At 67.5% G+C, this 57,671-nt stretch carries 50 protein-coding genes and 4 tRNA genes (1 of these 54 running past the window's edge); 27 read left to right on the top strand and 27 right to left on the bottom strand.

Features of this window, described 5'->3' with window-relative positions; genetic code table 11:
• Both IRT45_RS12385 and rfbA read right to left on the bottom strand, forming a co-directional pair.
• On the bottom strand, positions 1-102 hold the start of the coding sequence (locus IRT45_RS12385; RefSeq protein ID WP_036497043.1) for a dTDP-4-dehydrorhamnose 3,5-epimerase family protein. The gene continues 456 nt to the left of window position 1, outside the view; the window shows 102 of its 558 coding nt (coding positions 1-102); it begins with the start codon at positions 100-102; its stop codon lies off the left edge, out of view.
• Between the two features lies 1 nt (position 103).
• Complete coding sequence (rfbA, locus tag IRT45_RS12380) at positions 104-994, bottom strand: glucose-1-phosphate thymidylyltransferase RfbA (protein ID WP_194805988.1); 891 nt, start codon at positions 992-994, stop codon at positions 104-106.
• Positions 995-1,222: 228 nt separating this feature from the next.
• Here rfbA and IRT45_RS12375 point away from each other — a divergent pair, with 228 nt between their 5' ends.
• Positions 1,223-2,254: an alpha/beta hydrolase gene (locus tag IRT45_RS12375; protein WP_194805987.1), complete on the top strand. Its 1,032-nt coding sequence runs from the start codon at positions 1,223-1,225 to the stop codon at positions 2,252-2,254.
• Positions 2,255-2,352: 98 nt separating this feature from the next.
• Here IRT45_RS12375 and IRT45_RS12370 read toward each other — a convergent pair whose 3' ends face one another.
• The gene (locus IRT45_RS12370; protein ID WP_194805986.1) at positions 2,353-3,063 is read right to left on the bottom strand and encodes a hypothetical protein; all 711 of its coding nucleotides are present in this window, start codon (positions 3,061-3,063) and stop codon (positions 2,353-2,355) included.
• Between the two features lie 295 nt (positions 3,064-3,358).
• Between IRT45_RS12370 and rfbB the strand changes: the two genes are divergently transcribed.
• Positions 3,359-4,360, top strand: coding sequence for a dTDP-glucose 4,6-dehydratase (rfbB, locus tag IRT45_RS12365; RefSeq protein ID WP_194805985.1), 1,002 nt, complete (start codon positions 3,359-3,361; stop codon positions 4,358-4,360).
• Here the strand turns inward: rfbB and IRT45_RS12360 are convergent, their stop codons facing one another.
• On the bottom strand, positions 4,361-5,959 hold the full coding sequence (locus tag IRT45_RS12360; protein ID WP_194805984.1) for a DUF2142 domain-containing protein: 1,599 nt from the start codon (positions 5,957-5,959) through the stop codon (positions 4,361-4,363).
• Positions 5,956-6,924 carry a glycosyltransferase gene (locus IRT45_RS12355; RefSeq protein WP_039775209.1) on the bottom strand — a complete coding sequence of 323 codons (969 nt, stop codon included), beginning with the start codon at positions 6,922-6,924 and terminating at the stop codon, positions 5,956-5,958. Before IRT45_RS12355 ends, IRT45_RS12360 begins: the two co-directional genes overlap by 4 nt.
• 229 nt (positions 6,925-7,153) lie before the next feature.
• Here IRT45_RS12355 and IRT45_RS12350 point away from each other — a divergent pair, with 229 nt between their 5' ends.
• Together IRT45_RS12350 and IRT45_RS12345 are read left to right on the top strand one after the other, a co-directional pair.
• On the top strand, positions 7,154-7,681 hold the full coding sequence (locus IRT45_RS12350) for a GtrA family protein (RefSeq protein WP_309240913.1): 528 nt from the start codon (positions 7,154-7,156) through the stop codon (positions 7,679-7,681).
• Positions 7,682-7,830: 149 nt separating this feature from the next.
• Positions 7,831-9,726 (top strand): glycosyltransferase, encoded by a 1,896-nt coding sequence (locus IRT45_RS12345; RefSeq protein WP_194805983.1) that lies wholly within the window; start codon positions 7,831-7,833, stop codon positions 9,724-9,726.
• 45 nt (positions 9,727-9,771) lie between these two features.
• Here IRT45_RS12345 and IRT45_RS12340 read toward each other — a convergent pair whose 3' ends face one another.
• The 8 genes from IRT45_RS12340 to IRT45_RS12305 all read right to left on the bottom strand — a co-directional run bounded on the left by IRT45_RS12340 (position 9,772) and on the right by IRT45_RS12305 (position 16,985).
• The gene (locus IRT45_RS12340) at positions 9,772-10,215 is read right to left on the bottom strand and encodes a hypothetical protein (RefSeq protein WP_194805982.1); all 444 of its coding nucleotides are present in this window, start codon (positions 10,213-10,215) and stop codon (positions 9,772-9,774) included.
• Positions 10,216-10,422: 207 nt separating this feature from the next.
• Positions 10,423-11,271, bottom strand: a complete 849-nt coding sequence (locus tag IRT45_RS12335) for an NAD(P)-dependent oxidoreductase (RefSeq protein WP_194805981.1) — start codon at positions 11,269-11,271, stop codon at positions 10,423-10,425.
• Positions 11,272-11,398: 127 nt separating this feature from the next.
• Positions 11,399-12,475, bottom strand: a complete 1,077-nt coding sequence (rsgA, locus tag IRT45_RS12330; protein WP_194805980.1) for a ribosome small subunit-dependent GTPase A — start codon at positions 12,473-12,475, stop codon at positions 11,399-11,401.
• A 274-nt stretch (positions 12,476-12,749) separates the two neighbouring features.
• Positions 12,750-13,553, bottom strand: coding sequence for a hypothetical protein (locus IRT45_RS36790; RefSeq protein ID WP_228534262.1), 804 nt, complete (start codon positions 13,551-13,553; stop codon positions 12,750-12,752).
• 31 nt (positions 13,554-13,584) lie between these two features.
• A complete protein-coding gene (locus IRT45_RS12320; RefSeq protein ID WP_194805979.1) occupies positions 13,585-14,508 on the bottom strand; it encodes a glycosyltransferase in 924 nt (307 codons plus the stop codon).
• Positions 14,509-14,612: 104 nt separating this feature from the next.
• The gene (locus IRT45_RS12315) at positions 14,613-15,419 is read right to left on the bottom strand and encodes an ABC transporter ATP-binding protein (RefSeq protein WP_194805978.1); all 807 of its coding nucleotides are present in this window, start codon (positions 15,417-15,419) and stop codon (positions 14,613-14,615) included.
• Between the two features lie 8 nt (positions 15,420-15,427).
• The gene (locus IRT45_RS12310; RefSeq protein ID WP_194806050.1) at positions 15,428-16,252 is read right to left on the bottom strand and encodes an ABC transporter permease; all 825 of its coding nucleotides are present in this window, start codon (positions 16,250-16,252) and stop codon (positions 15,428-15,430) included.
• 136 nt (positions 16,253-16,388) lie between these two features.
• Positions 16,389-16,985 (bottom strand): bacterial proteasome activator family protein, encoded by a 597-nt coding sequence (locus IRT45_RS12305; protein ID WP_194805977.1) that lies wholly within the window; start codon positions 16,983-16,985, stop codon positions 16,389-16,391.
• A gap of 235 nt (positions 16,986-17,220) precedes the next feature.
• On the opposite strand from IRT45_RS12305, the gene IRT45_RS12300 reads away from it, so the two are divergent.
• Complete coding sequence (locus IRT45_RS12300; RefSeq protein WP_194805976.1) at positions 17,221-18,426, top strand: cysteine desulfurase-like protein; 1,206 nt, start codon at positions 17,221-17,223, stop codon at positions 18,424-18,426.
• A 19-nt stretch (positions 18,427-18,445) separates the two neighbouring features.
• On the opposite strand, the gene IRT45_RS12295 is transcribed toward IRT45_RS12300, so the two are convergent.
• A complete protein-coding gene (locus IRT45_RS12295) occupies positions 18,446-19,435 on the bottom strand; it encodes an NAD(P)H-quinone oxidoreductase (RefSeq protein ID WP_194805975.1) in 990 nt (329 codons plus the stop codon).
• Between the two features lie 123 nt (positions 19,436-19,558).
• Between IRT45_RS12295 and IRT45_RS12290 the strand changes: the two genes are divergently transcribed.
• Positions 19,559-20,047 carry a MarR family winged helix-turn-helix transcriptional regulator gene (locus tag IRT45_RS12290; protein WP_228534227.1) on the top strand — a complete coding sequence of 163 codons (489 nt, stop codon included), beginning with the start codon at positions 19,559-19,561 and terminating at the stop codon, positions 20,045-20,047.
• Positions 20,048-20,181: 134 nt separating this feature from the next.
• The gene (locus tag IRT45_RS12285; protein WP_194805974.1) at positions 20,182-20,355 is read left to right on the top strand and encodes a hypothetical protein; all 174 of its coding nucleotides are present in this window, start codon (positions 20,182-20,184) and stop codon (positions 20,353-20,355) included.
• Between the two features lie 152 nt (positions 20,356-20,507).
• On the opposite strand, the gene IRT45_RS12280 is transcribed toward IRT45_RS12285, so the two are convergent.
• Positions 20,508-21,404, bottom strand: coding sequence for a LysR family transcriptional regulator (locus tag IRT45_RS12280; protein WP_309240912.1), 897 nt, complete (start codon positions 21,402-21,404; stop codon positions 20,508-20,510).
• Positions 21,405-21,452: 48 nt separating this feature from the next.
• Between IRT45_RS12280 and IRT45_RS12275 the strand changes: the two genes are divergently transcribed.
• Positions 21,453-22,178: an SDR family NAD(P)-dependent oxidoreductase gene (locus tag IRT45_RS12275; RefSeq protein WP_194805973.1), complete on the top strand. Its 726-nt coding sequence runs from the start codon at positions 21,453-21,455 to the stop codon at positions 22,176-22,178.
• Between the two features lie 15 nt (positions 22,179-22,193).
• Here the strand turns inward: IRT45_RS12275 and IRT45_RS12270 are convergent.
• Positions 22,194-22,278: transfer RNA gene (locus IRT45_RS12270), tRNA-Ser, on the bottom strand.
• Between the two features lie 180 nt (positions 22,279-22,458).
• Between IRT45_RS12270 and IRT45_RS12265 the strand changes: the two genes are divergently transcribed.
• Together IRT45_RS12265 and IRT45_RS12260 are read left to right on the top strand one after the other, a co-directional pair.
• Entirely contained in the window at positions 22,459-23,490 is a 1,032-nt protein-coding gene (locus IRT45_RS12265; protein ID WP_194805972.1) for a HoxN/HupN/NixA family nickel/cobalt transporter, read from the top strand.
• 119 nt (positions 23,491-23,609) lie between these two features.
• Positions 23,610-24,605 (top strand): alpha/beta hydrolase, encoded by a 996-nt coding sequence (locus IRT45_RS12260; RefSeq protein ID WP_375540096.1) that lies wholly within the window; start codon positions 23,610-23,612, stop codon positions 24,603-24,605.
• A gap of 13 nt (positions 24,606-24,618) precedes the next feature.
• Here the strand turns inward: IRT45_RS12260 and hisC are convergent, their stop codons facing one another.
• On the bottom strand, positions 24,619-25,698 hold the full coding sequence (hisC, locus tag IRT45_RS12255; RefSeq protein ID WP_194805970.1) for a histidinol-phosphate transaminase: 1,080 nt from the start codon (positions 25,696-25,698) through the stop codon (positions 24,619-24,621).
• Positions 25,699-25,872: 174 nt separating this feature from the next.
• On the opposite strand from hisC, the gene IRT45_RS12250 reads away from it, so the two are divergent.
• From IRT45_RS12250 to IRT45_RS12240, 3 genes are all read left to right on the top strand, one after another.
• Entirely contained in the window at positions 25,873-26,730 is an 858-nt protein-coding gene (locus tag IRT45_RS12250; RefSeq protein ID WP_194805969.1) for a dienelactone hydrolase family protein, read from the top strand.
• An 86-nt stretch (positions 26,731-26,816) separates the two neighbouring features.
• A tRNA-Ser gene (locus tag IRT45_RS12245) sits at positions 26,817-26,906 on the top strand.
• A 36-nt stretch (positions 26,907-26,942) separates the two neighbouring features.
• Positions 26,943-27,015, top strand: a tRNA-Arg gene (locus IRT45_RS12240).
• Between the two features lie 113 nt (positions 27,016-27,128).
• Here the strand turns inward: IRT45_RS12240 and IRT45_RS12235 are convergent.
• Positions 27,129-27,443, bottom strand: coding sequence for a hypothetical protein (locus tag IRT45_RS12235; protein ID WP_194805968.1), 315 nt, complete (start codon positions 27,441-27,443; stop codon positions 27,129-27,131).
• A 243-nt stretch (positions 27,444-27,686) separates the two neighbouring features.
• On the opposite strand from IRT45_RS12235, the gene IRT45_RS12230 reads away from it, so the two are divergent.
• Entirely contained in the window at positions 27,687-28,874 is a 1,188-nt protein-coding gene (locus IRT45_RS12230; RefSeq protein ID WP_194805967.1) for a helix-turn-helix domain-containing protein, read from the top strand.
• Between the two features lie 129 nt (positions 28,875-29,003).
• Here the strand turns inward: IRT45_RS12230 and IRT45_RS36785 are convergent, their stop codons facing one another.
• Together IRT45_RS36785 and IRT45_RS12225 are read right to left on the bottom strand one after the other, a co-directional pair.
• Entirely contained in the window at positions 29,004-29,204 is a 201-nt protein-coding gene (locus IRT45_RS36785; protein ID WP_228534226.1) for a hypothetical protein, read from the bottom strand.
• Between the two features lie 9 nt (positions 29,205-29,213).
• Entirely contained in the window at positions 29,214-29,840 is a 627-nt protein-coding gene (locus tag IRT45_RS12225; protein WP_228534225.1) for a hypothetical protein, read from the bottom strand.
• Between the two features lie 213 nt (positions 29,841-30,053).
• On the opposite strand from IRT45_RS12225, the gene IRT45_RS12220 reads away from it, so the two are divergent.
• Entirely contained in the window at positions 30,054-30,404 is a 351-nt protein-coding gene (locus IRT45_RS12220) for a hypothetical protein (RefSeq protein ID WP_194805966.1), read from the top strand.
• Between the two features lie 112 nt (positions 30,405-30,516).
• Here the strand turns inward: IRT45_RS12220 and IRT45_RS12215 are convergent, their stop codons facing one another.
• Positions 30,517-31,293, bottom strand: coding sequence for a maleylpyruvate isomerase family mycothiol-dependent enzyme (locus IRT45_RS12215; protein WP_194805965.1), 777 nt, complete (start codon positions 31,291-31,293; stop codon positions 30,517-30,519).
• Between the two features lie 113 nt (positions 31,294-31,406).
• On the opposite strand from IRT45_RS12215, the gene IRT45_RS12210 reads away from it, so the two are divergent.
• Positions 31,407-32,966, top strand: a complete 1,560-nt coding sequence (locus IRT45_RS12210) for an esterase-like activity of phytase family protein (RefSeq protein ID WP_194805964.1) — start codon at positions 31,407-31,409, stop codon at positions 32,964-32,966.
• Between the two features lie 68 nt (positions 32,967-33,034).
• A complete protein-coding gene (locus tag IRT45_RS12205) occupies positions 33,035-33,193 on the top strand; it encodes a hypothetical protein (protein WP_194805963.1) in 159 nt (52 codons plus the stop codon).
• Here IRT45_RS12205 and IRT45_RS12200 read toward each other — a convergent pair.
• From IRT45_RS12200 to IRT45_RS12190, 3 genes are all read right to left on the bottom strand, one after another.
• On the bottom strand, positions 33,138-33,926 hold the full coding sequence (locus IRT45_RS12200; RefSeq protein WP_194805962.1) for a DUF998 domain-containing protein: 789 nt from the start codon (positions 33,924-33,926) through the stop codon (positions 33,138-33,140). The genes IRT45_RS12205 and IRT45_RS12200 overlap by 56 nt on opposite strands.
• Positions 33,927-34,001: 75 nt before the next feature.
• Positions 34,002-34,418 carry a very short patch repair endonuclease gene (locus IRT45_RS12195; RefSeq protein WP_194805961.1) on the bottom strand — a complete coding sequence of 139 codons (417 nt, stop codon included), beginning with the start codon at positions 34,416-34,418 and terminating at the stop codon, positions 34,002-34,004.
• 70 nt (positions 34,419-34,488) lie between these two features.
• On the bottom strand, positions 34,489-35,658 hold the full coding sequence (locus IRT45_RS12190) for a DNA cytosine methyltransferase (protein ID WP_194806047.1): 1,170 nt from the start codon (positions 35,656-35,658) through the stop codon (positions 34,489-34,491).
• A 528-nt stretch (positions 35,659-36,186) separates the two neighbouring features.
• Between IRT45_RS12190 and IRT45_RS12185 the strand changes: the two genes are divergently transcribed.
• From IRT45_RS12185 to IRT45_RS12175, 3 genes are all read left to right on the top strand, one after another.
• Positions 36,187-38,058: an ABC transporter ATP-binding protein gene (locus IRT45_RS12185; protein ID WP_194805960.1), complete on the top strand. Its 1,872-nt coding sequence runs from the start codon at positions 36,187-36,189 to the stop codon at positions 38,056-38,058.
• On the top strand, positions 38,012-39,979 hold the full coding sequence (locus IRT45_RS12180) for an ABC transporter ATP-binding protein (RefSeq protein WP_194805959.1): 1,968 nt from the start codon (positions 38,012-38,014) through the stop codon (positions 39,977-39,979). The genes IRT45_RS12185 and IRT45_RS12180 overlap by 47 nt, the downstream gene beginning before the upstream one ends.
• A 64-nt stretch (positions 39,980-40,043) precedes the next feature.
• Entirely contained in the window at positions 40,044-40,664 is a 621-nt protein-coding gene (locus IRT45_RS12175) for a putative glycolipid-binding domain-containing protein (RefSeq protein WP_194805958.1), read from the top strand.
• 13 nt (positions 40,665-40,677) lie between these two features.
• On the opposite strand, the gene IRT45_RS12170 is transcribed toward IRT45_RS12175, so the two are convergent.
• Positions 40,678-41,628, bottom strand: coding sequence for a prephenate dehydrogenase (locus IRT45_RS12170; protein WP_194805957.1), 951 nt, complete (start codon positions 41,626-41,628; stop codon positions 40,678-40,680).
• Between the two features lie 58 nt (positions 41,629-41,686).
• Here IRT45_RS12170 and IRT45_RS12165 point away from each other — a divergent pair, with 58 nt between their 5' ends.
• From IRT45_RS12165 to IRT45_RS12135, 7 genes are all read left to right on the top strand, one after another.
• Positions 41,687-42,223, top strand: coding sequence for a tRNA adenosine deaminase-associated protein (locus IRT45_RS12165; protein ID WP_194805956.1), 537 nt, complete (start codon positions 41,687-41,689; stop codon positions 42,221-42,223).
• Entirely contained in the window at positions 42,220-42,708 is a 489-nt protein-coding gene (locus tag IRT45_RS12160; protein WP_194805955.1) for a nucleoside deaminase, read from the top strand. The genes IRT45_RS12165 and IRT45_RS12160 overlap by 4 nt, the downstream gene beginning before the upstream one ends.
• A 68-nt stretch (positions 42,709-42,776) precedes the next feature.
• A tRNA-Ser gene (locus IRT45_RS12155) sits at positions 42,777-42,867 on the top strand.
• A 717-nt stretch (positions 42,868-43,584) separates the two neighbouring features.
• A complete protein-coding gene (locus IRT45_RS12150) occupies positions 43,585-44,181 on the top strand; it encodes a GNAT family N-acetyltransferase (protein WP_309240911.1) in 597 nt (198 codons plus the stop codon).
• Positions 44,182-44,216: 35 nt separating this feature from the next.
• Positions 44,217-50,543 carry a type I polyketide synthase gene (locus IRT45_RS12145; RefSeq protein WP_194805954.1) on the top strand — a complete coding sequence of 2,109 codons (6,327 nt, stop codon included), beginning with the start codon at positions 44,217-44,219 and terminating at the stop codon, positions 50,541-50,543.
• 39 nt (positions 50,544-50,582) lie between these two features.
• Positions 50,583-51,980: an aminotransferase class I/II-fold pyridoxal phosphate-dependent enzyme gene (locus IRT45_RS12140; RefSeq protein WP_194805953.1), complete on the top strand. Its 1,398-nt coding sequence runs from the start codon at positions 50,583-50,585 to the stop codon at positions 51,978-51,980.
• A gap of 184 nt (positions 51,981-52,164) precedes the next feature.
• Complete coding sequence (locus IRT45_RS12135) at positions 52,165-53,100, top strand: LLM class F420-dependent oxidoreductase (RefSeq protein ID WP_194806045.1); 936 nt, start codon at positions 52,165-52,167, stop codon at positions 53,098-53,100.
• A gap of 29 nt (positions 53,101-53,129) precedes the next feature.
• Here the strand turns inward: IRT45_RS12135 and IRT45_RS12130 are convergent, their stop codons facing one another.
• Together IRT45_RS12130 and IRT45_RS12125 are read right to left on the bottom strand one after the other, a co-directional pair.
• On the bottom strand, positions 53,130-55,439 hold the full coding sequence (locus IRT45_RS12130; protein ID WP_194805952.1) for an MMPL family transporter: 2,310 nt from the start codon (positions 55,437-55,439) through the stop codon (positions 53,130-53,132).
• A gap of 257 nt (positions 55,440-55,696) precedes the next feature.
• On the bottom strand, positions 55,697-57,671 hold a 1,975-nt coding region (locus tag IRT45_RS12125; RefSeq protein ID WP_194805951.1), incomplete at its 5' end, for an MMPL family transporter.

The following is a 57,671-nucleotide window of genomic DNA, read 5'->3' as shown; positions in this document are numbered from 1 at the left end:
TTCCGAGGCCTTGAACGTCTCGGCGAAGACGCCGCGCTCGTCGCCGCGCAGCTCCGGTGTGAACTCCCACGCACCGGGGACCGCCAGTTCTCGAATCCGCATGTCAACCGTCCTGTCCGTAGCGATCGTCGCGCCCGCGATTCAGCAGGTCCAGCAGGTAGGTCCCGTATCCGGAGCGCACCAGCGGCTCGGCCAGCCGGCACAGCTGTTCGTCGTCGATGAAGCCCATCCGCCAGGCCACCTCCTCGGGCACGCCGATCTTGAGGCCCTGTCGCTCCTCGATGGTGCGCACGTAGTTGGCGGCGTCCAGCAGCGAATCGAAGGTTCCGGTATCGAGCCAGGCGGTGCCGCGCGCCAGGGTTTCGACCTGCAGCCGCCCCTGTTCCAGATAGGTGCGATTGATATCGGTGATCTCGTATTCGCCGCGCGCGGACGGCCGCAGTCCCCGGGCGATCTCGACGACGTCGTTGTCGTAGAAGTACAGACCGGGAATGGCGTAGTTGGACCGCGGGAGTTTCGGCTTCTCCTCGATGGAAACGGCTCTACCCCGGTCGAATTCGATCACGCCGTAGGCCGAGGGATCGGATACCCGATAGGCGAAGACCGCGCCGCCGTCGAGGCGGTCGAAGCGCCGCAACCGGGTGCCGAGACCAGGGCCGTGAAAAATGTTGTCGCCGAGCACCAGCGCCGCGCATTCGCCGCCGATGTGGTCGGCGCCGAGCACGAAGGCCCGGGCCAGGCCGTCGGGTTCGGGCTGCACCACGTAGTCGATCGCCACACCGAACTGGGTGCCGTCGCCGAGCAGCCGGCGGAAGGCCCCGGCATCCTCCGGGGTGGTGATCACCAGGATGTCGCGAATGCCCGCCAGCATCAGCGTGGAGAGCGGGTAGTAGACCATCGGCTTGTCGTACACCGGGACCAGTTGCTTGCTGACCCCGCGCGTGATCGGGTGCAGCCGGGTCCCGGTGCCCCCGGCCAGAATGATTCCGCGCATGTCACGCAAGTCTGCCAGCTCTCGCCCGCTGGGGCTCGATGAGGTTCCGAGTAGACCGCGAAATGGTCACGATGGTTTCGCCGGACCCTGGTCGGGCGATCAGTATTGCGTAGGTCACACATCCGTGGTGTTCTGAAACATCAGTGTGTGAGATGTCAGCGCCGACACCTCAGCTGCCGAATCTGCCGGTAGCCGGTCACTCGGCGCCGAGTGGCAGGTAGGTGCGCGATGACGGCGATTCCCATCGGCGAGGCCGAATACGGGCCGGGGTTCGAACCCGGTGTTGTCGTGGATCCGGTGGTGGTGAACCCGGACCGTGCGAGTCTGCATTCGCAAGCGGTGCTGCTGACCTGCCGGGGCGTGGTGGGCCCCGTCATCCGGCGCTATCCGATCACTCCGATGACCATGCCCGTGGCACGGGTTCTGATCGACCGGCTGGCGGCGCTGCGGCCGCAGGTGCGCGGGGTGGAACGCGAACAGGTGCGGATGAGCGGCTTCCGGATGGAGATCATCCGCCCGGCGGGCGCGCGGCGATCCCTGCGCGACGGCGCTGTGATGTACATGCACGGCGGCGGCTTCTTCCTGTGTGGACTGGACTCGCACCGGCCGGTGGCGGCCAGCCTGGCGCGGCGTACGGGGCTGCCGGTGGTGAACGTGGACTATCGGCAATTGCCCGGGACGAATATCGCCGGATCGGTCGAGGACTGCCTCACGGCCTATCGCTGGTTGCTGCGGCACGGCGCCGATCCGGCGCGCATCGTCTTCGCCGGCGATTCGGCGGGCGGTTTCCTCACCTTCGCCACGGCGCTGCGGGCGGCGCAGGCCGGACTGCCCGGCCCTGCCGGCCTGGTCGGCCTGTCGCCACTGCTGGATCTCGATTACCGGCTCAAGGGCGAGTACATGAACGTCGGCCGCGATGCCTACATCCCGATGGCGGCGGTGCGGCAGATGGTGCGTTACGGGGCCGAGGCGGAGCGGCCGCTGGATCCGGCGCTGTCACCGGTCAACGGATCGCTCACGGGCCTGCCACCGGCGCTGCTGATCGTCGGTGAGGACGAATTGCTGCGCGGCGACAGCGAATTGATGGCCCGCCGGCTCACCGCGGCCGGTGTGCCGAATTCGCTGGAGCTGTGGCGCGGGCAGGTCCACGCCTTCATGAGCATCCTGCCGAATATGCCGGAGAGCCGCGCCGCGCTGGCCCGGGTGGCGCGATTCGTGCGGGCGCGGATCGAGCCGGAAGAGGCCGCGCAGACCGCGTGAGGAGGCGAAACGACAGTGCCCCGCCCACCGAACGGTGGGCGGGGCACTGTCTTGATCCGAGGAATCCGCCCGCTCAGGGGGACGGGCAGCCTGCGGAATTACTTGGCCGGCGCCGGCGGGTTGAACGGCGCGGTCGTGGTGGCCCAGTACTGGATCGCGGCGCCGATCGCGACCGGAGCGGTCACGAAGATCTGGCCGGCGAGCACACCGAGGAAGCCGACAGCGGCGGCACCGGCGACACAGCCGCCGAGCGGGCCGAGGCCGAACAGGGTGGCCAGCGCACCGGTGGCGACGAGTCCGAGGGCGGCGCCCGCGACACAGCCGATGGCCGCGCCGCCGACACCACCGACCAGGGTGCCGATGGTGGCGCCGGTGGAGATGGTGTCCTTCAGGCGAGTGAAGGCCGCGACCTCACGGTCGTAGGGGGTCTTCCACGGAGCCGACTCCTCGAAGGGCAGCGCGACGGGCTTGTAGACCGCGTGCTGCTCGTCGAACTGCGGGGTCAGGGTGGCGGTGTTGCCGGAGATGTCGGCGGCGATCGGGAACTCGAAGTCGTCGACCCGGAAGTTCAGCGGGGTGCCGGCGAGCACGGTGCCGTTGGCGGCCTTGATCTTCAGCATGCCGTCTTCGTTGACGATCGAGCCGCCGTCGGTCTTGATCACGGCCTTGTCGTTGTCGACGACGCTGGCCTTGTAGTAGACGCTCTCGGGCGCCGCGGGGGCGGCGGGGTCGGCCGTGGCAGTTCCGGCTGCGACACCGACAGCGGCGACCAGCATGGCGGCGGTCGCGGCGAATTTCCTCATCATCATTTTCTGCGGAACCTCGATACAGAGTGGTTCTGGGACATGAGAAATAGAAATCGACGTCAGCTAACGAGCGGTGAACCTGTTGTGTCCGTTCATTCAAATTCTGTTCACCATCGGGTTCTTGCCGATTGTCAGGTTGCGGAAACATGCAGTATGCGTCCGGTTTTCGGACACCATCAACAATTCGAACAAATAGGACATCGAGAGTATGGTGTGACGAAGGTCACACTCGCTCCCGGGTCGGTGTGACTCGCAGGTGCTTCAAAGTCCGTATTCGCGCCCACGTTAGGGTGGCACGGTGCGACTGCTCGTAACCGGCGGAGCCGGATTCATCGGCGCGAACTTCGTCCATCAGACCCTGGCGGATCGACCCGACGTCCGCGTCACCGTGCTCGACGCACTCACCTATGCCGGAAATCGCGCCTCGCTGACGCCGATCGCCGATCGGATCGAGTTCGTGCACGGCGATATCGCCGATTCCGGTCTGGTGGACCGCTTGGTCTCCGGAGCCGACGCCGTGGTGCATTTCGCGGCCGAATCCCATAACGACAATTCGCTGGCCCGCCCCCGGGCGTTCGTGCAGACCAATATCGTCGGCACCTTCACTCTGCTCGAGGCCGTCCGCAAATACGATGTGCGCTACCACCACATCTCGACCGACGAGGTCTACGGCGACCTCGAGGCCGATGATCCGGCATTCACCGAGAACACCCCTTATCAACCGTCCAGCCCGTATTCGGCGACCAAGGCCTCCAGCGATCTGCTGGTCCGTGCCTGGATACGGTCGTTCGGGGTGCGGGCGACGATCTCCAACTGCAGTAACAATTACGGCCCGTATCAGCATGTGGAGAAATTCATCCCGCGCCAGATCACCAATCTGATCGACGGGGTACGACCGCGCCTCTACGGCGCCGGACATCAGATCCGGGACTGGATTCACGTCGCCGATCACAATCGCGCGGTGTGGGACATTCTCGACCGCGGGCGCATCGGACAGACGTATCTGATCGGGGCCGACGGTGAACTGGACAACCGGACCGTGGTGGAGCTGCTGCTCGCCGAATTCGGCCGCGACCCCGGCGATTTCGATCACGTCACCGATCGGCCCGGGCACGATCAGCGCTACGCCATCGACGCCGGCCTGCTGCGCGCCGAACTCGGCTGGCGTCCCAGGTACGGCGATTTCCGCGCCGGACTGGCCGCGACGGTCGCCTGGTACCGCGACAACGAGGCGTGGTGGCGCCCGCAGAAGGAACACACCGAACGCGCATACGCGGCGGCCGGCGAAAAGGTGCTCTAACTAACCCCAGATCAGGACGTTGTATTTGATCGCGGCCGCGGCCAGTGCCACCACGGTCGCGACCACCACCGTGATCGCGGGCCCGCGGACCGGCGTCACGCCGCGAGAATCGCTCAGCCGCAATGGCATCCACCGCAGCAGCACCGCGAATCCGGCTATCGCGAGCGGCACGAAATAGCGCCCCTGCACACCGTCGATCATCCAGTAGCCCACCGGTGTGAACGACATGTAGAGCGTCACGTAGATCATCGCGACACTGGCCAGCACGGTGAGCGCGACGATCCAGGTGCGCCACCGGTTACCGGTCAGCCGATCCGCGATTCCGGCGCTCACCGCCAGCGCCAGCAGACAGGCCAGGATCGACAGCGCGGGCACGTCCACATAGGCGAATCCCAGCTCGCCGAAGAATTGGATGAACCATTTCTCGTCCCGATACCAGATGCTGTCGCCGAACGTATTGGCGAAATGCACCGGATCGGAGAGAATTCCGTGCAGCTGGTCGCCGGGGCGCACCGAACGCCATTCCGACGGCTTGCGCATCAGGCCCATGCCGTCGCCCGTCGGCGCGGCGACCTTCATCCATACCGCGAACAGGATCGCGCCCAGCGCCGCGAAACACCACGGCAGCCAGCGCAGCACCTTCCCGAAGCCGTACTGCCGGGCGGGAATCAGTACCACCAGCATGGCGAGGATGACGTAGGTCGGCTTGCTCAGCGGTAGCGCCAGCGTGGCCGCCAGTGCGGCCACCACCTCCGGCTTCGACAGCCGGGTGTCGAGGAAGACGCCCTTCACCACCAGGCACGACACCAGGACGGCCAGGGCGTTGGTCACGGTGTCGGCGGTGACGGTGCCCGCCTGGAACAGCGCGATGGGCAGCACCGCGATCGTGAACACCAGCCATTGGATGCGGAACGTCCGCAGCGCCCGCAGCGCGAACGCCACGATCACCAGATAGGCGAGCAGTCCGGCGAGCCGGGTGAGCAGCACCGTATCGCCGACGTCGAGGCCGATCGCCTGGGCGAGCCGGATGCCCACGGCCGCGGGCACATACGGCACCGGCGAGTAGGCGGCGGTATTGGTGAACCACATCTGCTTGGTCGCGGTGGTGGTCACCGGCGCCGATCCCAGCCGATCGTAGGCGGTCTCGTCGGCGGCCAGCGGAGCCGGCTCGGTGGGATGACGGTTGTAATCGGTGAAGGCGTAACCCATCAGCCCGTCGACACTCAACGGGATCTGCCCGCCGTAGGAGATGCCGCGGTCGTCGGTGATCCGCTCGGGGGTGAATCCGCCGTGCGCCACCTGGTACGCGCGGCCGAACTGGGTGATCTCGTCATGACCCCAGAACGGCGGCGTGATGGTCGCGAACACGATGCCGAAAACGCCGGCCACCAGGACGAATACCGCCGCGGCCGGGCCGAGGTGGTGCGCGATGCCGGATCGGGTGCGCCGGAGCAGGCCCGAGGGCTGTCGCTGCTCGGCGCCGGCGCTCTCGCGGTTCGTCTCGTCGCGGTTCGGGTGCTCGGTGCCGGCTTCGCTGATCACGGCCTCGCGATCGGAAGCCCGCCTATCGGCGGCCTCCTTGTCGGCCTGGGTCGTCATCCGTGTGCCTGCCGGACCTGCTCGGGCGTTTCGGCGCCGACGGCCGAATACCGCAGGTACATCAGGCGGGCGGCCTCGTGCCGGGATCGGCGGATGCCGTCGAGGATCAGACCGGCGGTCCACGCCAGGCTGCCCAGCAGCAGCAGGGTGAAGCCGAGGAACAACGTCGGGAAGCGCGGAACCTGGTGGATTTCGTAGAACTGGATCACTATCGGCACGATCAGAATGATCGAGATCAACCAGGCCAGCGTGCCGAACAGTCCGTAGAAGGCGACCGGGCGTTCGTGCCGGGCCAGACCGAAGATCAGGCCCAGAATCTTGAATCCGTCGTGGTAGGTGCGCAGTTTGGATTCACTGCCCTCCGGCCGATCGCGGAATCCCACCCGGACCGAGGTCTGCGGTACGCGCAGATGCAGCGAATGCACGGTCAATTCGGTTTCGATCTCGAATTCGCGCGATACCGCGGGGAAACTCTTCACGAAGCGGCGGGAGAACACCCGGTATCCGGAGAGCATATCTTCGACGTTCTCGCCGAATACCTTGCCGACCACGCCGTTGAGGACGCGGTTTCCGGCTTCGTGGCCCGCGCGGTAGGCCTGCGTGCCTTCGTCCTCTTTCCGCACGCCGAGGACGTGGTCGTAGGGGCCCGACAGCAGCGCCTCGATCATTTTCGGGGCGGCGAAGGCGTCGTAGGTGTCGTCGCCGTCGATCATCAGGTAGACGTCGGCCTCGATATCGGCGAATGCGCGCCGGACGACGTTGCCTTTGCCCTTGACGGTCTCGGTGCGCACGATCGCGCCCGCCTCCCGGGCACGTTCGGCGGTGGCGTCCGTGCTGCGGTTGTCGTAGACGTAGACGTCGATGCCCGGCACGGCAGCCTTGAGGTCCGTGACGACCTTGGCGACCGCAGCCTCCTCGTTGTGGCAGGGCACGACTGCGGCGATGCGAAGCTCGGTGGGGTTCACCCCGTCAATCCCTCATTTGATCGGCCGATGAAATACGGAACACCGGGAGGGTACAGGCCGGGGCCGCAGTCGCGCCCGCTAACCCTCACTGTGTCCGGTGCGGGGCGGTGCACCCGCCGCGACCTCGCGCCCTTTGCGTGCGCTGTGAGCCGCTCGGTCGCGCCCGCGGCGAGCCGCGCTCCCGACCGGCATCACGCGGTGGGGAACCGGGGTGCGGTACCGTCGCCGGGTGGCCAGCAGTGAGACGGCGACCGAACCGGTCGATCGAACCGGCGATACCTTGCGACACAAGGTCGTCACCGCCCTGCGGCAGGGATCGGCCTTTCTGGTGGTCGGCGCGATCGGATTTCTCGTCGACGCCGGAACCTATAATCTGCTGGTCTTCTGGGGCGGCGACGGAGTTCTGAATCACGCGCCGCTGGTCGCGAAGATCATCTCGATTCTGGTGGCCACGGTGGTCACGTATTTCGGCAACAAATGGTGGACTTTCGCGCACAAGCAGGGCGGCAGTCCCGCCCGCGAATACTTGCTGTACACCGTTTTCAATGTGGTTGCCATCGGATTGCAGCTGGGGTGTCTGGCATTCTCCCGATATGTCCTGCACCTGTCCTCGCCGCTGGCGGACAACATCTCCGGCACTCTGATCGGCCAGATCGTGGCGGTGGTTTTCCGCTACTGGGCCTACGACACTTTCGTCTTCGCCGAGTCGCGCTCGGGTCGTGATTTGCGGGACACCCGCACCCGGTCAGGCCGGTGATCGTGCGCCGCAATTGTCGATCACCGGCCCTCCCATCGGACGCCGCGACATGAGACGGACATAATGGGTATCGCTCGCACCGAGCCCGCACTTGACCGCGCCCGCGCCGGATTCGGCGCCATCGGACACTGTTTACGAGGGATTCCACCATGGATCAGTCGGCTGGCCAGGCCGTGACCGCCACCGAGAACGACCCGCGGATCGCCGAGCCCGCACCCGGCGCCCTGCGGACCGAGCACCGCGCCCCCGACCGCCTGGTTCTGGCCCGGGGCATCTTCACCGGCCCGGCACCCAAGATCAGCGATGAACTCTATGCGGTGGTCAAGGGCAAATCGCATCGCGAACGGCTGTCGCTGCGGCTGGAAAAGGGCGCGCACGCCCACACCAATACCTATTTCGGCCGATTCGCGGCCAGTTACTGGCAGCGCTGGACGACGGTGACCGAGGTCGAGGTCTCGATGCGGGTCGCGGTCGGCGACCGGGCCCGGATCCGGCTGGCCGCCTCCGATATCGCCGGGCACCGGCGCATCATCGACTCCGCGGATGTGAATTCTGACGGGGTGATCACCCTGCGGGCGCCGCTGGATCAGTATGTGGACGGCGGGGCGCTGTGGGTCGAATTCGACGCTGTCGGAGGCGAACTCGCGATCGGTGAACTCACCTGGACCGCGCCCGCGCCGGATCGCGTCCGCCCGGTCGCGATCGCGATCTGCACCTTCAACCGGGCCGAGGACTGCGCGCACACCGTCGCCGCCCTCGCCTCGGATCCGGAGGTTCTGGCGGCCATCGACGCGGTGTACGTGGTCGACCAGGGCACCGACCTGGTGTCGGACCGGGAGCTGTTCCAGCGGACGCGGCCGCGTTTCGGTGACAAACTGCGCTACATCCGGCAGCCGAATCTCGGCGGGGCGGGCGGCTTCACCCGCGGGTTGTACGAGGTGTCGGCGGCGAACGAGCACGCCGACGTCATCCTGATGGACGACGACATCCTCTGCGAGCCCGAAACGGTGTTGCGGCTCAACGCCTTTGCCAATCTCACGGTGGAACCGACCCTGGTCGGCGCGCAGATGCTGTTCCTGCTGAACCCCGACTATCTCAACGTCGGCGCCGAGGAAGTGCACCTGAACGAGCTGCGGCACGGTCAGAAGGTGCCCAAGGCGTTGCGCAACACCAGCATGCTCAAGCGCAATCAGGAGCGCCGCGTCGACGCCGGCTACAACGCCTGGTGGACCTGCCTGATCCCGGCCGAGGTGGTGGCCCGGATCGGACTGCCGCTGCCGATCTTCTTCCAGTGGGACGACGTCGAATACGGTGTCCGCGCCCGCGAGGCGGGATTCGTGACCGTGACGCTGCCGAATGCGGCGGTCTGGCACGCGGACTTCTACTGGAAGGACTTCGACGACTGGGCGCGCTACTTCAGCATGCGCAATTCGCTCATCGTCAGCTCCATGCACACCGATCTCGACGCGAAGGCGGTGACCCGCAAGCTGTTCCGTGAGATCGCGGAATATCTGGTGGGTATGCAGTACGGTCTCGCGCACACCACCCTGCAGGGCATCGAGGACTTCCTGCAGGGCCCGAAGATCCTGCGCGACGGCGGAATTCAGGCACTGTCGGCCGCTCGAACCAGTCGCGGTGAGTACGGCGAGACGAAGAAGCACGCGGCCGCCACCGCACCGGTCCGGCAGTCCGACATCCAGCTCCGCCGCGCCGGTGGCGAACCGAGCCGCCCGCTGCTGGTGCTGGTCAAGCGTGCGATCCAGCAGTGGACCGGACGCACCCAGCACGGCGTCGTGGGCGTCACCCGCGAGGACGCGCACTGGTGGCATCTGGCCCTGTTCGATCACGTCGTGGTGACCGACGCCTCCCAGTCCGGCGTGCGAATCCGGCAGCGGGACAAGGAGAAAGCCCGTGCCCTGCTGCTGCGTACCGTCCGGGTCCTGCGGCGCCTGCGCCGCGAACTTCCGGAATTGAGCCGCCAGTACCGGGCCGCGGCACCGGAATTGACCAGCCGCGAGAACTGGGAACGGCTCTACGGCATCTGAGCCGCGGGCCCGCCCGGTATGTTCACCGGGCGGGCACACCGCGGATCAGCGGCCGAACGAGCCGGTCGGAGGTGGGGGTGGATTGTTGTCGACCACCGCGCCGAGATATCGGTACGAGGTCGGGTAGGTCGGTCGCGGAAGGTCCGGGACGAACTGCGGCGGCTGCTGGTTCCAGGTGCCGTCGGGCTGCATGTCGGGCGGCGGGGTCTCGAAGTGGCCGGGGCCGGTCTCCATCGGGCACGAGTCGTTGATGCGGGCGTCACCGTGCGGCGGCACCCATGCCGTACCCCGGACCGTGCCGCCCAGGCCCGAGCAGACGATCTCGGCGTCCACCCGATAGATGTCGTCGTTGTCGTTGTGGCAGCCGGCCCGCTCGCAGAACACACCGGGTGCGACCTCGACGGCCGATGCGCCGGCCGCGCCCCCGATCAGTGTGCTCGCGGCGACGGCCGACACGACCGCCACGCCGAAAATCCAGCGGTATTCCATCGCGAATCAACTCCCCTCGATATCGCCGCCGTGAACTCTACCCCGTACGGCCGAAAACCGTTGTGGCACCGGTAATGCCGCTTCCGCACGGCAAGCGCTGACCATCTTCGCACTCCTGTCGACAGCCCGACCCGGGTGCCGATGTATCGGCGTCGGATCGGGCTGTCGGAAGTGGCAACACCACTGTGGCGGGGAGTGTGGACCGGCCTAGAGGAACAGGTCCGTGGTCAGTGGGCCGTCACCGGGGACCACGCGGTACTTGTCCAGATCGGTGACGCCGTGCGAGTTCAGCACCTCGTCGTCGATGAAGAAGTTGCCGGTGGTGTCCTTGGCGGGGGAGGTGAGGACCAGGTAGGCGGCGTCGGCGTAGATGTCGGGGGTGCGGGAGGTCTGGACCATTTCCTCACCGCCGAGCAGGTTGCGGACCGCTGCGGTGGCGATGGTGGTGCGCGGCCACAGCGAGTTCACGCCGATGCCGTACTTGCGCAATTCCTCGGCCAAACCCAAAGTGGTGAGCGACATTCCGTACTTGGCGATGGTGTAGCCCAGCGAGCTGCCCGCCCATTTCGGGTCGAGGTTCAGCGGCGGCGACAGGGTGAGGATGTGCGGGTTGCGCCCGGCCTCGGCCGATTCCTTCAGTGCCGGGATGCTGGTCTTCGACAGCAGGAAACTGCCGCGGCAGTTGATGTCCTGCATCAGGTCGTACTTCTTCATCGACAGCGTCTCGGTCGGTGACAGATCGATCGCCGAGGCGTTGTTGACGACGATATCGATACCGCCGAACCGCTCCACGGTCTGTCGCACGGCTTCGTCGACGCCCTCGTCGTCGCGCACATCACCGACGAATTTGTGCACCCGGCCGCCCGCGGCCTCGAGTTCCTCGGCAGCGGTGTGGATCGTGCCCGGAAGTTTCGGATGCGGCTGATCGGTCTTGGCGATCAGCGTGATGTTCGCACCGTCGGCGGCGGCCCGCTTGGCGATCTCCAGGCCGATGCCGCGGCTGCCGCCCGACATGATCATGGTGCGGCCGGCCAGTGGCTTACCAGCTTCGGTCATATCCCTGCTCCCATCTGTGCGATCACCCCGGCTCCATGATCGGCGATCCGAAGGAGCCGGGATGCTGAACTACCCGATTCGCACAGTAGGGCACCGCACTGCGCTATGCAACTAGTTGCATAGCAGGTCACCGTTGATGGCGACGAGGGTCACGTTCCTTGTACATTCGCCGCTGCGATTTGCTGATCTCGCGCCAGACCCGATCCCGTTCGGCCCGCAACCGGGCGTCGCTGCGCGCGGCGAGCCGGTCGTTCTCGCGCTGCAGTTTGCGGTAGCTGTCCAGTCGTCGCTGCGGCAGCTCACCGGTGTCGAGGGCCGCGAGAATCGCGCATCCGGGTTCGGTGCGGTGTTCGCAGTCGGAGAATCGGCATTGCGTGGCGAGCGATTCGATATCGGTGAAGGTCCGGGCCAGCCCCTGTTCGGCAGCCCACAGCCCGATCGCCCGGAGACCGGGTGTGTCGATCAGGGTTCCGCCGCCGGGGATCGGCCGCAACTCGCGATGCACCGTGGTGTGCCGCCCCCGCTTGTCCGAGACGCGGACCCGGTCCGTCGCGAAAACCTCCTCGCCCAGCAGCGCATTGGCCAGCGTCGACTTGCCGGCGCCGGACGATCCGATCAGTGCGACCGTGCCGGCCGCCACCGCGCGCAGCACATCCATACCGGCGCCGGTGGTCGCGGAGACCGGCACCACCGCCGCACCCGGCGCCGCGGCGCGCACGTCGGGCAGTGAAACATCCGGCGCCAGATCGCATTTCGTCAGCACCACGACAGGCTGCGCACCGGATTCCCAGACCAGGGCCAGCATCCGTTCGATGCGACCCAGGTCGATCTCACCGTCGGCGGCGACACAGATCGCGACGGTATCCACATTCGTGGCCAGCACCTGTGCGTCGGAGCGGCCGGATACCGTCGCGCGCTGCAGAATCGTGCGGCGCGGCAACAACTTTCGTACTGTGAACGCCGGGCCGGCGGACGTGTCGGCCGGTGCGACGGCGACCCAGTCACCGGTACACAGGCCGTTGATGTTGGTATCCGCCCGCGGACAGGAAGCGCGGGCGAGCCCGTCGGGCGTCGCGACATCGCATTCACTGCGATCCATCCGGATCACGCGGGCCGGGACCCAGCCGGTATCGAGCAGCCCTGCGTACGCGGCGGAGAGGTCGGCGGTCCAGCCGTAGGGAAGGAGACGGTCGTAATCGACCATGAGGGGAGACATCCTTCGTCGGGCACCGAGCCCGCGAAGGGCTCAGTGCATGGGGAGGAGAGTGGAAATACGTGCGGCGGAGCGCTTTTCGGTCTGATACCGGGCTCCGTCCGCGACAATCCGACTGCCGACGTTCACGTATTCCACCTCCTCGACCCTCTCGTGTCTCGATACTCGGGTTCGGTCGCCTCCGCGACCGGATGGATAAACAATGACAGCCCGCCGCGCGGGCCGCAACGTATTTTCCGGGACTGCTTCGTCCCGGACCGCTCGGTCAGATCGTGCAGGCGATCAGCAACTGCAGCAGGATGAACACCCCGACCACGCCGAGGCTGATGTAGGAAACGATCGCACCGGGAGCGGCCTGCGGTACCGGCCCGATGGCGCCGTTGATGAAGGCGATGGCGGGCGACTTGTAGTAGACGTGGGTACTGTGGCCCTCCGCGACCGGCACGGTCGTCTCGGCCGGACCCATATCCCACAGCCACTTCGTCGCCACGCGCACGTGATGCTGCCCGGGGCCGACCGGGATGTGGGTCTGTCCCCACTTCGCCATCGGCACCTCCATGCCGTCGACGAGAATCTTCGGGCCGGTCAGCGCGAGCAGGAATCCCAACGGAAAGTACGAGGCGTCGACGACGATGCCCTGCGGTCCCGGTTGCGGCTGGAACGCGGGGCCGTAGGCGCCGTACTGGCCCTGCGGTGCACCGGGATTGGGCGCACCGTAGGGCGCCGGTCCGCCGTTGAACGGCGGCTGGCCCGGATAGGGCTGCGCCCCATAGGGATTCGTCGGCGGCTGTCCGTAGGGCTGCGGTGGAGCCGGGGGCGCGCCCCAACCCGGCGCCTGATGCGGCTGAGAGACGTTGTGCGGCTGAGGAATATGCGGCTGCGAACCCGCGTGCGGCTGCGGATGTCCCGGCGCGGCAACGGCTCCGCTACCGCCGTGCGGCGGTGGCGCGCCATAGGGACCGTTGGGCTGCGGAGCGCCGGGATACGGCTGCGCCGGCGGATACGGCTGTGCACCGTTCGGTGGGAATGGTTGCCCATAGGGTGGCTGCCCACCGTAGGGGTTGCTCACAGCCGTACCTCCTCATGCCAAAAGCACTGATCTAACCGGGTTTATGGAACTGCTCGCGTCGCCCCAGACGCCGCAGCCGCAACCATTCTCGCAGACCGGCCGGATCTTTTTGCTGTACGAGGAAGAACCAGGAGAACCGCGCCCATTCCTGGGGCAGCAGTTTGCGCATACCGGGCTGTGCCATCAAATAGCCACGGTTGCGGTAGGTGAAATAGCGTTTGACCGGATCGTCCGGATACTGGGTGTGCATGCGGCCGCCGAGAATCGGCTTGAATTCCGCCGACCCGTTGGGGTGCAGATACGCCGTCTGCAGACAAGTTCCGAATGGCAGGCCCGAACGCACCAGCCGCCGGTGCACCTCGACCTCGTCGCCGCGCACGAACAGTCGCAGATCGGGCACGCCGATCACCTCGAGCGCCTCGGCGGAGATCAGGGCGCCGTTGAACAGCGACGCGATACCGGGCAGGAAGTCCTCGTCACCGAGCTCGGACCGCAGCCGCCGCCACACCACGCCGCGGCGCAGCGGAAATGCCAGCCGATCCGGATCGTCGATATCGGCCACCACCGGTGACACTTCCGAAAGACCGTGGCGCGCTGCGCAATCGAGCAATTTCTCCAGCACGTCCGGACCTTCGGGACGGCCGTCGTCGTCGGCCAGCCACACCCAATCCGCGCCCATGGTCAGCGCGTGCAACATGCCGAGCGCGAAACCGCCGGCGCCACCGAGATTGTGTTCCGAACCCAGATAGGTCGATTCGATCGGCTGTTCTTCCACCATCTCGCCGACCTCGGGCTCGTTGCCGTTGTCGATGACGATCAGATGGTCGATCGGGCGAGTCTGCGAGGCGAGCACCTTCAGCGATTCGCTCAGCAGTTCCCGGCGTTTGTGGGTCACGACCACCGCGATGATCCGGGCCACTCCGCTGTCCGCGGACGGGGCCGCCTGATCACTCATGGTCGTGTCCTTGTCCTCTGGGACATGGGCGGAGCGCTGCGTGGTTACGCTACGCTCCCGCCTCCGCGCTTGACCGCCCATGTCCGTGTCCTCTGCCGCCGTCGTCATGCGGGATTGCGTTCGAGTTCGAGCTCACGCAGGATCTGCTTCACGTGATCGCCCGCCTCCGGGCCCTCGTAGGCGCGCACCACATCCTCGATATCACCCTGCATGCGCAGCGTGCCGTGGTCGATCCACATTGCGGTGTCGCACAATTGGGCCAGGAATTCGTTGGAATGGCTGCAGAACACCAGGATTCCGGAGCGCGCCACCAGATCACGCAGCCGGTTGCGGGCCTTCTTCATGAATTCCGCGTCGACCGCGCCGATACCCTCGTCCAGCAGCAGGATTTCCGGATCGATCGAGGTCACCACGCCCATCGCCAGCCGTACCCGCATACCGGTCGAATAGGTGCGCAGCGGCATGTTCAGATATTCGCCGAGTTCGGTGAAGTCGGCGATCTCGTCGACCTTGGCCAGCATCTGCTTGCGGGTCTGCCCGAGGAACAGCCCGCGGATGATGATGTTCTCGTAGCCGGAGATCTCCGGATCCATGCCGACACCGAGGTCGAACACCGGCGCCACCCGGCCGCGCACCCGCGCACTGCCGCGGGTGGGCTCGTAGATACCCGAGAGCAGCCGCAGCAGCGTCGACTTCCCGGCGCCGTTGTGGCCGACCAGGCCGACCCGGTCACCCTCTTTCAGCGACAGCGTGATGTCACGCAGGGCCTCCACGACGACCACATCGGACTGATTGCGCCCGATGGATCCGCCGGCCTTGCCCAGGAAAGCCTTCTTCAGCGACCGTGACTTGGCGTCGAAGATGGGAAACTCCACCCACGCCTGGCGGGTTTCGATGCTTACTCCGGTCATATCGTCCTCTACACCCAGTACGGCACGCGGGAACGGTATTGCTTCAACGCCAGGATCGCCACCGTCCAGCCGACCACGGTGATCACACCGACGACCAGCCACGACCGCACCTGCACCGGATCGCCGAGCAGGGGCGCGCGCACGATCTCGAGATAGTGATAGGTCGGCACCAACTCGACCAGCTTGGCCCGCTCGCTCACCGCCCCGCCCTGATCGTGCAGTGACTTCGTGGTCCACATGACCGGGGTCAGCACGAACAGCATCAGCGTCATACTGCCCAGGATCGGGGCGATGTCGCGGTAGCGGGTGGAGAAGATGCCGAACACGATCGACACCCACGCCGAATTCAGGAACACCAGCGCGATCGCGGGAATCGCCAGCAGCACAGTCCAGTCCAGATGTTCCCAGACGCCGAAGGCCACCAGCATGACCAGATAGATCACGATGTTGTGCGCGAAGAACAGGAACTGCCGCCACACCAGCCGGTAGACGTGCACGCTCAGCGCCGAGGGCAGCTGTTTGATCAGCCCCTCGTTGGCGATGAACACATCCGAACCCTCGAGGATGCTGGCGTTGATCACGTTCCAGATGATCAGGCCGACGGTCACGTACGGCAGATACGTCCACAGATCCTGATTCAGGATCGCCGCGTAGAGCACACCCATCGCGGCTGCCTGCACGCCGGTGGCGATGGTGATCCAGAACGGGCCGATCACCGATCGCCGGTAGCGCTGCTTGATGTCCTGCCAGCCCAGCTGTAGCCACAGCTCACGCTGAGAGAACCCCTCGCGGAGGTCTTTGAAGGCCCGCGGAAACGTTTGCGCATCCGACATCAGGGGCACCGTGGCGTCGGCCGGACGTTCGGCTGTGGCCGAATCGGCAGGGGCAGCTGCTGGCACAGTGCACGACTGTAGCGCAGAGCCGATCCCCGCCGGTGGGGGCTCGAGGCTATCCGAAGATCAGCGGTGTTCAGAGGTACTGACCGCCTCCGGTCACCGATCCGCCCTGCCCGCCCTCGCGCGGGATGTGCGCACCCGGCGGCAGCGCGTGCCGCATCTGCTCGAGCTGCGCGCGGGCCGCCATCTGCTGGGCGAACAACGCGGTCTGAATACCGTGGAACAGGCCCTCCAGCCACCCGACCAGCTGCGCCTGGGCGATCCGCAGTTCCGCGTCGGACGGCACGGAATCCTCGCCGAACGGCAGGGCGAGCCGCTCGAGTTCGTCGCGCAACTCCGGGGAGAGTCCCTGCTCGAGCTCGTGCACCGAGGTCTTGTGGATCTCTTTGAGCCGGTTGCGGCTGGCCTCGTCCAGCGGAGCCGCGCGTACCTCCTCGAGCAGCTGCTTGATCATGGTGCCGATCCGCATCACCTTCGCGGGCTGCTCGACCATATCGGCGAGCGACTCCTCGCCGCCGGCGGTCTGCGCGCCCTCGGCGTCGGTGTCGCCTTCGCCGACCACCTGCCCGGCGAACGGCGCCTCACCCTGGGCGCCGGCCGGAATGACCAGCGGCCGCCCCTCGGGTCCGATCACCACGATGGAATCCGGTGCTCCGTCCGATTGCGTCATGGCATCCATGATGTCTGCTTCCCGCGCCGAGCGCTAAGTGAACGACGCATCGCCCGGTGAGGGCCCGGTGCCGGAACGGGGTACGCGGTCCGATTTCGGGCGGAAGTATTCTGTTGCGGTTCTGTCCGCCTCGTGTGTGGTTCGGTTTGTGAAAGTCGGTTGCCATGTCGCGTGATATCGCATTGGGTCGGCGCACGGTTCCGCCGACTTGCCCGCTGCCCTTAGAGTGGCGAGCATGACTTACGACGTCGCGAGGGTTCGGGGGTTGATACCGTCCCTGGGCGACGGCTGGATCCATCTGGACCCCCAAGCAGGGATGCTGGTCCCGGATTCGGTATCGCGCGCCGTATCAACCGGTTTCCGGACCTCTGCTTTTTCGCACACCAATCGTCATGCCGCCGCACGCCGCGGTGGCGCGATTCTCGACGCGGCCCGGGAGGCGGTCGCCGATCTCGTCGGCGGCGATCCGGCAGGCGTCGTACTCGGCCCGGATCGGGCGGTGCTGCTGGCCTGGCTGGCCGAATCGCTGAGTTCACGGCTCGGCCTCGGCACCGGCATCGTGCTCTCGCGCCTGGACGACGAGGCCAATGTCGCCCCGTGGCTGCGCATCGCCAACCGCTACGGCGCCCATGTGCGCTGGGCCGAGGTGGAGATCGAAACTTGCGAGATGCCGGCCTGGCAGTTCGAGGAACTGATCGGCCCGACCGCGCGCCTGGTCGCGGTCACCGCCGCCTCGCCGATCGTCGGCTCCGCACCCGCGGTCCGGGTCGCCGCCGACCGGGTGCACGAGGTGGGTGGACTGCTGGTCGCCGACTGTTTCGGCGCGGCGCCCTACGCCCTGATCGACATCGACGAACTCAATGCCGACGTCGTCGCGCTCTCCGCACCGGCCTGGGGTGGTCCGCAGATCGGGGCGCTGGTGTTCCGCGATCCGGCATTCCTGGATCGCATCCCCTCGATGTCACTGAACCCCTACGCCAAGGGCGCCGAGCGGCTCGAGGTCGGCGGACATCAGTACGCGCTGCTCGCGGGGCTGACCACCTCCATCGACTACCTCGCCGGACTGGACGAACAGGCCACCGGCAGCCGCCGGGAGCGGCTGGAGGTGTCGATCACCTCGCTGCAGGACTATCACGATCAGCTGTTCGAGAATCTGATGGAGGTGCTCGACGCCGTGCCGGATCTGACCGTGATCGGCCGCGCCTCCACCCGCATCCCGACGGTCAGTTTCACCATCGCGGGGATGCAGGCGGAGAAGATCTCCGCCGAACTCGCCGACCACCGCATCGGCACCGTCAGCGGCGCGCACGGCGGCAGCCGGTTGCTCGACGCGCTGGGCGTCAACGACGAAGGTGGTGCCGTCACCCTCGGTTTGGCGCCCTACACAACGAAATTCGAGATCGAACAGCTGGGCCGGGCGCTGAACTCGCTGGAGAAGTAGCTCGCGGCGGGCGCGCCGTTCACGCCTCGTCGATGCGCAGCACCACCTTGCCGACGGTCTCGGCCGAATCGAGCAGTTCGTGGGCGTGCGCCGCCTCCGTGACCGGGACTTCGGCATGGACCACCGGCACCACCGCGCCCTTCGCGATCAGCGGCCACAGATGCCGCCGCAGCTCCGCGATGATCTCGGCCTTACTCGACTTCCCGGTCGCCGGCCGCTTGCGCAGATTGGTGGCGTGGATGGTGCCGCGCTTACCGAGCAGCTCCGCCAGATTCAATTCGCCCGTCACACCGCCCTGCATGCCGATCACGCACAGTTGCCCGTCCTCGGCGAGTGTGGAAACGTTGCGCGGCAGGTATTTCGCGCCCATATTGTCGAGAATGATGTCGGCGCCACCGGTTTCGCCGAGGACTTCGACGAAATCCTGTTCCCGATAATTGATTCCGATGCTCGCGCCCAATTCGGCGCAGCGATCCAATTTGTACTGCGAACCGGCGGTCACCGCGACGCGCGCACCGCGATTCACCGCGACCTGAATGGCATGGGTGCCGATTCCGCTTCCGCCGCCGTGGACGAGCAGCAGCTGCCCGGCGCGCATTCCGGCCCGCATCACCAGATTCGACCAGACGGTGGCGGCGACCTCCGGAAGTGCCGCTGCCGCAGCCAGATCCAATCCCTCGGGCACCGGCAGCACCTGACTCGCGGCGACGACCACGCGCTGGGCGTAGCCGCCACCGGACAACAGCGCGCACACCCGATCGCCCGGGCGCAGATCCCGCACGCCCGCGCCGGCCTCGGCCACGACACCCGACACCTCGAGGCCCAGGATGTCGCTGGCGCCCGGCGGCGACGGATAGAAACCCTGGCGCTGCAACAGATCCGCGCGATTGACCCCGGCCGCAACGACGTCGATCGCCACCTCGCCCGGTCCGGGTGGCGGCAGATCCGGCACCTCCGCCCAGCGGATCACCTCTGGCCCACCGAAACCGTCCAACGTCGCCGCGTACATACCTCGACTCTAGGTGCTCGCCGCGCTGGAACAGGTGCGGCTGTGCGGCCGATCCGGGTGATCTTGTCCGCAGGTCCCTGACCAGCCGACATTCCTTCCATTCGGGCCCAATAGAATGGCGCCATGGCTTACGAACCGAGCGGTCACCCGGCCTCGCCGCCGTGGTTGAGCTCGGCACAGCAGCGGGCATGGCGTGCGTTCATGGACGGGCATCAGCGCCTGATGGTGGAACTCAACCGCCAGTTACAGGCCGACAGCGATATGAGCCTGCCCGAATACCGCATCCTCGTGATGCTTTCCGAGGCTCCGGGCGGTTCGCTGCGGATGAGCGATCTCGCCGACGGCGTGCTGTCCTCGCGCAGCCGCCTCACCCACCAGATCCGCCGCATGGAGGACGAGGGCATGGTCCGCCGCACCAGCTGCGAAGAGGACGGCCGCGGCGTCCGCGCCCACCTCACCGACGAAGGTATGCGCCGCCTCCGCGCCGCCGCCCCCGGCCATGTAGCCGCCGTCCGCCGCACCTTCGTCGACCTGCTCAGCCCCGAAGAGCTCACCGCCCTCGGCGACGCCTTCGACCGAGTCAACGCCAAAACCGACCCCCGCCGCACCTGATCCGAAGCGCAGCCCTCGATCGGGGACGTTGGTCCCTTGTTGCTGACTGTTCGCGGACGGGACCATTAGGGCGCTAGGTCCGGGACCGGGTTTTCCGGTTTTCCTTCGAAGGGTGACGTCGAAAGGTTCGAACCATGCACAGGAAGTCAGCGAAAGCCCTCGCAACCACCGCGATCATCGTGTCGCTCGGTGCCGTGGCGGCGCCCATCGCCTCCGCCGACAGCGCTTCCGATACCACGGCGAAACCGATCGCCATCTGCATCACCATCCCGCTGCCGGGATCTGCCGATTGGGTGTGGTGCTTCTGAACCTGTGCCGTTCGAATAATGCCCGGAAACGACTGTGGCGCCGACTGTTACGCGGGTCGGCGCCATAGTCGTGGACGCACGTGCCCGCGAACCGATGTTGCTTCGCGTAGTCGGCATTTCGGCACAGCGCGGCCGCGGAACCACGGTGCCGGCTAGAGGCGTGTCGCGGTGCGGACGAGGTCGGCGACGGCTCTGGATTTGCTGTGTGGTGGCCAGGCGATGACCGTGGTGACCGCCGGTGCGTCCGGTACCGGCACGATCGCGTGATCGTCGCGGAGGTGGGATCGGACCGACTCGGGCATGACCGCGCAGGTTCGTCCGAGCGCGATCAGTTGGGCCAGTTGGGTGTGGTCGCGAACCTTCGGACCGGGGCCGTCGGGATAACTCCCGTCCTGCCGGGGCCAGCGCGGCAGGGGCAGATCCGTCAGGGCCGAGACCTCGGCCGACGACACGTGGGTCCGGGAGGCGAGGGGGTGACCCGCGGGCAGGACCAGAACCTGCTGTTCGGTGTGCAGATCCTCGGTGTCGAATCCGGCGGTCGTGTCGAAGGGCCGGTGGAGCAGGGCGACGTCGGCACGACCGTCGCGCAGCAGTCCCTCCTGTTCGCCGGGCCCGCACAGGATCACCTCGACGGGGACGGCGCCCGGTTCGGCAGCGTAGGCGTCCAGCAGTTTCGACAGCAGTTCGCTGGACGCTCCGGCCTTCGTGGCCAGCACCATCCCGGGTCGATGGGCGGCGGCGCGGCGGGTGCGCCGCTCCGCGGCTTCGACCGCGTCGAGCGCGGCACGGGCCTCCCGCAACAGCACCGACCCGGCCTCGGTCAGGGCGATCGAGCGAGTGGTGCGGCGCAGCAGAACCACGCCGAGCCGCCGCTCGAGCTGTCGGATCGCCCGTGAGAGTGGTGGTTGCGCCATCGCGAGTCGCTGTGCCGCCCGCCCGAAATGCAATTCCTCGGCGACGGCGACGAAGTATCGCAACTCCCGCGTCTCCACCGGGTCATCGTATCCGGCGCTCACCGCCACCAATACCCGTGCGGTATGAATCGCCACCCAGCCGGTGTTGGACGCGTCGCCGGAGACGGAACCAGGATCGACGGTATGAGTGAACGGACGATCGCGCTGGTGACCGGCGCGAACAAGGGAATCGGATACGAGATCGCGGCGGGCCTGGGCGCCCTCGGCTGGCGAATCGGTGTGGGCGCGCGCGATGAGCAACGCCGCGACACCGCGGTGGAGAAATTGCGCGCGGCGGGGATCGACGCATTCGGCGTTCCGCTCGACGTGACCGACGACGCGAGCGTGGCCGCCGCGGCCGATCTGATCGCCGACCACGCCGGAGGGCTCGACGTCCTGGTCAACAATGCCGCGATCACCGGCGACGTGCCACAGGAACCCACCGTGGTCGATCCCGCGACCGTGCGAGCTGCCGTGGAAACCAACGTGATCGGGGTCATCCGTGTCACCAACGCGATGCTGCCCATGCTGCGGCGTTCGGCATCGCCGCGGATCGTGAACATGTCCAGCAGCGTCGGCTCGCTCACGCTGCAGACCACCCCCGGCACCGACACCGGCCCGATTTCCGCTGCGTACGCGGCCTCGAAGACCTTCCTGAACGCGGTCACCATCCAGTACGTCAAGGAACTGGCCGACACCGACATCCTGATCAACGCCGGCTGCCCCGGCTTCACCGCCACCGACCTCAACGGCTTCCGCGGCATCCGAACCCCGCAACAGGGTGCCGCGATCGCGATCCACCTCGCCACCCTGCCCGACGACGGACCGACCGGCGGATTCTTCTCCGACGCCGGACCCGTGCCCTGGTGACGGACCCTCCACCTGCGGTGGGTGTGGGATTTGAACCCACGGTGGCGTGAACCACGACGGTTTTCAAGACCGTTCCCTTAGGCCGCTCGGGCAACCCACCTCGTTCCGGGCGGGCCGGAACGGTGTCTCAGCCTACTGGCGCGGATGCGGGGATGCCGAATCGGTCCGGGCGGCGCGGCCGGCCGGCGCAGCGGCGGCGTGTGTCGGTGGGATCGGCGACAATCGTTCGCGATGGTCGGATGAACCTGGACGGGGGGACCGTATGCGCAGTGTGGTGGGGATGGCGACTGCGGTGGTGGTGTTGCACATCCTGGGGTGGGGGACGTTGTTGCTGGTCGTCGTGCCGCAGCATCATTCGGTGAACGGTGCCGTGTACGGGGTGGGGCTGGGGGTGACCGCGTACACCCTCGGTATGCGGCATGCATTCGACGCGGACCATATCGCCGCGATCGACAACACCACGCGAAAGTTGGTGGCCGAGAACGGGCGGGCGCGATCGCAGTCGGTGGGGTTCTGGTTCTCGCTCGGGCATTCGTCGGTCGTGCTGGTGCTGGTCTGTCTGCTCGCGCTGGGCGTGCGCGCGCTCGCGGCGAATCTCGAGGACGAGAATTCCTCCCTGGAGCGCTGGACCGGGCTGTGGGGAACCACTGTCTCCGGGGCCTTTCTGATACTGATCGGATTGCTGAACCTCTCCTCGCTGATCGCGATCTGGCGGGTGTTCCGGCGGATGCGGCGGGGGGAGTTCGACGAGGCCGGACTCGAACAGCACCTGCAGACCCGCGGTCTGCTCAGCCGCCTCCTCGCCCCGGTGCTTCGCCTGGTGCGCCGGCCGGTGCACATGTATCCGGTCGGGGTGCTGTTCGGGCTGGGCTTCGATACCGTCACCGAGGTCGGGCTACTGGTGATCGCCGGTGGCGCGGCCGCGACCGGACTGCCCTGGTACGCGATTCTGGTACTGCCCGTGCTCTTTTCGGCGGGTATGTCGCTGTTCGACGCGATCGACGGCTCGTTCATGAGCTATGCCTACGACTGGGCCTTCGCCCGGCCGATCCGCAAGATCTACTACAACCTCGTGATCACCGGGTTGTCGGTGGCGGTGGCCTTGCTGATCGGCGGACAGGAACTGGTGTCGATCCTCGCCGACCGGCTCGACGTCCGATCGGGTGCCGTGGCGTGGATAGGCAATCTCGATCTGGGGCAGCTCGGGTTCATCATCGTCGGCTTGTTCGTCGCGACGTGGGCGGCAGCGCTGGCGATCTGGCGCTTCGCCGGGGTCGAACAGCGGTGGGAGAAATCGCTGGCCGGAGATTAGGGGGGACGACGCGCGCTCGTGTGTTTTCGACGCCTCGCGCGACCTCTGGCAGGATGACGGCCATGGTTCGTCGCCGGATACGGCGTCGGCTGTCCGGCGCCACCATCGCCGCACTCCTGATGAGTGGGGCGATCTGGGGAGCGCCGTCGATTGCCGCCGCGCCCGCGCCCCCGGCCGATTCGGGTTCCGCCGAGGGGCCGCCTCCGGCGCTGGACGATCCCCGTCCGGCCACCGCTTCGATCGACCGCATCGAACCGATCGACGATCGCTGGTTGCGGGTCTTCGTGGACTCCCCGGCGATGGGACGCACGGTGCAGGTGCAGGTGCTGGTGCCGGCGGACCGCAGCCATCCGCGCCCGACCCTGTATCTGCTCGACGGGCGCAGCGCGAGCAACGAGTACAACAACTGGACCGAGCGTGGTGGTGCGGTGCAGTTCTTCGCCGACAAGGACGTCAACGTCGTTCTCACGATCGGCGGCCCGGCGGGGTACTACACGGATTGGCAGCATCCGGATCCGGTACTCGGCACCAACAAATGGGAGACCTTCCTCACGCGCGAACTCCCGCCGCTGATCGATGCGACATTCGAGGGCAACGGCCGCGATGCGGTGGAAGGCGTCTCGATGGGTGCGGAGGCGGCGATGATGCTGGCGATGCGCGAACCGCAGGCGTATGTGGCGGTCGCCGCCCACAGTGGTTGTTACGCAATGGGTTCCGATTTCGGGCAGGCGCAGGCGCGGGCGGTGGTCCGCACCTACGGCGGCGAGCCGGACAACATGTTCGGCAAACAGGAAGATCCGGACTGGCTTGCCCACGACGTGATGATGCACGCCGACACTCTGCGCGGTAAGGCGATCTTCCTGTCCGCCGGTTCCGGTGTGCCGGGGCCCTACGACGTTCCGGGTAATCCGGAAGCGGTGTCGTCGATCGGTTTCGGCGGCCCGCTCGAGGCCGGCTCCAACGCCTGCACGATGGCTCTCGCGGATCGGCTGGAGCGTATGCAGATCCCGGCCGACGTCGATCTGCGCCCGGTCGGGACGCATTCCTGGCCGTACTGGAAGGACGAGCTGCCGCGGGCCTGGCCGACGCTGGCGGCAGCCCTCGGCGTGCATTGACCGCCGCGCGGGTTCAGCGGGCGAAGCGCGCGACGGTGTCCGATGCGGTGGCGAAATTCAGGAACCGATCGTTCTCGTGCGGATCGCCCGCGGTGATCCGCACCCCGTCGGTGCCGTAGGGCCGCACCAGGACTCCGAGTTCGGCGCTGGCCGCGCCGAACTCCGCGCTGTGCTCGCCCAGCGGCAGCCAGACGAAGTTGGCCTGGGACGGCGGTACCCGGTATCCGGCCGCCAGCAGTGCGTCGCGCAGGCGTTCCCGTTCGGCCACCACCTGGTCGGTGCGGTCGAGCAGTTCGTGCCGCGCCTGCAGGCAGGCCGTGGCCGCGGCCTGCGCGAGCCGGTTCACGCTGAACGGGATGTGCACCTTCATCAGTGCGGTGATCAGTTCCGGATCACCGACGGCGTAACCGACACGCAGGCCCGCGAGCCCGTATGCCTTCGAAAAGGTGCGCAGCACAACGACATTCGAGCGTCCGCGGCCGATCTCCACGCCGTCGGCCCGGTCTTCGGCGGGCAGGCGCAGGTACTCGAAGTACGCCTCGTCGAGCACCACCAGCACGTCGTCGGGGATCGCGTCGAGGAAGCGGGTCAGTTCGGCGCGGCCGTACGCCGTTCCGGTGGGGTTGTTCGGATTGCAGACGAAGACGAGCCGGGTGCGCTCGGTGACCGCGGCCGCCATCGCATCCAGATCGTGGGCGAATTCGTCGTTCAGCGGGACCGGCACGGCCGTCGCGTTGCCGACCTGCGTGACGATCGGATACGCCTCGAACGAGCGCCAGGCGAACACCACCTCGTCGGCGGGGGAGGCGCACGTGATCTGCACCAGTTCCTGGCACAGCGCGACGCTGCCGCAGCCGATCGCGACATTCTCGACCGCCACGTCGTAGAACTCGGCGAGGGCTGCTCGAAGTTCGCCCGAGGAGTTGTCCGGATACCGGTTGATGAGTTCGGCCGCCTCGGCGATCACCTTGGCGACACTCGGCAGCGGGCCCTGGGTGGTTTCGTTGCTGGCCAGTTTCACGGCGCCCGGATGGCTGCGACCCGGAGCGTAAGCCGGAATGGACTCCAGGTCCGGACGAATACGAGCACTCACCCCCACACCTTAATTCCTCGCACATCGCGGCGGCTCGGCGCGGTTGTCCCGGAGGTCCCGGCGGACCGTCGGCCGGTCCGAACCGGCTGGGCGGTATGTCGGAAATTTTTCCGAGGAATGGGTACTTCCGTGCAACTTCTCCCGAATGTGATGGATGCGAACTACCCTGGTTTCATGTCGGGCATCTATCGAGATGAAGCACCATTGCGCGACAGCGGGCAGGTGGTCGACGGCGCTCCGGACCCGGCGGCCGGAGGTCGGGTGCCCATCACGGTGATCGAGCCGGAGGGTTACGCGCGCGGCGGCATCGTCGTACTCCACGAGTCCCGTCAGTTTGCCGATGTATTGCTGGAAATGATGAAATCGCTGGCCGGTGAAGGCTGGATCATGGTGGCGCCCAATCTGTTCCACCGTTTCGCCCATCCGGAGGGGCTCGGCGAAGGCGCCGGATCGGTGAACGATCGCGATCTCGCCGCCGTCGGCGCACGGGTGTCCGACGGGCCGGGTGCGGTCGCCACCGCGGTCGCGGGTGGCGGCGCGGGCGAGCAGGTGTTCGGCGCGGATCTGTTCGCTGACTTCGACGCCTGCTTCGACTGGCTGGTCGGCCGGGGAGTCTTCCCCGACACCGTGGGCGTGCTGGGCTTCGACAACGCCGGCACCGCCGCACTGCTGGTCGCCACGAACCGCCCCATCGGCGCCGCGGTGAGCGTCGCGGCACCCGGCATCGTGGAGCCGCTGACCGTGGAGGCGGCGGCACTGGTCGACGCAGCCCCGCAGCTGCAGGCCCCCTGGCTCGGCCTCTACGGCAACGACGATCCGGTCAACCCGTGCGACCATGTCGAACGCCTCCGTGACGCGGCGGCGCGGGCGTCGGTGGCCACGCTGGTCGTGTGCTATCCCGGCCTGCATCACCGCCCGGACCATCCCGGATTCGATATGGCCGACTTCGAGCAGCTGCCCGAAGACGAGAAGCGGCAACTGATCGACGCACAGACCAGAATCTTCGATTGGTTCGACAGTCACCTACGTTGACCAGCCGTTTTGCGTCCTGACCGGTTGCTCTGTACTCTTGCCTCTCGGCGGTTCGAAAGGACCGGCGCCCTCGAAAGAAGGCTCCAGGAGGCGTGCCAGAGCGGCCGAATGGGACTCACTGCTAATGAGTTGTCCCTTCACGGGGACCGGAGGTTCAAATCCTCTCGCCTCCGCCACGCCCGGGTAACCGGGCACACAACTGAACAGGACCTGCGCCCGTAGCTCAACGGATAGAGCATCTGACTACGGATCAGAAGGTTGGGAGTTCGAGTCTCTCCGGGCGCGCAGTGAAGTGGCCCTCACCCTGTAACCAGGTGAGGGCCACTTCGTCTTCGTAGAGCGGACGATGCCTCCATCTCGTCGGCACGAACAAGCCTCGCTCCCGCCATTCGGCAGAGTTATAGACGCCGCTCGGGGGCCGGCTTCGTTGCCCAGCGGGCAAAGCTCAGTCGCGGCAGCACGGTCTCGACGTCGACCACCATCATCACGGCGTTCAGCGTCAGTAGGTCGAAATGGGAGGTAGACGGGACGATTACGGCCTCTGCGCCCAATTCCCGCGCTTGGGCCGCCACCGGGATCCGGCTCGTCTCCGGCGCCCACACCAGGCGGTAGCCGAGACGGCTCGCCAGCCGTCGAACCTGAGCCATATCCCAGTCCGGTGCCTCTGTCTCCGGATGAACCCATCCCAGTGCGATCGGCCGCGGATCTGTCATCGGCCTTCCTCGCGGCGCTCAGCGCGCGAGGGGATGCGTATCAGTGCCCAGGTGAGATCCGACAACCCCATCGCGAGCAGAACCAAAATCCAGTCACAACCTGTCATCGTGTCGAGCCCCCTTCATCGAACCGTCGTGGTCGGACCCGGGCGCCGAGGACTGCAACACCCGGCGCCCGAGCCGCATTCAGAGTCGCTGCAGACGGCGCCTGCGTAATGCCACAACCTGTGGCACTGTGGGCTTATGGACGAGATGGGGGCTGGTGAACGCGTTGCCAGGGCGCGGAAACTAGGGCGTCTTACACAGGTCCAGCTGGCCCAGAGAGCGTCTGTTTCGCTGTCCTTGCTCCGGAAGGTCGAACAGGGTGACCGCGCCGCGTCGCCGGCGTTCATCGCCGCCGTGGCGCGGGTTCTGGGTGTAGGGATCGGCGACCTGACCGGCCAGCCGTATTCGCCGGTCCGGGCGGACGCAGCAGCGCACGCGACGATTCCTGAGTTGCGTCGGTCGATTCTGGCGTTCGACGATGAGCCGCCCGCGATACCCCTCACATTCGAGGACCTCAGTGCCGCGCTGGATCGTGTGCGAGAGGGAATGCGTCGCGCACGCTACACCGACCTCACGGCGGAACTTCCCGATGTGATCCGGGGCCTGCACCTGCTGGCCGACGCGGAGAGTCCCGGCAGTCGTTCGGAAGAGATACATTCCGCTCTCGCCTATGCCTATTCCAAGGCAATGCTTTTCGCCTACCAGTACGGCTATCTCGATCTCGCGGGACTGGCCGCCGACCGTTGCGGTTGGGCCGCATCGCGCAGCGGCGATCCGATCTGGCCGGTGGCAGCCGAATACAATCGAGCCCTCATCCTGCTCTACTCGGGCGCGTACGCCGGCGGTCAAAAGACGATCGAACGTGCCTATGCCGCAAGCGAAGACATCGCGACTTCGCCGAATCTACTGGCGGTCCGAGGCGCCCTGCATCTACGCGGATCGATCCTCGCGGCCCGCGCTGCCGACGCGGTGACCGCCGACTCACACCTCACCGAGGCGCGGCAAATCGCAGATACGATCGGTTCCACTCGATTCCGCCATTACGGCACCGGTTTTCGCCCCTCCAACGTCGACATCCACTCGGTAGCAATACCAGTCGAACTGTCCGACGGAACCACCGCGATCTCCCGCGCCGCAGATATCCGCCTACCTGCCTCGGTAGCACCCTCACGAGCCGGCCACCACTTCATCGACCTCTCCCGAGCCTGGCTCCTCCACGGCGACAAACAGCGGGCCCTGCTGACCCTCCAGCAGGCCCGCAAGGTGGCTCCGGAGTTGACCCGCAACCACTCTCAGGTCCACGAGACAATCCGGGTTCTCGCGCACAGCCGTCGCGGGACTGACAACCTCGCGCAGTTTGCCCGATGGGCGAACGTCAAGATCTGACCTGGAAAGACCCAGCAGGATCCATACCGTGCCCAGGACTCGTCCGGTCTGTGCGCAGGCGCGGCGTGTTTGTGTCGGATCGGCCGAACCTGATCCGGATCCCACCCGAACGTGAGATGAAGGTTTTGTCTATCGGCGGACCCAACCTTGAGCGCGATCGGCGAGATTCCACCAAGAGACGAATTCGGAATCCTCTGATTCGATCCTCCATCGAGAGTCCAGCGCATCGAAAAAGGCTTCATCGCCGGTCTTTCCGCCTTTCGGCTCGCCGATGTAGGCCAACCGACGGCCGCCGTTCGCCTCGAAGGCCGCCAGCGCATCCGACGTCATCGTGTTGCCTCATCCAGGCGGCCAGCACAGGAACAGAACCTCATCGGCACTGCCGAGCGACCGCGCAGCGAACTGCCCGAGGTCACCAACGCTCAGCCAGACGTCCGCTTGGCCTTCGGCCCGAGTGAACGACGGATTGTCGGACTGGTCCGGCGGTTCCGAGTCATACGCCGCAACGTTCAGACCTGCGCTCGCCAACTGCGCAGCCCAGTAGCCGCGGCAGGCTCCGAGCTCGACTACCGAACGGCCATTGCAGAATTGATGCATCCAAGCCACCGTCTCCGGCGACGGAATCGCGTAGGCGTAGGCGGCCTGCAAGATGGTCTGCGCGAATCCCAGCCGTGCGCTTCCTCGAGGTCGGCCACCGTCCACGACCCGGCGCCCGTCCCGTTCGGATACCGATGGCCCGACGATGTCCCAGTACGGATTCGCGCTAGTCGACGGCCCGCCTGTCATGTAGTGCACGAGCCGCAAATCGAACGCGGCATCGGCCCGATCGTCCCCCGTCCCCGGCAGCATCGGCGCGGTGTCGAGGTACTCCGCCACCTTTGGATACTCGGCCCGAAGACGCTGTTCGTCCCCCAACAACCCGGCCAGTTCTTCACGACGGTCCGCCGTCAGCGCAAGCTCAGCCATGCTCCAAGTCTCGTCGCGCACAGGCTGTCTCGGCGAGCAAATGCACTCACCTGCATGGGTGTCGGGCTTCAGGTGATGGTTGACGTTTTGGCTTCACTGGAAGCTTGACGTCGGACCTAGACAAACTAATGGTCACTGGCGCCGCGAATAAGGACTGGCTGCCCGAGGGGCAGCGGGGCATGATTCGCAGAGCTAAGCGACCGAGGAATGGCGATGGATGAACGCGAGACACTGAGCCTGTGGCGGCCTACGGGGCCGGGGGAGCTGGCGCTGGTCGAGGCGTCGGGATGGACGGCGTGGCCACCGCGGCTGCCCGATCAGCCGATCTTCTATCCGGTGTTGAACGAGGACTACGCGATACGTATTGCACGAGACTGGAATGTTGCAGCATCGGGCGTCGGCTACGTGACTCGGTTCGAGATCGATGCCGACTTCGCGGCCAGGTATCCCGTCCGCCAGGTAGGCGGGCAAACGATCCTTGAGCTGTGGGTGCCCGCCGAGGAACTCGAAGAGTTCAACCGCCACATCGTGGGCCGCATCGAAGTGGTGCACGAATTCCGGTAACCAAATCCAGTTGTTCCGATCGAAGCCCGGCCACCGAGCACGACGACGCCCATCCAGGAGCGCCGCAAGTCCGGAGGTTAGTGGTTGCTCGCTCTGCGGTGAATCCGGCGCCTCACAACCAGGCGGGCAGATTCGGCAGATATCCGGTGAGGCCCACGCCGTCGCTGCGGCCGATCAACCATGCCAGTAGCTCCGCTGCGGGCCCGGAAATGGTGTCGGAGGGGTCGGGGCCCACCTTGGCGGTGAAATCGGTGTCGGTGGCGACGAGGGTGAAGGTCGGCGGCGGCGGCAGATCCGGGTCGGAGGTCATCGGCTTGGCATCGGCGGGGCGGTGGGCGGAGGCCGCGTGGTCGAATCCGGCGGACACCTCCGGCAGCATCCGGGCCACGAAGGCGGCCGGCCAGTCGGCGGGCCGGTAGCCGATGTTCAGGTCGACGCGGTGAATCTCGATCTCGCGCAGGCGCAACCACGGCACCACCGCGGCGGCCAGTTCCTTACCCGTGCGCGCCCGCACTCGGTACTGCCAGCGTTCCGGTGGCATGGCCCGGGCCAGGCCGAGGAAGCGATCCGCGGACGCGCGCAGGTCGCTCAGCTGCTCGGCGAGCGGGCGCGGCGCACCGGCCTCGATATCGGAGTCGCGCAGCAATTGACTTGCGTACTGCGGGGTTTCGATGCCCGTGCGGGCCCACAGCAGCAGGTTCACCAGTCCGTCGGCATTGCGGGACAGGTGGGCCAGCAGATGGCCGCGAGTCCAGCCCGGCAGCAGTGACGGTTCGGCGATATCGCTGTCGTCCAACGCTTCCACCGCGCCGACCAGCGACTCGGTCGCCGCGTGCACGGCTTCGAGCAGGTCGACGGGAACGGATGATTCCGGCGCTTCGCTGGTCACTCGGGTGACCCTACCCAGCGCTGGGAACGCCCGCTGGGCGAACTCGAATGCTGTCGGATAACTGTTCAGGTTCCCGACAGCTGATCGTCGACTCGGCAGGATAGGTATCACCGGTGGGAACCAGTCATCTGCTCCGATTCGCCCTCGCCGGCGCCGTCCTCTGCGCGGCCGCCGCCTGTTCCTCCGGCGGTGGCGAACCGCAATGGCACACCGACCGGGACCGGCCGCTCGTCGTATCGCTCGACGACCTGTCCGCCCACACCGGCGGCGGCGCGGCCGTCGCCTTCGGCACACCGGCGCACGGCCGCCTCGACCGCACCGCCGACGGTTCCGTGCGCTACACCCCTGAGCCCGGCTACCAGGGCGACGACACGTTCACGGTGACCACCTCCGATGCGGTGCACCTCTACACCACCGATATCGCGCCGCTCGGCGAATTCGGCGGCACGACGGTGCAGGGCAGCGGATTCGGGTCCGCGTGGACACCGGTGCCGGGTTCGGCCGACGAGTTCTACGGGCTCACCGACCGCGGCCCGAACGTCGACGGACCCGGCAAGAACGAAAAGCTCGTTCCCATCCCGACTTTCGTGCCGAAGATCGGCAAATTCCGGCTGACGGGGACGCGCGCGGTCCTGGAATCCACGATCGACCTGAAGAACCGTGCGGGCGTCGGCTTCAACGGATTGGTCGACACCGCGGCGTCGACCGGGGAGACCATGCGCGATCTGGACGGTCACACCTTGCCGCCCATCGACCACGGCCTGGACCCGGAGGGACTGGTCGCCCTGCCCGACGGCACCTTCTGGGTCTCCGACGAATACGGTCCGTTCCTCCTGCACTTCGACGCGTCCGGCACCGAGATCGAGCGCCTCGCACCGGGTTCCGGCCTGCCGCGGGAACTGACGATGCGAACGCCGAATCAGGGAATGGAAGGTCTCACCGTCACGCCGGACGGCCGGCGACTTGTCGGTGTGATTCAAAGTGGTTTGCAAACACCGGGTGTGGATTCCGCACGGGAAGTGCCGATGACCCGGATCGTCACCGTCGATCTGCAGACCCGCGCCGTCGCCGAATTCGTCTATCCGCTCGAGGAGCCGAAGCGCAAACTCGCCGTCTCCGAAATCACGGCACTCGACGACCACACCTTTCTCGTGGACGAACGCGACGGTGAACTCGCGCCGAAGGCGAACAAGAAACTGTGGACGATCGACCTGAACGGCGCCACCGATGTCGGACCCCGAGCGAATGTGCCCGGCACCCGATACGACCCGCATCTCGGCCTGCTCGTCGGCGATACACCGCTGGAAACCTATGTCGGCAAGGTATCGACCGCCGACGGGATCGCCGCGCTCGGTAAGGCCGGTATCACCCCGGTCGGGAAGAAATCGAACCTGGACCTCGCCGGATTGGTCGCGGGACTGAATCCGGCCGGCGCATTCTTCGGCCACGACAAAATCGAGGGTGTCGCCACCACCGACGGCGGCCGCACGCTCTACATCTCCGACGACAGCGATTTCGGTTTGGCCGGCAGCACCGGCGGCACGCCGCCCTTCGGCCTGAAACCGAAGATCTTGCCGGACGGCCGCCAGGACACCGGTGAAATCCTGCGGGTCGACACCGGGGCGCTTCCGGCGCGCACCACGACGCACACCGTCACCGTCTCGGTGGGCTAGCCGGCATTCTCAGGCTTTACCCAAGTTCCGCACAAATGCATGCCAGTCGGGGCTGTCACCGTGGGTATATGAACACAGTTGTCGAGGTACTGGTAATGGGCGTCATGCTGGCCACCTTCGCGGCCATGGCGATCGCGGGCGCGGTGGCGGAATCGGCGCCCCGCTCGCTGGTCATGCTGGGGAACGAGGAGCCGGAGGCCGTGCGCGCTCGGGCCCGTCGCCGCTGATCGCACGCTGCGCGACCCAGATCTGCACGGCGAGCGCGATCAGCCACAGCGACATGGATCCGACCTGGATGCGCTGGGCGATGCCCAGCGCGTAATTGCCCGGCAGATTGTCGGCGATCAGCATCCAGGCCGTCGCGGCCGAACCGATGATCAGGATCCACAATCCGGAATGTCGCAGAATCGGCCAGCGCCGATAGCGGAAGGCGGCGACACTGAACGCGATCATCGCCACGAATATCGACGTGACCGCCAGCGTGCTGGTCAGCGCGTGAATCTGGTGCAATTGCGGAAACATTCCGCTGTCCGACGGCGGGCACGGCCCCGAGCAGGTGTGCAACGGCCATTGCGCATCGGCGATCGTGGACGCGCCGAAACAGCCCAGCGCCACCCAGCCCACGGTCGACAGACGCCGCCGCGAGAAGACGAACATCGCCGCGACCGCGGAAATCAAGGTGAGTGAACCGGCGATCGTGTCGCCGAGATCGAACACCCAGCGATAAGGACGGCCCTCGGCATCCAATTCGCTGAGGAAGGACCTAATCGGATTCAGATGGATCGGCAGGACGAACTCCAGGATCCATGACGAATAGCAGACGCCCGCGACGGCGACGGCGGCCGCGATCAACGAGCGGACGAGGCGGAACCGCACGCGCACGGGCGCGTGGTCTCGTTCCAGTACGGCGACCGCACCGGATTCCTCCGCCGCACGATCGTGCGGCCCGCTCGGCGTCATTGCCCTCGTTTCACGTCATCGCCCATCGGATGTGCCGGATTCCCGCTGCAATGTCGGCTGCACGTCCATCATGGTCTATCGCCCCGACAAAGCCGACTGCACTCGATCCGCGGCGGCGACCGAATTCTCGTGTTCCCAGACCCGCACCACCAGCCAGCCCGCGGCGGTGAGCCGCGCATCGGTATCGCGGTCGCGGGCCACATTGCCGGCCAATTTCTCCGCCCACCACTCGGCATTGTTCTTCGGATAGGTGGCGTGTTCGGGGCAGCGGTGCCAGAAACACCCGTCCACGTACACCGCCACCTTGCGGCGGGGAAACACCAGGTCGGCGCGGCGGCGTAAACCCGGAAGCGGAGCGCGGTCCACGAAATAGCGCAGGCCCCGCCGATGCAGTTCGCCACGCAGCGCGGTCTCCGGGGCGGTACCCGTGCGCCGCTGCCGGGCCATCCGGGCACTGGTCACCGCGTCGGTGACGGGACGGCCGGAACTCATGCACAACCCTTACAGCGTCCACCGGCGGGCCGGTGTTCCCGGGGCCCGATTCGGTGACCGATTCGACACTTCACACCGCCGCCGAGACGTATGTGACACCCGCACCCTCCCGCGGCAGACCTCCCATGCGGATCAGGTGGTTCTCCATATCGGTGAGGAAGCCGGGCGGGAAACGCAGTGTGCCGCGCGCGGCGCGGCGCAGGAAACCGGCGGTCGCGCGGGCCGACAGCAGGCGGGCATCGTCGAGGAACCAGCGCAGATCCTCGTACGGCTCGTGCACCGGCCACGTCGACACCGGGACTCGATAGGCCTTACCGGCATGGCCCCACGCCGCCGCCGGCCAGCGGTGCGCGGTCAGGGGCGCGTACTCCGCGGCCACCCCGTCGGCGGGTGCGGCCAGGCGGGATCCGATCCACGACGCCATCCGCACACTCACCGCATTGCCGACCAGCTTCCACCGGTGTCCCGGACGGACCCCCGCTGCGGCCAGTGCGGGCGCGGTCCAATCGTGGGAAAAGCCTTGCAGCCGTTCGGCGTCGGTGATTCCGGGAGTGACGATCTCACCTGCGGGCAATCGGACCGCGGGCGGGCTGGCGATACCGAGTCCGGACCCGCCCTTCAACGTCGGCACCGCATTCACCGCCCAGCCCAGTCCGCGCACTCCCTCGGTCCAGTAGAAGCCGCACGGATCCACCTCGGGATCGCCGATCGTGCGCGGTCCCGCATCGGTTCCGAACAGCACCGGCCGCGGATCCTCCGACCGCGACGCCAGCATCAGCACCCGCTGCCGCCGCTGCGGTAGCCCGAACGCGCGCGCGTCGACCACTCGGTAGGCCCAGGTGTAGCCCAGCTCCTCCAACGCGGCCGTGATGTGCCGCATCGCCTGCCCGCGCCCCAGCTGCAACATGAACGGGACGTTCTCGATCAGCAGCCAGCGCGGACCGCGTTTGCGGCGAACCAGCCGGAACACCTCGTCGACCAGACCCGAACGCGCGCCGGTGATCCCCGCCGTCCGTCCCGCTTGCGAGAGGTCCTGGCACGGAAATCCGGCCGCCACCAATTCGGTTCCGGCTGGTAGTGCGCGCAGGCGGGTGACATCGGCGTGGGTTTCGACCTCGGGAAAGCGGGCGGACAGGACCGCGCGAGCACCGGGGTCGATCTCGCAGAGCAGCTCGGTATGCCAACCATGGGCGCTGAGCCCGAGTTCCAGCCCCCCGATCCCGGCGAACAACCCGACCATCCGCGTGTTGTTCACAGCCGGTGGTCCTTTCGCCCGAATCCCCGTCGGGCACCGGCGCGGTCGCGAAGGGCCCGGATGTGGAGGTTACTCGAGCAGGTGGGGGACGTCAGCAATCAGTGGGTGATGTTGGTCGGATGCGCACGGGCGTGGGGTATCGGAGGCGGACTATCCGGTGCGGCACTGGCTGTGTCTTTGGCCTCCGCTTCGCTCCGGCGGGGTCTCGGCCCCTTGGGCCTCGATTTTTCACTCCTCCGGTCAGTCGCTGCGCTCCCTCCCTCCGTCGCTCCAAAATCGAGGCGGGCCGAGACCCACCACTGTGCACAGTTGCGGAAGGTGCATTGGAAGGCGGGACGGGTTGACCAGCGGCTGTGCTGTTCGGGCGTGTGCAGCGGCGTCGCGGTCGAAAATCGGTTGGCGGGCGGCGGGAGCGCTGGCAATCTGGAAGGTCGTACGCGCGCTCGGTCGGGGGCCGGGGCGGTGCGGTGGTGATCGATTCGGCGAAAGACGACCTGACGAAGGGGGATTGTCGTGTCCGTCGCTACGACGGAGACCGTATCCGACTCGGAGGACGACAGAACCGGAACGGTCGACCAAAATTTCGGCGCCCGAGTGACGGGCGCGGGTTCGCTGCGGCGTCTGTGGCCGGAGATCCGGCCCTATCGGGCGGCGCTGTTCGGCAGCGCCGTGCTGTCGGGGCTCGGCATGCTGTGCGATATCGCGTTGCCGTTCGTCACCGCGCGGATCGTCGACGGCCCGGTCGCGCAGCGGGATTTCGGCGGCATCTGGGTGCCGATCGGGCTGGTGGCGGGGCTGGCGGTGCTCAGCACGATTACCTCGTGGTGGCGGCGGTGGATCGTCGCGGCGCCGGCGAGCCGGCTAGAGGTGTCCTTGCGCGGCAAGCTCTTCCAGCGATTGCAGGTGCTCTCGGTCGGCGTGCACGACGGGATGGAGTCGGGCCAGCTCACCTCGCGTGCGATCACCGACATGTCCACCCTGCGGCGCTTCTTCGCCTTCGTCGCGCCCTCGCTGCTGTCGCTGAGTGCGACGCTCGGCGTGGGTGTGGCACTGCTGTTCGTCCTGAGCTGGCAGATCGGGCTGATCGAATTGCTCATCGCGGTTCCGCTCGTTCTGCTCGCGCTGCAATTCGAACAGGGCTACGGTCGCGCCTCGCGTCTCGCGCAGGACCAGTCCGGGCATCTCGCCACGACGGTCGAGGAGTCCGCGCAGGGTATCCGCGTGCTGAAGGCGTTCGGCCGCGGCCCGTGGTTCGGCCGCCGGTTCCGCGCCGAGGCGCGGGAACTGCGGACGCTCGAGCTGGCCAAGGTGCGGTTGGCCGCGCGGCTGTGGACGGCGCTGAACACGTTGTCCGCGTTGGGTATCGCGGCCGCGCTCGCCGTCGGCGGGTACCTGCTCACCGAACAGGCGATGACGGTCGGCGCCCTGGTGGCCGGCATCACGCTGACCACCTACCTGCAGTGGCCGATCATGGGCTTCGGCTTCCTGCTGGCCGAGATGAACCACGCCCGCACCGCGGCGCAACGGTTCTGGGAGGTGATCGACACACCCGTAGAGATCACCGATCCGGAACATCCCGTGGCCCCGCCGCAGCCGCTGCGTGGCGAAATGCGGTTCGACCGGGTGCGTTTCCGCTTCCCGGACGCCGACCGCGATCTGCTGCACGACATTTCGCTGCGGCTGCGGCCGGGTGAGACGGTCGCGGTGGTCGGCGCCACCGGCAGCGGTAAGTCGGCGCTGCTGGGCCTGGTGCCGCGACTGTTCGACGTCGCGGCGGGCGCGGTGACGATCGACGGGATCGACGTGCGCTCGATGCGACTGTCGGATCTGCGGTCGCAGGTCTCGGTGGCCTTCGAGGATCCGGTGCTGTTCTCGGCCAGCGTGCGCGAGAACATCACCCTCGGCTATCCCGACGCCGGCGAGGACCGGATTCGTGCCGCACTGGAGGTGGCGTGCGCCGCGCGGTTCGTCGACGAGTTGCCGTGGGGCCTGGCCACCCGGATCGGGGAGCAGGGCCTGAGTCTGTCGGGCGGTCAGCGGCAGCGGCTGGCGCTGGCCCGAGCCGTGCTGGACCGGCAGAAACACTCCGGCGGGCACATCGTGGTCCTGGACGACCCGCTCTCCGCCCTGGACGTGAGCACCGAGGAACAGGTCCAGGTGCGGTTGCGCGAGGCGCTGGCCGGAGCCACCGTGCTGCTGGTGGCCCACCGCCCGTCGACCGCGGCCTGGGCGGATCGGGTCGCCGTCCTCGACGGAGGCCGCATCATCGCCGACGGACCCCACGAACGACTACTCGAAACCTGTTCGCGCTACCGGGAATTGATGGGAGGTGAGCTCGATGCCGGAGAACCCGAGCGAGGACGCAGCTACGCGCACGAACACTGACCGGGCGGGCACGATCACCGACCGCCCGGACGCCGCGGCCCGCGACAAGGCAGCCGGGGCCCTGCGCGTCGACGCCGATTCCGAGGCCGACTGGCGGGGCGTGGCCGCCGAAGAGGGCGAGCAGACCGATGCGGTCAACCTCGCCCTGGCGGCGCGGTCACGCCGCCTGCTGTGGTCGCTGATCCGGCCCTACCGCCGGTGGGCGGTCGCCGCGCTGGTACTGATCGTGATCGACAACGCCGCCCTGGTGGCGACGCCCCTGTTCGTCGCCCACGGCGTCGATACCGGTGTGGGCCGCGCGCTCGACGGCGACTGGTTGCCGCTCGCGCTGGCCGTGGGCGGCATCCTCGCCTGCACCGCGCTCGGCGGCGTGACGACCTTCCTCTTCCTGCGCATCTCCGGCAGGTTGAGCCAGCAGGTGCTGTTCGATCTACGGCTGCGGGTCTTCACACACGTACAGCGGCTCTCGATCGATTTCCACGAGAACTACACCTCCGGCAAGATCGTCGCGCGGCTCACCAGTGATCTGGAATCGCTCGAGGATCTGCTCGACCGTGCGCTCAACGACGCGCTGAGCGCCGTGCTGTCGGTGGTGACGATCGCCGCGATCCTGCTGTGGCTCGATATTCCGCTCGCCGCGGTGGTGCTGCTCGGTTTCGTCCCGCTGGTTTTCGTGACGCGCTGGGCGCAGCGGCGCCAGCGCGCCGGATACCGCCGAACCCGGGGCGCGATCGCGAAGGTGGTCGTGCATTTCGTCGAGACCATGGGCGGAATCCGTGCGGTGCAGGCTTTCCGGCGCGAGGGGCGCAACGAGGCCATTCTGGTCGACTCCGATGCCGAATACCGGGCCGCGAATATCAGCGCGCTGCACGGGATGGCGGCCTACATCGGACTGGTTCGGTTGATCAGCAATGTGACGAACGTCGTCATCCTGGTCGTCGGTGCGTGGCGAGTCATCCACGGCCACACCGAAATCGGTGTACTCGCGGCCTTCCTGCTGTACCTGCGGCAGTTCTACGGCCCGCTGGACGAATTGGCCCAGGTGTTCAACTCCTATCAGTCCGCGGCGGCCGCGCTGGAGCGGATATCGGGCGTGCTGGAGGAGCGGCCGAGCGTGGCCGAACCCGATGCTCCGCATCCGCTCGAGCGCGCGCGAGGTGAACTGCGCCTGACCGATGTCGTCTTCGGCTACCCGAGCCGGGACGACGTGTCCGGCAGCGAGGCTCGCCCCGCCCGATCGGTGCTGCCGCGGTTCTCGCTCACCGTCGAGGCCGGCCAGATCGTCGCGCTGGTCGGTGCCACCGGCGCCGGAAAGTCGACCCTGGCCAAGCTGATCGCGCGGTTCTACGACCCCGCGTCGGGCACGGTGTCGCTGGACGGCATCGACCTGCGCACGATCGCCGACGCGGATCTGCGGCGTGCGGTCGCGATGGTGACGCAGGAGTCGTACCTGTTCTCCGGTTCGGTCGCCGACAACATCCGGCTCGGCCGGCCGGACGCCACCGACGCCGAGGTGTTCGCGGCGGCCCGCGCGGTCGGACTGTACGACTTCGTGATGTCGCTGCCGGACGGATTCGACACCGATGTGCGCAAGCGCGGCGGGCGGTTGTCGGCCGGTCAGCGCCAGCTCGTCGCCTTCGCTCGCGTCTTCCTCGCCGATCCCGCGGTGATCGTGCTGGACGAGGCCACCTCGAGCCTCGACATTCCGGGCGAGCGGCAGGTGCAGCGCGCGCTCGAGACCGTGCTGCGCGGGCGCACCGCGGTGATCATCGCGCATCGGTTGTCGACCGTCGCCATCGCCGACCGGGTGCTGGTGATGGATTCCGGGCGCATCGTCGAGGACGGTACGCCCGCGGATCTGATCGCATCGACCGGACGTTTCGCGGCCCTGCACACCGCATGGCGCGAATCGCTGGTGTAGCGCAGGTGAACAACTCGCGCGCCGCGACCACACCGCGAGCCGGGTTGTCACCTACGGTAGAGGGGTGAGTAAGCCAGCCCAGGGCAATTCCGAGACCGCCCAGGCGAGCGAGGCCGCGGCGCCCCGCTGGCCGGCGGTGCTCACCTGGCGCGCGCGCGACGCGTCCCGGATGGAATCGGTCCGCGTGGTCCTCACCGGTAACCGGATCCGTGCCTCCGGTCGCATCATCGCCGGGGGCTGCGGTGAACATCCCGCGTTCAGCGCGTCCTACGACCTGGTCACCGACGAGGTGGGTCGCACGAAGCGGCTGTCGTTGCGCAGCACCGTCGCCTCGGGTGAACGGCATGCCTCGATCGCCCGGGACGAGGAGAACTACTGGCTCGTCGATGCCGGCGGCACCCACGTGCGGTCCATGTTCGGCGGTGCGCTGGATGTGGACGTGGTGCTGAGCCCGCTCTTCAACACCCTGCCGATTCGCCGTTTCGGGCTGGCGCACGCCACCGAGGACGTGCAGGTTCCGGTTGTGTACGTGCGGGTTCCGGATCTGCTCGTACAGGAGGCGATCCTCACCTACAGCAGCGGCGCCGACGGGATCCATGTGCTCTCGCCGGTGTCGAGCGCGACCGTGACCGTCGACGACGACGGATTCGTCGTCGACTATCCGGGCCTCGCCGAGCGGGTGTGACTCCGCGCGGTTCTCAGTCGAGGGAGCGGATCACGCCGCCCTGGCGTCCCGCGTCGCGTAACCGTTCCAGCCAACCCTGATCGCCGGGGCGGATATCGGTGATGTCCCAGCGCCGCAGGGTGTCGTAGCGGTCGCGTTCGCTGTAGCCCGCGTCGATCAGTTCGCCGAGGGTGCCCTCGTCGCGCAGGCTGTCGCGCGCGGCCTCGAGCAGGCGCAGCGCGTCGTCGATCGCCTCGGTGAGCGCGGCCGCGTTCGGTTCGCAGATCGCGCGCACCAGCTCGGGCGCGGTCGCCGCGACCCGGGTGCCGTCGCGGAACGATCCGGCGGCCAGACCCAGAGCCAGATCGCCGCCCGCGGCCCCCGCGACCGCCAGCGCCTCGGCCAGCACGTGCGGCAGATGCGAGATGCGGGCCACCGCACGGTCGTGTTCGTCCGCCAGGACCGGCACCACGATCGCACCGCAGTCCAGCGCCAGCCGCGCGACCCGGTGCCACGGTTCGGCGCGGGTGCCCGGATCCACCCCGACCGCCCAGGCCGCGTCGCGAAACAGGTCGGGAGACGATGCGGCCCAGCCGGATTCGGCGGTTCCCGCCATCGGATGCCCGCCGACGTAGCGCGCGCCCAGTTCCTGCCGGTGCACCTCGGCGCGCACCGGCTCCTTCACACTCACCACATCGGTCAGCGGACAGTCGGGCGCGAATGTCTTCACATCCGCGAGAACGGTATCGATGGCCGGCATCGGCACAGCCAGCACGATCAGCGCATCGTCGGTGGCGGCCCGGGACAGCACCGCCGCGATATCGGATTCGACGTCGAATCCGTCGGCCCGGGCGGCCTGCGCACCCGGAGCCGACCGGTTGTAACCCCAGGCCCGGTAGCCGGCCGCCGCCGCCGCGCGCAGCAGCGAACCGCCGATCAAACCCGTACCCAGTACGCACACCGAGGAATTCCGATCGCCTGTCATCGGATCAGATTCGCATACGACTTCAACATTTCCGCCGAAGCCGACTACCGTTGCGGCCATGGCACAGCGCTCGAGCACGAACAGGGCCACGTCGGACGATTACGACGATGTGGAAGGGTTCGCCGTGGCGGTCGTCCGCGAAGACAGCACGTGGCGCTGCAGCCCGCTCAGCGCCGCGGCACTGTCGAGTCTGTCCGCGGCCGAGGACGAACTGCGCGCCCTGCGCAGCACCGGTGCGGTATTCGGACTGCTGGACGTCGACGACGAATTCTTCATCGTCCTGCGGCCGGGTCCGACCGGGAGCCGGTTGCTGATCTCGGACGCCACCGCCGCGATCGATTACGACATCGCCGTCGAGGTGCTCGACGCGCTGAATGTCGAAGTCCCCGATATCGATCCGGACGAATTGGATGAGATCGATCCGTGGGAGGAAGGCGATCTGGGTGTTCTGGCGGACCTCGGCCTGCCCGAGCCCGTTCTCAGCGTGATCCTGGCGGAAACCGATCTGTATCCGGACGAACAGCTGGGAATGGTCGCACAGCGGCTGGGCTTCGCCGACGAATTCTCCGCGGTCCTGGACAAGCTGCACCGTTGAGCCCGGGGGCAGCGCCTGGTCCGGGGTCACCTCCGGCAGACGAGGATCTCGTCCGGGCCGCCCTCGCCGCCGCGGCGCAGACCGACCCGCGCGACGTCCCGGTGGGTGCGGTCGTCTTCGACGCGAACGGCCGCGAACTGGCCCGGGCCGGCAACGCCCGGGAGGCGCTCGGCGACCCGACCGCGCACGCCGAGATCCTGGCGCTGCGCCGCGCCGCCCAGGTGTACGGCGACGGCTGGCGGCTCGAGGGCGCGACGCTGGCGGTGACGTTGGAACCGTGCACGATGTGCGCCGGCGCGCTGGTCCTGGCCCGGGTCCGACGCGTCGTCTTCGGCGCCTGGGAGCCCAAGACCGGTGCGGTCGGTTCCCTCTGGGACGTGGTGCGCGACCGTCGCCTCAACCATCGGCCCGAGGTTCGCGGGGGCGTGCTCGAGGCCGAATGTGCGGCCGTCCTGGACGACTTCTTCCGCACTCGACGCCCCTGAGCTCTGCTCCCGGTGTCGCTGACCACCCGATTTCGGTTTCGCTCCGCCCGTCCGGTAAAGTCACCTGCGGTGGCGTGTCCGAGCGGCCTAAGGAGCACGCCTCGAAAGCGTGTGTGGGGTAACCCCCCACCGAGGGTTCAAATCCCTCCGCCACCGCCACAGCCCCCACCCGGATTCCGGGTGGGGGCTTTTTCGTCCGTACCGGTCGTCGTCACCCGGCCGAACCGGTACGAACCTTCGGTGCGTCCGGGTCGTGGCGGACGGCCTTGAAATAGCTGATCCGAGTCGGCTCCGCCTGCAGCACCGTGGTGTCCCTACCGCCGATGCTGTCGCCGCTCGATCACCAGTGTGCTCGAGTTCCGGTTCCTTTCGGCCTCCACGCGTCCCCTCACGGTCGGGGCCCAAGACTCGGTGGCGTCGTGCCTGGCGAGGATGCGGCGACCGAGCGGAATTACCATGGGTGGGAAGTCGCCGGAATCGCGTACGAACGAGGGTGATTGCCCGTGGTTCGCTGCGTGTCGTCACCGGCGCGTGACCGATACCGTCGTGAATATTTCTGAAACGCAACTGTTTTCGCGGCGGCGCGCGGTAGCGGTCGCGATCCGGGTGGGTGAGCCGACCGTGCTCGAGGTGTATTTCGCACGGGGTCGCGGGATTCGGCGGGGCTGCCCCGCGGTTGCCCGGCGGCGGGCGTGCGCCCGGCCCGCCGAACGTGTCGTACCGGCGTGATCTACTCCACGTTACCGACTGGTAGGAAGCGTCCAGCGCTGAGGTAATCTGGCGACCAGTTCGCTGGCCGGATGTTTCGCCGATGTGGTCGGCAGTGTGCAAATCAGTTGAGGGACAACAGCTTTGAGCAAAACCGGGAGTCCGGTCGTGCGGACCGCGACGCGCGACGACATCACCGGAATGGTGCGGGTACTGGCCGCGGCCTTCGCGCACGACGATCCGATCGAGGAATACGTCTTTCCGGACGAAACCGTCCGGCACCGGCGGGCGCCGCGGATGTTGCGGACCATGATCGAACATCGCTTCCTACCGGCCGGTGGCGCCGAGGTGGCGGAGCTGGACGGCCGCATCGTCGGCGCCCTGCTCTGGTACCCCGACGGTTACCGGCCCGGTGGGCTACGCGAATTCCTCGCGGGCCCACTGTTTCTCGCGGGAATGGGCACCGCCGTGGGAAGGGGAACCGAGGTCGACCGGACCATGGATCGGGCGGCACCGGCCGAACCCCATCTGTTCCACGTCTACCTCGGAACCGATCCGACACTGCAGCGCAGCGGCGTCGGTCGCGCGCTGTACGCGTCGTTCACCGACAAGGCCGACCGGCAGGGCGTACTCCTGTGCGGAATCTGCAAGGACGAGAACGTCGGCTACTACGAGGCCCTGGGTAACGAACGCACCGGGTCCGTCCAGCTGGGCAGGACGGGTCCGGAAATGAACATCATGATTCGCCGACCGCGTCCGCTCTGATCAGCGGGAATTTTCGAGTCGGCCGAGGAGTCGCTGTGTCTGACATTGCCATCGTCGGAATCGGATGCCGGTACGCCGGCGGTATCGATTCGCCGGAGTCCTTCTGGGATTTCGTGATCAACAAACGGGACGGAGTCACCGAGATCCCGGCCGACCGCTGGGATTGGCGGCGCTACTACGACGCCGACCGCCGCACCCCCGGCCGGATGTACACCAAGCGCGCCGCCTTCATGACCGGCGATCCGTGGGAGTTCGATCCCGACTTCTTCGGCATCTCCCCGCGCGAGGCGGCCGCCATGGACCCGCAGCAGCGACTCGTCCTGGAAGTGGTGTGGGAGGCGCTCGACGACGCGGGTGTCGCCGGACGCAGCGCCGGTTCGGGGCTCGGCGTCTACATCGGCGCCTTCACCCTCGATCAGCTGGCGGTATCGGTGGGTGGACCGGCGCTGCCGCATGTCGACATGCACACCGCCGCCGGCGCGTCGTACACCATGCTCTCGAACCGGATCGCCTACGCGCTCAACCTGACCGGCCCGGCGGTCACCGTCGACACGGCCTGTTCCTCGTCGCTGGTCGCCCTGCATCTGGCCTGCCAGGCCATCGAGAGCGGAGACTGCGAATACGCGCTGGCCGGCGGCGTGACCGTGATGGCGCAGCCGGAGCCGTTCGTCTCCATGTGCAAGGGGGGATTCCTCGCCGCCGACGGGCGCAGCAAACCGTTCGACGCCGCCGCCGACGGGTACGGCCGGGGCGAGGGCGCCGGCATCGTGGTGCTGAAGAAGCTCGCCGATGCCGAACGCGACGGCGACCGTATCTACGCGGTGGTCAAGGCCACCGGATCGAATCAGGACGGCCGCACCACGGCCATCACGGTGCCGAATGCCGATTCCCAGGAAGCGCTGGCCAGGACCGTGATCGAGCGCTCCGGAATCCCGGCGCACGAGATCACCTACGTGGAGGCGCACGGCACCGGAACGCCGGTGGGCGACCCGCTGGAACTGCGAGCCATCGGCCGGGCCTACGGCGCCGCCACCGGTCGGCCGGGCCCGGTCGGCGTCGGCTCGGTGAAGGCGACGCTGGGGCACACCGAAGCCGCGTCGGGTATCGCGAGCGTCATCAAATCGGCGCTGGCCATCACCCACCGCACCATCGCACCGCAGGGCTGGCTGGACACTCCCAATCCCGATATCCCGTTCGAGGAACTGGGAATTCGCCTCCAGACCGAGGCCGAACCGGTCGGCCCCGAGGTCGAGCGCATGACGGTGGCCGTCAACGGTTTCGGATACGGCGGCACCAATGCGCACGCGATTCTGCAGGAGTATGCCGGCGCTCCCGAAACCAGCCGGGCGCCAGAACATTTCGGTGTACTGCCGCTCTCCGCGCGAAACGAGACAGCGGTTCGGCAACTGGCTCGCGGCGTCGCCGAACTGATCGCCGAGGGCGCCGACCCCGGCCGGTTGGCCGAGGCCGCGTGGCGGCGCCGCAATCACCACAACCATCGCGCCGCGATCACCTTCGGTGACGACACCGAACTGGTCCGGGGCCTGGTGGACTTGGCCAACGGTCAGGGCCGAGTCGGTCGCACCGTCGCCAAGCGCACCGCCGAGCCGGTGTACGTCTTCACCGGTATGGGCCCGCAGTGGTGGGGTATGGCGCGCGAATTGCTCACCACCGACACTGCTTTCGCCGCCGAGGCCCGCCGCATCGACGCCGTGTTCACCGACATCGCGGGCTGGTCCGTCGTCGAGGAGTTGCTGCGGCCCGAAGCGGAGTCGAGGGTCACCTCGACCGCCGTCGCGCAACCGGCGAACTTCCTGGTCCAGGTCGCGCTGTACGCGGCGCTGCGGGAATACGGCATCGAACCCGCCGTCGTCGTCGGTCACAGCGTCGGTGAGGTCTCGGCCGCCTACGTGACCGGAATGCTGTCGCTGCGCGACGCGCTGCTGGTGAGCTACCACCGTGCCCGGTTGCAGGCCACGACGGCCGGCACGGGCGGCATGCTGGCGATCGGATTGCCCGCCGAGGCGGCGCGCGAGGTCATCGCCGCCGACAGTTCGGTCGACATCGCGGCGATCAACTCACCCTCGGCCGTCACGCTGGCCGGTGCGGCCGACCGCCTCGACGAGATCGCCGAAAAGCTCACCGCCGACGGTATTTTCGCGCGCCGGCTCCAGGTCGAGGTGCCCTACCACAGTCATCTGATGGATCCGATCCTGGACGAACTGCGTGCGGTGCTGGCCGGGCTCACCGTCTCGGAACCGCGCATCCCGCTGTACTCCACGGTCACCGGCGAACAGGTCACCACGGCCGACTGGAATGCCGACTACTGGTGCGCGAACGTGCGGCAGCCGGTGCGGTTCGCCGATGCGATCACCGCGCTGGTCCGCTCCGGCAACCGGGTGTTCGTCGAGGTCGGCCCGCATCCGGTGCTCGGCGCCAATATTCGCGAGATCCTCATCGGCGCGGGCGAAACCGGGACGACGGTGGCGACCCTGCACCGCAAACAGCAGGACGCCGACAGCCTGCGCCAGACCCTGTCCGGGCTGTACGCGGCCGGAGTTCTCGACATCGACGCGCTGTTCGCGGGAGTGGCGGATCCGACACCGCATATCGATCTGCCGCGTTATCCGTGGCAGCGCACCCGGCTGCGCAACGAACTGCCGGAATTCCGGCTGCTGCGCCACGGCACGCCCGACGCGCACCCGATGCTCGGTGATCAGCATCCCGACGATTCCAACGCCTGGCGGGTGGAATTGTCGCTCGCGGCGCTACCGTGGCTCGCCGATCACGTCGTGGGCGGCACCCGGATCCTGCCCGGCGCGGGATATCTGGATGCCGCGCTGAGCGCCGCCGCGGTGCGCACCGAATCGGATCAGGTGGCCGTGGAAGGCGTGCGGTTCGTCGCGCCGCTGGTCGTCGAGGAGGGCGAGGCGCCGATCGTCGAACTCCACGTGGAGGATTCGACCGGGCGCTTCACCATCCGTTCCCGGGGCGCGGCCGGCACCATCTGGACCGTGCACGCGCTCGGTCGCCTGGTCGAAGGCAGCTACGCCCCGATCACCGCGGACGTGCCCGATGTCGAGCATATGCTCGCGGTCGATCCCGCCGAGTTCTACGCCGGATTGGCCGCGCGCGGACTGGAATACGGCCCGACCTTCCAGCGCGCCACCGCGATCCGGATCTCGCCGGACACCGTGGTCGCACAACTCGACGGCACCATCGGCCAGGGGGAGCGGTACCTCGCCCACCCCGCGATCGTCGATGCGGCGTTGCAGAGTGTGGCCGCGCTGCTCGCCGGGCGCGGTGGCGCCCAGGAGGGCGCGATGGTGCCGGTCGGCGTGCGCACCGTGCGCCGCCTGGCGCCGCTGCCGGTCGAGGTCACCGCCGTGGCCCGGTTCACCGAGGGCGACCGGCCGCTGGCCGATATCGATCTGCTCGACGCCGAACGCACGGTGGTCATGCAGATCAGGGGGATCGAATTCGGATCCCTGACTCCGGGCCGCGGCCCACTGCAGCGCATGACCGACATGTTCTACGAGGAACGGTGGGAGTTGCGCGATCCGGTCGACACGACCGCACTCCCCCAGAACGCCGACCTCTACACCTTGGTCCTCGGCTACGGCGAGAACATCGACTCGCGGATCGAGCGGGTGCGCGACGCGGTCGCCGGCGGAGCCGGCTCGGCCGTCCTCCTGCTGGACCCGGCCGACACGGAGCTGGAACCGCAACTGGCACAACGGCTTCGCGACATCTTCGGCGACGAGGACGTGCGACGGCTGCACGTGTGCGTGGTCCCCGGGCACGCACCCGACGGTGATGTGGCCGCGCTGTGGACGTTGCGCCGGATCGCGGTGACGCTGGACGGCTATCTCGAGGAGCGGGTCACCGAGCACGAGATCGAGATTCCGCTGACCGGCGACGGCTCGCTGTTCGCGACCGTGGTCAGCGCCCACGCGTACGCCCATCCCGCGGACGAGACGGCGCCGGATCCCAGCCAGGCGGCGATCGCCGGCGCTCGTCGTGTGCTGCTCAACGAACAGTCCCGCCTGCGCTGGCGACTGGTCGATATCGATGCCGACACGACGGTCGCGGACCTGTCCGCGGAACTGGCGATCCCCGGTGGCTTCCAATACGACCTGGTCGACGAGGCCGTGTTGCGCAACGGCCTGCGCTGGACCACCGTCGTGACCCGAACGCTGCCCGAGCGGCTCGACGCTCTCGACACCGCCGAACCGCTCACCGACCCCGAGGCGAATTTCGAACTGGAACTGCCCCGTTCACGCACCTTCGCGCGGCTGGGCTGGCGGCGCTGCGAGCGGCGCGAACCCGGTCTGGGCGAGGTCGAGGTCCGGATGCGTGCCGTGGGCCTCAACTACAAGGACGCGCTGAAGGTGATCGGCGTCCTCGGTGAACGTGAACTGTCGGAGACCTTCTTCGGCCTGGTGCCGGGTATGGAAGGCGGCGGCGAGGTGGTCCGGGTCGGTCCCGGCGTCACCGACTACGCTCCCGGCGACGCGGTGAGCCTGACCTCCAAGGGCATGGTCGCGCGCTACCACACCACCTCGACCGATTCGCTCACCCACGTCCACCCCGACACCGACGCGGGACGGTGCAGCAGCGTCACGGCCTTCACCACCGCCGAATACTCGCTGCTCGAACTCGCGCGGATCCGGGCCGGTGAGACCGTGCTGGTGCACGGTGCGGCGGGTGGCGTCGGCAGCGCGGCGGTACAGATCGCGAAGTTGCACGGCGCCACCGTGATCGGGACCGCGAGCAGCGAACAGCGGCGCGCCTACGTCCTGGCCGAGGGCGCCGATCACGCGGTCGGATCGCGGTCGCTCACCTTCGTCGACGAGGTGCTCGCCCTCACCGGCGGCCGCGGCGTGGACGTGATCATCAGCTCCGCGCCGGGAGAGATCCTGCGCCAGAACTTCGCGGTGATCGCCGAATTCGGCCGCATCGTGGAGATCGGCAAGGCCGATATCTACACCGGCGGCATGCTGGATCTGTCCGCGTTCGACAAGAACGTCTCCTACTTCTCCTTCGATCTGGACCGGATGCTGCGGTTGCGGCACACCGAGGTGATGGCCCTGGGCCGCAAGGTCAACGCCAGCTTCGACGACGGCACCTATCGTCCGCTGCCGTTCCAGAAGTACGGAACCGCCGAGGTCGCTCAGGCCTTCGAGGAAGTGGCCCGCTCGACCCGGATCGGCCGCGTCGCGCTGGATCTGACCGAGGACCGACCGCTGGTCCGTCCGCAGCTGCCCGAGATCGAGATCGATCCCGCGGCCCAGTACCTGATCACCGGCGGTTTCGGCGCCTTCGGCCTGGCCACCGGGCGATGGCTGGTGGGCCACGGCGCCCGCCGGTTGACGTTGCTCGGCCGCGGCGGCGCCACCACCGAGGCCGCCGTCGCGCAGCTGGCGGCCTGGCAGGCCCAGGGCATCGAGGTCACCATCGAGCGGGTCGACATCACCGATGCCGATGCCGTGGCGGCGGTCGTCGCTCGCGCCCACCGGCCCGAGCATCCGCTGCGCGGGGTGTTCCACACCGCGGGCGCCATCGACGACAAGCGCATCACCGTCATGGATGCCGAGAGTCTGGCAAAGGTGTTCCGGGCGAAGGCCGACGGTGCGCGCGCACTCGTCGCCGGTATACAGGCAGCCGGGGCGCGGCCGGCTCAGTTCGCGCTGTGGTCCTCCGGTAGTGCGATGTTCGGCGGTGTCGGCCAATACGCGTATACCGCAGCCAATATCGCGCTGCAGGCGATCGGGGATTCGGTGATCCGCGATGGCGGCACCGCATTGGTCGTCGGCTGGGGTCATATGTCCGGTGGCGGTATGGCCGACGACGAGCACATCGCGCGATATCTGCGCAACACCGGCTTCGATTCGATCACCATGGACGAGGGGACCGAATATCTGGAGCAGGCGCTGCGCTTGGGCGTCACGCAGGCCTCGATCATTCCGGTCGATTGGGCGAAGGTGAACGCCACTGCGCCGTTCTTCGCCCAGACCGGGCGCACGAAGGAACTGATCGCCGCTGCGGCACAGGACGATTCGGCCGCCGCACGGCTGCGCGTCCAACTCGCCGAACTCGACGAGGGCAAGCGCAACGAGGTCGTCGCCTTCATGCTGGCCGAGCAATTGGCGCAGGTCATGGGCGTCTCCGCGGACTCGATCGACCTGACGGTTCCGGTGCCCGAACTCGGATTGGACTCGCTGATGGCCGTGGAATTCGGTGCGCTGGTGACGAAATCGCTGGGCGTGGAACTGATGTCGATGAAGATGGGCCGCTCGTTCAGCCTCGAACAAGCGGGTGCGCGGGTGGCCGAGGCGATCGTGCAGGGGGCGACGGGATGAGAAGGCCGCAGCCGTCCGCTGCGCCGGAAAGGATGCGGGATGAGTGAGTCGGCGCGGGAGCTGGCGCGGAAGTTGTTGTCCGGCACGATATCCGGCGGCACCGCTGCGCCGGCGTCTACTCCCGTGACGTCCGGTGGCCCGAGCGCTACGTTCGCGGCCGCCCACACCAAACCGGCCCGCCCACGCCGCGGCCCCGGACGCCAATTCGCCGACCACCCCGAGGTCGCGGCGATGGTGCAGAAGCGGGCGGCGATCGCGGCGGTGCACGAGCACAGCGGCACACCCAATCCGATGTTTCTCGTGCGAGAGAGCCCGAACGACACCGTGATTCGGTGGCAGGGCCGGGATCTGGTGAATTTCAGCGCCTACAACTATCTCGGCCTGGGCAACCATCCGAAGGTGGTGCAGGCGGCCAAGGACGCGCTGGACACCTATGGCGCCTCCGCCTCGGCCAGCCGCATCGTCGCCGGGGAGATCCCGATCTACGCCGAACTCGAACAGCGCCTGGCCGCGATGTACGACGTCGGCGACGCGATGGTCACGACCAGCGGCTATCTCACCAACGCCGGGGTGATCGGCTTCCTGCTGGGCGCCGACGACGTCGCGATCTGCGATTCGCTCATCCACGGCAGCGTGATCTCCGGGGTGCAGTGGTCGGGAGCGCGGCGGCTCAACTTCCGCCACAACGATCCGGAGTCGCTGCGTTCGGTGTTGCGCATGTCGCGCGGGAGCTTCGATCGGGCGCTGGTCGTCGTCGAAGGTCATTACAGCATGGACGGCACGGTCGGCCGGGTGAGCGAAATAGCCGCCATCGCACGGGAATTCGACTGCGCCGTCATGGTCGACGAGGCGCATTCCCTCGGCGTCTTCGGAGAGCGCGGCCACGGGATCCGCGAGCACTACGGGATGCCCGGCGACGCGGTCGACATCTGGATGGGCACCCTGTCGAAGGCATTGGGCAGCTGCGGCGGTTTCATCGCCGCCGACGCGGACCTGATCGCCGCGATGAAGGCCGCCGCGCCGGGTGTGGCCATGCTGACCGGCGGCCCCGCACCCTCGACCATCGGTGCCGCGCTGGCCGCACTCGACGTCCTCGAGGCCGAACCGCAGCGACTGCGCCGGCTGTGGTCCAACGCCGAGCACTTCCGCACCCTGCTCGGCGAACGCGGCATCGACCTCGGCATCTCCGAAGGCACCCCGATCTGCCCGGTGATCGTCCCCGGCGAACTGCGCGCCGGTTACGTCGCCACGACGCTGCTGCGCAACGGCGTCTACGCGGGCGCGATCTCGTCACCGGCCGTGCCCGCCGGTCAGGAACGCCTGCGCTTCTTCCTGACCTCCGAACACGAACCCGCCCAGCTGGAGGCCGCCGCCGATCTGCTGTCGGAGGCCATCGCCGGTGCCGCGCAGTTGCCGGACCTGAGCGTCACCGGCTGACATACGCGGCCGACCGCCGCGCGAGGGAGCTGTGCGACATGCCTGGTTCTCTCGCCGGGCGGTTCGGCAGGTACCGAAGGGTGGCACAGCCGGCGGTGTCGGGGCTCGAGGCCGAGCGTGGGCAGGCGCCGGAGCCCGGGCGTGCCGGTGAATCGGCATGTCGTGGCCCGGTACGTTGGTGCTCGTGGAACTACGAATCTTCACCGAGCCCCAGCAGGGGGCTACCTACGACGATCTGCTCCGGGTTGCGAAGGTGACCGAGGAGGCGGGGTTCGACGCATTCTTCCGGTCCGATCACTATCTGAAGATGGGCGGGGTGTCCGGTCTGCCGGGGCCGACCGACGCGTGGATCACGCTGGCCGGGCTCGCGCGCGAGACGTCCCGGATCCGGCTGGGCACCCTGGTCACCGCGGCGACGTTCCGGCATCCCTCGGTGCTGGCGATCTCGGTCGCCCAGGTCGACCAGATGTCCGGCGGCCGGGTCGAGCTCGGGCTCGGTTCGGGCTGGTTCGCCGACGAGCATCGCGCCTACGGCATCGATCTGCCGGATCTCGGTGAGCGCTTCGACCGCTACGCCGAGCAACTGGCGATCATCACCGGCCTGTGGCAGACGCCAGTGGGGGAGACCTTCGATTTCACGGGCAAACACTATGTGCTGCAGGGCAGTCCGGCCCTGCCCAAGCCGGTGCAGCAGCCGGGCCCGCCGGTGATCATCGGCGGTGCCGGCAAGAAACGCACACCGGCTCTGGCCGCGCGGTACGCGCACGAGTTCAACCTGCCGTTCACGGATGCGGAAACGGCTGCGGCGCAATTCGATCGGGTCGCCGCGGCGGCCCGCGACATCGGCCGCGATCCCGGTGAGATCGTGCGCTCGGCCGCGCAGGTGCTGTGCGTCGGCCGTGACGAGGCCGAGATCGCCCGCCGCGCCGAGGCGATCGGCCGCGAGGTGCACGAACTGCGCACCAACGGCCTGGCCGGCACCCCCGCGGAGGTGGTCGACAAGATCGGCCGCTACCGCGAGACCACCGGCATCACCCGGCTCTACCTGCAGGTACTGGATCTGTCCGATCTCGATCACCTGGAATTGGTCGCCGCCGAGGTCGCCGCCCAGCTCGGCTGAACGACGCGGTACCAGGTGGCAGTGTCGGCTCAGCCGACCTTCACCGGACTCCTGGGCTCGTCCGGATCGTCGACGTGGAGCTCGCGCAACCGCGCACCCTCCACGTCGATATCCGGCACGATCCGGCTGAGCCACCCCGGCAGCCACCAGGCCGCCCGGCCCATCAGTACCAGCAGCGACGGAATCAGGACCATCCGCACCAGGAAGGCGTCGAACAGCACGCCCGCGGCGAGCGCGAAACCCATCGACTTGGCCGTCGCATCCGATTCCAGCAGGAACGAACCGAAGACCGAGATCATGATGACGGCGGCCGAGGTCACCACGCGCGCGCCATGGTGGTAGCCGGAGATCATCGCGTCGGTGGGTGATTTCCCGTGCACGTATTCCTCGCGCATGCGGGTGACCAGGAAGACCTGGTAGTCCATGGCGAGGCCGAAGACCAAGCCGATCAACATGATCGGCAGGAAGCTCACGATCGGCCGGGGTTCGGAGATGAGGCCCAGCGCACCCTTCTGGAAGATCAGCACGGTGGCGCCGAACGTCGCCGCCATGGAGAGCAGGAATCCCAGTGCGGCGGTGAAAGGCACCAGCACCGAACGGAATACCGCGATAAGCAACAGGAATGCCGCACCCGCCACGATGGCCAGATAGGGCAGGATCTTACTGAGCAGCGCATGGTCGACGTCCGCGTAAATGGCTGTGGTGCCGGTGATTCCGTATTCGATGCCGTATCGGTCGTGCAGTGCGGATTCGGCGTCGCGGGCATGGCGAACCAGATCCTTGGTGGCCTGATCATTGGGTCCGGTGGTGGGTACGGCGGTCATCAACGCGCCCGCGCCGTCCCTGCTCGGCTGCGGCTGGGTCACGTAATCCATACCCGGATACGCGGCCAATTCGTCGTGCAGTGCGGTGAGCGCGGCCTGACGCTGATCGGCACGCACCTGCGACAGGTCGGCGACGACCTGCAGCTTGCCGTTACTGCCGGCACCGAATCCCTCGGTGCGCAGGTCGTAGGCCTTGCGAATCGTGGTGGTCCTGGGCTGGCTGTCCTCACCGGGCAGGCCCAGATTCAAGCTCAGCGCGGGCGCGGCCAGCAGACCCAGCACGATGATGCTCGCGACCAGCGTCAGCCACGGCATTCGCCCGATCATCCGCGCCATCCGCATACCGTTGGTGACCACCGAATCGTCCTCGGGATCGTGTTGCGCGATCACCGGCAGCTTCGGCTCGAACAGGTACTTGCCGAAGGCGCCGAGCAGTGCCGGCATCAGGGTGATGGCGGTGAGCACCGCGAACGCCGCCGCGATCGCCCCGCCCAGACCCATGAAGGTCAGGAAGCGGATGTTCACGATGGCCAGGGCGACCAGTGCGATGATCACCGTCGCGCCCGCGAACACCACCGCCGAACCGGCCGTCCCCAGCGCCGTGCCGGCGGCGATCTCCGGCGAACTCTGCACGGCGCGTTCGTGTTTGTAACGCGAGACGATGAACAGCGCGTAGTCGATCGAGAGCGCGATGCCGATCATCGAGGCCAGGAAGGTCGTGAAACTCGGAACCGACATGAACGACGTGCCGAGGAAGATCACCGAGGTCGCCAATCCGAGTCCGACGATCGCGGTGATGATCGGCACGAAGGCGGCCACGATCGCGCCGAAGGCCACCACCATCACCACCAGCGCCACGGCCATGCCGATCATCTCGGCCTGCCCACTGGGCTGCTGTTGTTCCATCGCCAGTGACCCGCTCATCTCCACCTGTAGTCCGGCGGCGCGCGCATCGTCACCGACCGCGAACGCGGCCGCGCGATCGTCGGCGGTGATATCGGTGAACTTCTGAATCGTGAACGGAACGGTCAGCACCGCAACGGTATCCGGATTCTCCTTGTTCAGGACGTTCACCGGCGCGGCACTGCAGCGCGAGACGAATTCCGGCGAACTGCGATCGGGCGCGAAGCACCCCATTTGTTCGGTGGCGGTGATCGGATCGACCAGTGGAGTCTTGTGATCGACGATGTTCAGATCGTTCAGCTTCGTGACCGTCCCCGCGACGGCCGCCCGCTGGGATGCGTCGGTGAGTTTCTGTCCCGGTGCCGCCCCGAAGACATAGGTGCCGGTCACCGCGTCGAAACTGAACGCCTCCGACATCCCCGGAAAGTGTTTGTCCATGATCTCGGTGGCGCGTTCCGACGGCAGATTCGGAATCGTGAAGTCGTCGTTCATCGGCTTCTTCAGCTGCGTGCCCAGACTGCCGATGAGCACGAACAGGATGAGCCAGACCGGGAGCACGATCCACTTGTGCCGGAAGGCGAATCTTCCCCACCGATACAGATACACGGACACGAGGCGCTCCTAGTGGTCGCTGGCCTCGATTGGAGTTGACTGCGAACCGGGGCCGGTCGCTGATCGAGCTGTGCGGTAGCCGGTGCACTCGCCGTTCCGGTCGGTCCGTCGAGTGGCCGAGCTGGAGAGCATTGGGTTCGAGTCTGCTGGCTCGTTGCTGCAAGATCAAGATCTGTGCGGTCCGAGATCTGCCGAGCCGGATACGCCACGGGCCCCCATCCGAGGTTCGGATGAGGGCCCGTGCCGTAATTCGTGGATCAGCCGACCGGGACCGGCTCCTTCACGGTCGCCGCGTCGCGGTCACGCTGCTGCAGCTCCCGCAGCTTGGTGCCCTCGACGTCGATATCGGGCAGGATCCGGTCCAGCCACTTCGGCATCCACCAGGCCCACTTGCCCATCAGCACCAGCAGTGACGGGATCAGCACCATCCGGACCAGGAAGGCGTCGAACAGCACGCCGGCCGCCAGTGCGAAGCCCATGGACTTCGCGGTCACATCGGACTCCAGCATGAATCCGCCGAAGACGGAGATCATGATGATGGCCGCGGAGGTGACCACGCGGGCGCCGTGGTGGTAGCCGGACACCATGGCGTCCTTCGGGGACTTGCCGTGCACGTATTCCTCGCGCATCCGGGTCACCAGGAAGACCTGGTAGTCCATCGCGAGGCCGAATACCAAGCCGATCAACATGATCGGCAGGAAACTCACGATCGGATGCTGATCGCCGATCAGGCCGAGCTTGTCCTGCTGGAAGATCAGCACGGTGGCGCCGAAGGTGGCCGCCATCGACAACAGGAATCCCAATGCGGCGGTCAGCGGCACCAGAACCGAGCGGAACACCAGTACCAGCAGGATGAACGCCGCGATCGCCACGATCGTCATGTACGGCACGATCTTGCCGAGCAGGGCATTGGACACATCGGCGTAGATGGCGGTCGAGCCGGTGATGCCGTACTCCATACCGTATTTCGCCTGCAGGTCCGACTCCGCGTCCCGGGCGTGTTTCACCAGGTCCTGCGTTTCGGAGTTGTTCGGGCCGTGATCGGGCACCGCGGTCAACTGGGCGCCGGTGCTGTTCACATAGTCCGGAGTCTTCTGCGGCGTGAGCTTGTTCGTCGACGGCATGGTCACGAAGTCCATGCCCTGGTAGCCGGCCAGCTTGTCGTGCAGGGCCATGACGGCCTCCTGACGCTGCTCCGGCTTGACCTTGGTCAGATCCGCGACCACCAGCAGGGTGCCGTTGCTGCCCTCGCCGAACCCTTCGGTACGCAGGTCGTAGGCCTTACGAACCGTGGTGGTCTTGGGCTGGCTGTCCTCACCGGGGAGGCCGAGGCTCAGATTCACCGCGGGTGCGGCGAGCAGGCCGAGCACGATCACGCTCGCGCCGAGGGTCACCCACGGCGCCTTGGCGATCAGCCGGGCGAAACGCTTGCCGTTGGTGACGGCGTCGTCGTTCTCGGTATCGGTCCGCGCGACCAGCGGCAACTTCGGCTTGAACAGGAAGCGGCCGAAGGCGCCCATCATCGCGGGCAGCAGGGTCAGCGCGACCAGGATCGCGAACAGCGCGGCCAGCGCGCCGCCCAGACCCATCCAGGTGAGGAAGCTGACGCCGACGATGCTCAGGCCGCACAGCGCGATGATGACCGTCATACCGGCGAAGACCACCGCGGAACCGGCCGTGCCGATGGCGACGCCCGCAGCCTCTTCCGGCGAATCCTGCACGGCGAGTTCATGTTTGTAGCGCGAGACGATGAACAGCGCGTAGTCGATCGACAGCGCGATGCCGATCATCGCCGCCAGCACGGTGGTGAAGTTCGGGATGTTGGCGATCGAGGTGCCGGCCATGATCAGCGAGGACGCCATGCCGACACCCACGATGCCGGTCAGAATCGGCACGAACGCCGCGATCAGCGCGCCGAAGGCGATCATCATCACGATGAAGGCGACGGCGTAACCGATCATTTCCGACTGTCCGCCCGGCGGCGCCTGCTCGGTGGCGATGGTGCCGCTGATCTCCACGTCCAGTCCGGCCGCGCGCGCCTCGTCGGCGACCTTGTATGCCTGGTCCCGATCGGCCTTGGTGATATCGGAGAAGGACTTGATCTTGAACGGCACGCTGAAGTAGGCGACGGTGTCGGCATTGTTGTTCTTGCCGAGCACGTTCAGCGGCGCCAGGCCGCATTTCGCGACGAAGTTCGGGTCGGTGCGATCACCGGAGGTGCAGCCGATCGCC

Source organism: Nocardia sp. BSTN01 (genome assembly GCF_015354405.1).
Taxonomy (GTDB): domain Bacteria; phylum Actinomycetota; class Actinomycetes; order Mycobacteriales; family Mycobacteriaceae; genus Nocardia.
This window is presented reverse-complemented; position numbering and strand designations above follow the sequence as displayed.

Excerpts from the sequence above, each read along its gene's own strand:
- rfbA (WP_194805988.1), bottom strand. The coding sequence starts at position 994 with ATGCGCGGAATCATTCTGGCCGGGGGCACCGGGACCCGGCTGCACCCG.
- IRT45_RS12375 (WP_194805987.1), top strand. The coding sequence starts at position 1,223 with ATGACGGCGATTCCCATCGGCGAGGCCGAATACGGGCCGGGGTTCGAA.
- IRT45_RS12370 (WP_194805986.1), bottom strand. The coding sequence starts at position 3,063 with ATGATGATGAGGAAATTCGCCGCGACCGCCGCCATGCTGGTCGCCGCT.
- IRT45_RS12360 (WP_194805984.1), bottom strand. The coding sequence starts at position 5,959 with ATGACGACCCAGGCCGACAAGGAGGCCGCCGATAGGCGGGCTTCCGAT.
- IRT45_RS12345 (WP_194805983.1), top strand. The coding sequence starts at position 7,831 with ATGGATCAGTCGGCTGGCCAGGCCGTGACCGCCACCGAGAACGACCCG.
- IRT45_RS12340 (WP_194805982.1), bottom strand. The coding sequence starts at position 10,215 with ATGGAATACCGCTGGATTTTCGGCGTGGCGGTCGTGTCGGCCGTCGCC.
- IRT45_RS12335 (WP_194805981.1), bottom strand. The coding sequence starts at position 11,271 with ATGACCGAAGCTGGTAAGCCACTGGCCGGCCGCACCATGATCATGTCG.
- rsgA (WP_194805980.1), bottom strand. The coding sequence starts at position 12,475 with ATGGTCGATTACGACCGTCTCCTTCCCTACGGCTGGACCGCCGACCTC.
- IRT45_RS12320 (WP_194805979.1), bottom strand. The coding sequence starts at position 14,508 with ATGAGTGATCAGGCGGCCCCGTCCGCGGACAGCGGAGTGGCCCGGATC.
- IRT45_RS12315 (WP_194805978.1), bottom strand. The coding sequence starts at position 15,419 with ATGACCGGAGTAAGCATCGAAACCCGCCAGGCGTGGGTGGAGTTTCCC.
- IRT45_RS12310 (WP_194806050.1), bottom strand. The coding sequence starts at position 16,252 with ATGTCGGATGCGCAAACGTTTCCGCGGGCCTTCAAAGACCTCCGCGAG.
- IRT45_RS12305 (WP_194805977.1), bottom strand. The coding sequence starts at position 16,985 with ATGACGCAATCGGACGGAGCACCGGATTCCATCGTGGTGATCGGACCC.
- IRT45_RS12300 (WP_194805976.1), top strand. The coding sequence starts at position 17,221 with ATGACTTACGACGTCGCGAGGGTTCGGGGGTTGATACCGTCCCTGGGC.
- IRT45_RS12295 (WP_194805975.1), bottom strand. The coding sequence starts at position 19,435 with ATGTACGCGGCGACGTTGGACGGTTTCGGTGGGCCAGAGGTGATCCGC.
- IRT45_RS12290 (WP_228534227.1), top strand. The coding sequence starts at position 19,559 with ATGGCTTACGAACCGAGCGGTCACCCGGCCTCGCCGCCGTGGTTGAGC.
- IRT45_RS12285 (WP_194805974.1), top strand. The coding sequence starts at position 20,182 with ATGCACAGGAAGTCAGCGAAAGCCCTCGCAACCACCGCGATCATCGTG.
- IRT45_RS12275 (WP_194805973.1), top strand. The coding sequence starts at position 21,453 with ATGAGTGAACGGACGATCGCGCTGGTGACCGGCGCGAACAAGGGAATC.
- IRT45_RS12265 (WP_194805972.1), top strand. The coding sequence starts at position 22,459 with ATGGCGACTGCGGTGGTGGTGTTGCACATCCTGGGGTGGGGGACGTTG.
- IRT45_RS12260 (WP_375540096.1), top strand. The coding sequence starts at position 23,610 with ATGAGTGGGGCGATCTGGGGAGCGCCGTCGATTGCCGCCGCGCCCGCG.
- IRT45_RS12250 (WP_194805969.1), top strand. The coding sequence starts at position 25,873 with ATGTCGGGCATCTATCGAGATGAAGCACCATTGCGCGACAGCGGGCAG.
- IRT45_RS12235 (WP_194805968.1), bottom strand. The coding sequence starts at position 27,443 with ATGACAGATCCGCGGCCGATCGCACTGGGATGGGTTCATCCGGAGACA.
- IRT45_RS12230 (WP_194805967.1), top strand. The coding sequence starts at position 27,687 with ATGGACGAGATGGGGGCTGGTGAACGCGTTGCCAGGGCGCGGAAACTA.
- IRT45_RS36785 (WP_228534226.1), bottom strand. The coding sequence starts at position 29,204 with ATGACGTCGGATGCGCTGGCGGCCTTCGAGGCGAACGGCGGCCGTCGG.
- IRT45_RS12225 (WP_228534225.1), bottom strand. The coding sequence starts at position 29,840 with ATGGCTGAGCTTGCGCTGACGGCGGACCGTCGTGAAGAACTGGCCGGG.
- IRT45_RS12220 (WP_194805966.1), top strand. The coding sequence starts at position 30,054 with ATGGATGAACGCGAGACACTGAGCCTGTGGCGGCCTACGGGGCCGGGG.
- IRT45_RS12205 (WP_194805963.1), top strand. The coding sequence starts at position 33,035 with ATGAACACAGTTGTCGAGGTACTGGTAATGGGCGTCATGCTGGCCACC.
- IRT45_RS12200 (WP_194805962.1), bottom strand. The coding sequence starts at position 33,926 with ATGACGCCGAGCGGGCCGCACGATCGTGCGGCGGAGGAATCCGGTGCG.
- IRT45_RS12195 (WP_194805961.1), bottom strand. The coding sequence starts at position 34,418 with ATGAGTTCCGGCCGTCCCGTCACCGACGCGGTGACCAGTGCCCGGATG.
- IRT45_RS12190 (WP_194806047.1), bottom strand. The coding sequence starts at position 35,658 with ATGGTCGGGTTGTTCGCCGGGATCGGGGGGCTGGAACTCGGGCTCAGC.
- IRT45_RS12180 (WP_194805959.1), top strand. The coding sequence starts at position 38,012 with ATGCCGGAGAACCCGAGCGAGGACGCAGCTACGCGCACGAACACTGAC.
- IRT45_RS12170 (WP_194805957.1), bottom strand. The coding sequence starts at position 41,628 with ATGACAGGCGATCGGAATTCCTCGGTGTGCGTACTGGGTACGGGTTTG.
- IRT45_RS12165 (WP_194805956.1), top strand. The coding sequence starts at position 41,687 with ATGGCACAGCGCTCGAGCACGAACAGGGCCACGTCGGACGATTACGAC.
- IRT45_RS12140 (WP_194805953.1), top strand. The coding sequence starts at position 50,583 with ATGAGTGAGTCGGCGCGGGAGCTGGCGCGGAAGTTGTTGTCCGGCACG.